Origin of the sequence: Streptomyces sp. NPDC001406, from assembly GCF_042895285.1 — a bacterium.
GTDB lineage: Bacteria > Actinomycetota > Actinomycetes > Streptomycetales > Streptomycetaceae > Streptomyces.
On record NZ_JBIAWG010000001.1, the window covers coordinates 809,722 to 865,158 of the forward strand.

55 protein-coding genes and 2 riboswitches (1 of these 57 only partly in view) are annotated in these 55,437 nt (G+C 71.5%); of the genes, 23 read left to right on the forward strand and 32 right to left on the reverse strand.

Annotation, left to right across the window (positions count from 1 at the left end; genetic code table 11):
• Positions 1-901: ketopantoate reductase family protein (locus ACFY1J_RS03525; RefSeq protein ID WP_390730503.1), on the reverse strand; the 901-nt coding region annotated here is incomplete at its 3' end.
• 97 nt (positions 902-998) lie between these two features.
• Between ACFY1J_RS03525 and ACFY1J_RS03530 the strand changes: the two genes are divergently transcribed.
• Positions 999-1,229: a DUF2277 domain-containing protein gene (locus tag ACFY1J_RS03530; protein WP_390730504.1), complete on the forward strand. Its 231-nt coding sequence runs from the start codon at positions 999-1,001 to the stop codon at positions 1,227-1,229.
• Between the two features lie 807 nt (positions 1,230-2,036).
• Here ACFY1J_RS03530 and ACFY1J_RS03535 read toward each other — a convergent pair.
• From ACFY1J_RS03535 to ACFY1J_RS03545, 3 genes are all read right to left on the reverse strand, one after another.
• Entirely contained in the window at positions 2,037-2,648 is a 612-nt protein-coding gene (locus tag ACFY1J_RS03535; RefSeq protein ID WP_390706343.1) for a DedA family protein, read from the reverse strand.
• 162 nt (positions 2,649-2,810) lie between these two features.
• A complete protein-coding gene (locus ACFY1J_RS03540; protein WP_390706342.1) occupies positions 2,811-4,439 on the reverse strand; it encodes an alkaline phosphatase D family protein in 1,629 nt (542 codons plus the stop codon).
• 115 nt (positions 4,440-4,554) lie between these two features.
• Positions 4,555-5,199: an HNH endonuclease family protein gene (locus ACFY1J_RS03545; protein ID WP_390706341.1), complete on the reverse strand. Its 645-nt coding sequence runs from the start codon at positions 5,197-5,199 to the stop codon at positions 4,555-4,557.
• 376 nt (positions 5,200-5,575) lie between these two features.
• Between ACFY1J_RS03545 and ACFY1J_RS03550 the strand changes: the two genes are divergently transcribed.
• Positions 5,576-6,157, forward strand: coding sequence for a TMEM165/GDT1 family protein (locus ACFY1J_RS03550; protein ID WP_390706340.1), 582 nt, complete (start codon positions 5,576-5,578; stop codon positions 6,155-6,157).
• Between the two features lie 145 nt (positions 6,158-6,302).
• Positions 6,303-6,983, forward strand: a complete 681-nt coding sequence (locus ACFY1J_RS03555; protein ID WP_390706339.1) for an HAD family hydrolase — start codon at positions 6,303-6,305, stop codon at positions 6,981-6,983.
• 13 nt (positions 6,984-6,996) lie between these two features.
• Here the strand turns inward: ACFY1J_RS03555 and ACFY1J_RS03560 are convergent, their stop codons facing one another.
• A complete protein-coding gene (locus ACFY1J_RS03560; RefSeq protein WP_390706338.1) occupies positions 6,997-7,197 on the reverse strand; it encodes a hypothetical protein in 201 nt (66 codons plus the stop codon).
• Between the two features lie 69 nt (positions 7,198-7,266).
• Positions 7,267-8,238, reverse strand: coding sequence for a peptidoglycan-binding protein (locus ACFY1J_RS03565; protein WP_390730505.1), 972 nt, complete (start codon positions 8,236-8,238; stop codon positions 7,267-7,269).
• Positions 8,239-8,368: 130 nt separating this feature from the next.
• Between ACFY1J_RS03565 and ACFY1J_RS03570 the strand changes: the two genes are divergently transcribed.
• A complete protein-coding gene (locus ACFY1J_RS03570) occupies positions 8,369-10,408 on the forward strand; it encodes a DHA2 family efflux MFS transporter permease subunit (protein ID WP_390730506.1) in 2,040 nt (679 codons plus the stop codon).
• Here the strand turns inward: ACFY1J_RS03570 and ACFY1J_RS03575 are convergent.
• Together ACFY1J_RS03575 and ACFY1J_RS03580 are read right to left on the reverse strand one after the other, a co-directional pair.
• Complete coding sequence (locus tag ACFY1J_RS03575) at positions 10,401-10,901, reverse strand: GNAT family N-acetyltransferase (RefSeq protein ID WP_390730507.1); 501 nt, start codon at positions 10,899-10,901, stop codon at positions 10,401-10,403. The genes ACFY1J_RS03570 and ACFY1J_RS03575 overlap by 8 nt on opposite strands.
• Positions 10,902-10,903: 2 nt before the next feature.
• Entirely contained in the window at positions 10,904-11,332 is a 429-nt protein-coding gene (locus ACFY1J_RS03580; RefSeq protein WP_390706334.1) for a DUF1992 domain-containing protein, read from the reverse strand.
• 101 nt (positions 11,333-11,433) lie between these two features.
• On the opposite strand from ACFY1J_RS03580, the gene ACFY1J_RS03585 reads away from it, so the two are divergent.
• The gene (locus tag ACFY1J_RS03585) at positions 11,434-11,826 is read left to right on the forward strand and encodes a hypothetical protein (RefSeq protein WP_390706333.1); all 393 of its coding nucleotides are present in this window, start codon (positions 11,434-11,436) and stop codon (positions 11,824-11,826) included.
• A gap of 65 nt (positions 11,827-11,891) precedes the next feature.
• Here ACFY1J_RS03585 and ACFY1J_RS03590 read toward each other — a convergent pair whose 3' ends face one another.
• Positions 11,892-12,566, reverse strand: a complete 675-nt coding sequence (locus ACFY1J_RS03590; protein ID WP_390706332.1) for an O-methyltransferase — start codon at positions 12,564-12,566, stop codon at positions 11,892-11,894.
• Between the two features lie 107 nt (positions 12,567-12,673).
• On the reverse strand, positions 12,674-13,864 hold the full coding sequence (locus ACFY1J_RS03595; RefSeq protein ID WP_390730508.1) for a DUF2330 domain-containing protein: 1,191 nt from the start codon (positions 13,862-13,864) through the stop codon (positions 12,674-12,676).
• A 367-nt stretch (positions 13,865-14,231) separates the two neighbouring features.
• Between ACFY1J_RS03595 and ACFY1J_RS03600 the strand changes: the two genes are divergently transcribed.
• Positions 14,232-16,196 (forward strand): bifunctional glycosyltransferase 87/phosphatase PAP2 family protein, encoded by a 1,965-nt coding sequence (locus ACFY1J_RS03600; RefSeq protein WP_390730563.1) that lies wholly within the window; start codon positions 14,232-14,234, stop codon positions 16,194-16,196.
• A gap of 1,105 nt (positions 16,197-17,301) precedes the next feature.
• Here ACFY1J_RS03600 and ACFY1J_RS03605 read toward each other — a convergent pair.
• Complete coding sequence (locus ACFY1J_RS03605; protein WP_390706952.1) at positions 17,302-17,667, reverse strand: ATP-binding protein; 366 nt, start codon at positions 17,665-17,667, stop codon at positions 17,302-17,304.
• 119 nt (positions 17,668-17,786) lie between these two features.
• On the opposite strand from ACFY1J_RS03605, the gene ACFY1J_RS03610 reads away from it, so the two are divergent.
• Together ACFY1J_RS03610 and ACFY1J_RS03615 are read left to right on the forward strand one after the other, a co-directional pair.
• Positions 17,787-18,614: a helix-turn-helix domain-containing protein gene (locus ACFY1J_RS03610; protein ID WP_390706330.1), complete on the forward strand. Its 828-nt coding sequence runs from the start codon at positions 17,787-17,789 to the stop codon at positions 18,612-18,614.
• Entirely contained in the window at positions 18,595-18,780 is a 186-nt protein-coding gene (locus tag ACFY1J_RS03615) for a DUF397 domain-containing protein (RefSeq protein WP_390706329.1), read from the forward strand. The genes ACFY1J_RS03610 and ACFY1J_RS03615 overlap by 20 nt, the downstream gene beginning before the upstream one ends.
• On the opposite strand, the gene ACFY1J_RS03620 is transcribed toward ACFY1J_RS03615, so the two are convergent.
• Positions 18,764-19,933: a steroid 3-ketoacyl-CoA thiolase gene (locus ACFY1J_RS03620; protein WP_390706328.1), complete on the reverse strand. Its 1,170-nt coding sequence runs from the start codon at positions 19,931-19,933 to the stop codon at positions 18,764-18,766. The genes ACFY1J_RS03615 and ACFY1J_RS03620 overlap by 17 nt on opposite strands.
• A 268-nt stretch (positions 19,934-20,201) precedes the next feature.
• On the opposite strand from ACFY1J_RS03620, the gene ACFY1J_RS03625 reads away from it, so the two are divergent.
• Positions 20,202-21,440: a cytochrome P450 gene (locus ACFY1J_RS03625; RefSeq protein ID WP_390706327.1), complete on the forward strand. Its 1,239-nt coding sequence runs from the start codon at positions 20,202-20,204 to the stop codon at positions 21,438-21,440.
• Between the two features lie 99 nt (positions 21,441-21,539).
• On the opposite strand, the gene ACFY1J_RS03630 is transcribed toward ACFY1J_RS03625, so the two are convergent.
• The 7 genes from ACFY1J_RS03630 to ACFY1J_RS03660 form a co-directional block, all read right to left on the reverse strand.
• Complete coding sequence (locus ACFY1J_RS03630) at positions 21,540-22,229, reverse strand: YoaK family protein (RefSeq protein WP_390706326.1); 690 nt, start codon at positions 22,227-22,229, stop codon at positions 21,540-21,542.
• A gap of 133 nt (positions 22,230-22,362) precedes the next feature.
• Positions 22,363-22,779, reverse strand: a complete 417-nt coding sequence (locus ACFY1J_RS03635; protein WP_263208240.1) for a transglycosylase SLT domain-containing protein — start codon at positions 22,777-22,779, stop codon at positions 22,363-22,365.
• Between the two features lie 352 nt (positions 22,780-23,131).
• Positions 23,132-23,950 carry an ECF transporter S component gene (locus ACFY1J_RS03640; RefSeq protein ID WP_390706325.1) on the reverse strand — a complete coding sequence of 273 codons (819 nt, stop codon included), beginning with the start codon at positions 23,948-23,950 and terminating at the stop codon, positions 23,132-23,134.
• Positions 23,947-25,635, reverse strand: coding sequence for an ABC transporter ATP-binding protein (locus ACFY1J_RS03645; protein ID WP_390730509.1), 1,689 nt, complete (start codon positions 25,633-25,635; stop codon positions 23,947-23,949). The genes ACFY1J_RS03640 and ACFY1J_RS03645 overlap by 4 nt, the downstream gene beginning before the upstream one ends.
• Positions 25,632-26,720 carry a CbiQ family ECF transporter T component gene (locus tag ACFY1J_RS03650; RefSeq protein ID WP_390730510.1) on the reverse strand — a complete coding sequence of 363 codons (1,089 nt, stop codon included), beginning with the start codon at positions 26,718-26,720 and terminating at the stop codon, positions 25,632-25,634. The genes ACFY1J_RS03645 and ACFY1J_RS03650 overlap by 4 nt, the downstream gene beginning before the upstream one ends.
• A gap of 136 nt (positions 26,721-26,856) precedes the next feature.
• Positions 26,857-27,504: an SCO2322 family protein gene (locus ACFY1J_RS03655; RefSeq protein WP_390706322.1), complete on the reverse strand. Its 648-nt coding sequence runs from the start codon at positions 27,502-27,504 to the stop codon at positions 26,857-26,859.
• Positions 27,501-28,733 (reverse strand): prenyltransferase/squalene oxidase repeat-containing protein, encoded by a 1,233-nt coding sequence (locus tag ACFY1J_RS03660; RefSeq protein ID WP_390706321.1) that lies wholly within the window; start codon positions 28,731-28,733, stop codon positions 27,501-27,503. Before ACFY1J_RS03660 ends, ACFY1J_RS03655 begins: the two co-directional genes overlap by 4 nt.
• A gap of 114 nt (positions 28,734-28,847) precedes the next feature.
• Positions 28,848-28,976: riboswitch (cobalamin riboswitch) on the reverse strand.
• Between the two features lie 71 nt (positions 28,977-29,047).
• On the opposite strand from ACFY1J_RS03660, the gene ACFY1J_RS03665 reads away from it, so the two are divergent.
• Positions 29,048-29,713: a phosphotransferase gene (locus tag ACFY1J_RS03665; protein WP_390706320.1), complete on the forward strand. Its 666-nt coding sequence runs from the start codon at positions 29,048-29,050 to the stop codon at positions 29,711-29,713.
• Between the two features lie 53 nt (positions 29,714-29,766).
• Here ACFY1J_RS03665 and ACFY1J_RS03670 read toward each other — a convergent pair whose 3' ends face one another.
• On the reverse strand, positions 29,767-30,792 hold the full coding sequence (locus ACFY1J_RS03670; RefSeq protein ID WP_390730511.1) for an MBL fold metallo-hydrolase: 1,026 nt from the start codon (positions 30,790-30,792) through the stop codon (positions 29,767-29,769).
• 172 nt (positions 30,793-30,964) lie between these two features.
• On the opposite strand from ACFY1J_RS03670, the gene ACFY1J_RS03675 reads away from it, so the two are divergent.
• Positions 30,965-32,422 (forward strand): aldehyde dehydrogenase, encoded by a 1,458-nt coding sequence (locus ACFY1J_RS03675; protein ID WP_390706318.1) that lies wholly within the window; start codon positions 30,965-30,967, stop codon positions 32,420-32,422.
• A gap of 3 nt (positions 32,423-32,425) precedes the next feature.
• Positions 32,426-32,659, forward strand: coding sequence for a ferredoxin (locus ACFY1J_RS03680; RefSeq protein WP_390706317.1), 234 nt, complete (start codon positions 32,426-32,428; stop codon positions 32,657-32,659).
• Positions 32,660-32,720: 61 nt separating this feature from the next.
• A riboswitch (TPP riboswitch) is annotated at positions 32,721-32,897 on the forward strand.
• Positions 32,898-32,930: 33 nt separating this feature from the next.
• On the opposite strand, the gene ACFY1J_RS03685 is transcribed toward ACFY1J_RS03680, so the two are convergent.
• A complete protein-coding gene (locus ACFY1J_RS03685) occupies positions 32,931-33,272 on the reverse strand; it encodes a DUF6193 family natural product biosynthesis protein (RefSeq protein WP_390706316.1) in 342 nt (113 codons plus the stop codon).
• Positions 33,265-33,909 (reverse strand): TetR family transcriptional regulator, encoded by a 645-nt coding sequence (locus tag ACFY1J_RS03690; RefSeq protein ID WP_390706315.1) that lies wholly within the window; start codon positions 33,907-33,909, stop codon positions 33,265-33,267. Before ACFY1J_RS03690 ends, ACFY1J_RS03685 begins: the two co-directional genes overlap by 8 nt.
• 220 nt (positions 33,910-34,129) lie before the next feature.
• Between ACFY1J_RS03690 and ACFY1J_RS03695 the strand changes: the two genes are divergently transcribed.
• The 3 genes from ACFY1J_RS03695 to ACFY1J_RS03705 are packed head-to-tail and all read left to right on the forward strand — an operon-like array spanning position 34,130 to position 37,358.
• Positions 34,130-35,536 carry a glycosyltransferase family 4 protein gene (locus ACFY1J_RS03695; protein ID WP_390706314.1) on the forward strand — a complete coding sequence of 469 codons (1,407 nt, stop codon included), beginning with the start codon at positions 34,130-34,132 and terminating at the stop codon, positions 35,534-35,536.
• Entirely contained in the window at positions 35,530-36,291 is a 762-nt protein-coding gene (locus ACFY1J_RS03700; protein ID WP_390706313.1) for a class I SAM-dependent methyltransferase, read from the forward strand. The genes ACFY1J_RS03695 and ACFY1J_RS03700 overlap by 7 nt, the downstream gene beginning before the upstream one ends.
• Positions 36,288-37,358, forward strand: a complete 1,071-nt coding sequence (locus tag ACFY1J_RS03705) for a prenyltransferase/squalene oxidase repeat-containing protein (RefSeq protein ID WP_390706312.1) — start codon at positions 36,288-36,290, stop codon at positions 37,356-37,358. Before ACFY1J_RS03700 ends, ACFY1J_RS03705 begins: the two co-directional genes overlap by 4 nt.
• A 169-nt stretch (positions 37,359-37,527) precedes the next feature.
• On the opposite strand, the gene ACFY1J_RS03710 is transcribed toward ACFY1J_RS03705, so the two are convergent.
• Complete coding sequence (locus ACFY1J_RS03710) at positions 37,528-37,821, reverse strand: hypothetical protein (RefSeq protein ID WP_363298975.1); 294 nt, start codon at positions 37,819-37,821, stop codon at positions 37,528-37,530.
• Positions 37,822-37,962: 141 nt separating this feature from the next.
• Here ACFY1J_RS03710 and ACFY1J_RS03715 point away from each other — a divergent pair, with 141 nt between their 5' ends.
• Positions 37,963-38,529, forward strand: coding sequence for a hypothetical protein (locus ACFY1J_RS03715; RefSeq protein ID WP_390706311.1), 567 nt, complete (start codon positions 37,963-37,965; stop codon positions 38,527-38,529).
• Here the strand turns inward: ACFY1J_RS03715 and ACFY1J_RS03720 are convergent.
• The 5 genes from ACFY1J_RS03720 to ACFY1J_RS03740 all read right to left on the reverse strand — a co-directional run bounded on the left by ACFY1J_RS03720 (position 38,526) and on the right by ACFY1J_RS03740 (position 44,272).
• Positions 38,526-39,536 carry an LLM class F420-dependent oxidoreductase gene (locus ACFY1J_RS03720; protein ID WP_390730512.1) on the reverse strand — a complete coding sequence of 337 codons (1,011 nt, stop codon included), beginning with the start codon at positions 39,534-39,536 and terminating at the stop codon, positions 38,526-38,528. The two genes, ACFY1J_RS03715 and ACFY1J_RS03720, sit on opposite strands and share 4 nt — an antisense overlap.
• Positions 39,537-39,639: 103 nt before the next feature.
• Positions 39,640-40,404 (reverse strand): hypothetical protein, encoded by a 765-nt coding sequence (locus ACFY1J_RS03725; protein ID WP_390706309.1) that lies wholly within the window; start codon positions 40,402-40,404, stop codon positions 39,640-39,642.
• 191 nt (positions 40,405-40,595) lie between these two features.
• A complete protein-coding gene (locus tag ACFY1J_RS03730; RefSeq protein WP_390706308.1) occupies positions 40,596-41,561 on the reverse strand; it encodes an N-acetylmuramoyl-L-alanine amidase in 966 nt (321 codons plus the stop codon).
• 164 nt (positions 41,562-41,725) lie between these two features.
• Entirely contained in the window at positions 41,726-42,379 is a 654-nt protein-coding gene (locus ACFY1J_RS03735) for a class I SAM-dependent methyltransferase (RefSeq protein WP_390706307.1), read from the reverse strand.
• Between the two features lie 150 nt (positions 42,380-42,529).
• On the reverse strand, positions 42,530-44,272 hold the full coding sequence (locus ACFY1J_RS03740) for an MFS transporter (RefSeq protein WP_390706306.1): 1,743 nt from the start codon (positions 44,270-44,272) through the stop codon (positions 42,530-42,532).
• A gap of 160 nt (positions 44,273-44,432) precedes the next feature.
• Here ACFY1J_RS03740 and ACFY1J_RS03745 point away from each other — a divergent pair, with 160 nt between their 5' ends.
• The 4 genes from ACFY1J_RS03745 to ACFY1J_RS03760 all read left to right on the forward strand — a co-directional run bounded on the left by ACFY1J_RS03745 (position 44,433) and on the right by ACFY1J_RS03760 (position 48,649).
• Positions 44,433-45,644, forward strand: a complete 1,212-nt coding sequence (locus tag ACFY1J_RS03745; protein WP_390730513.1) for a beta-ketoacyl synthase N-terminal-like domain-containing protein — start codon at positions 44,433-44,435, stop codon at positions 45,642-45,644.
• A gap of 112 nt (positions 45,645-45,756) precedes the next feature.
• On the forward strand, positions 45,757-47,226 hold the full coding sequence (locus tag ACFY1J_RS03750; RefSeq protein ID WP_390706305.1) for an MFS transporter: 1,470 nt from the start codon (positions 45,757-45,759) through the stop codon (positions 47,224-47,226).
• A gap of 62 nt (positions 47,227-47,288) precedes the next feature.
• On the forward strand, positions 47,289-47,828 hold the full coding sequence (locus ACFY1J_RS03755) for a SigE family RNA polymerase sigma factor (RefSeq protein ID WP_390706304.1): 540 nt from the start codon (positions 47,289-47,291) through the stop codon (positions 47,826-47,828).
• A gap of 29 nt (positions 47,829-47,857) precedes the next feature.
• The gene (locus ACFY1J_RS03760) at positions 47,858-48,649 is read left to right on the forward strand and encodes a hypothetical protein (RefSeq protein ID WP_390706303.1); all 792 of its coding nucleotides are present in this window, start codon (positions 47,858-47,860) and stop codon (positions 48,647-48,649) included.
• 12 nt (positions 48,650-48,661) lie between these two features.
• On the opposite strand, the gene ACFY1J_RS03765 is transcribed toward ACFY1J_RS03760, so the two are convergent.
• Entirely contained in the window at positions 48,662-49,273 is a 612-nt protein-coding gene (locus tag ACFY1J_RS03765) for a response regulator (protein ID WP_390706302.1), read from the reverse strand.
• Between the two features lie 227 nt (positions 49,274-49,500).
• Here ACFY1J_RS03765 and ACFY1J_RS03770 point away from each other — a divergent pair, with 227 nt between their 5' ends.
• Entirely contained in the window at positions 49,501-51,069 is a 1,569-nt protein-coding gene (locus ACFY1J_RS03770; protein WP_390730514.1) for an alpha-L-arabinofuranosidase B, read from the forward strand.
• On the opposite strand, the gene ACFY1J_RS03775 is transcribed toward ACFY1J_RS03770, so the two are convergent.
• Genes ACFY1J_RS03775 through ACFY1J_RS03785 form a run of 3 tightly spaced genes read right to left on the reverse strand, consistent with a single transcriptional unit; the run spans position 51,047 to position 54,008 of the window.
• Positions 51,047-52,315, reverse strand: coding sequence for a sensor histidine kinase (locus ACFY1J_RS03775; protein ID WP_390706950.1), 1,269 nt, complete (start codon positions 52,313-52,315; stop codon positions 51,047-51,049). The two genes, ACFY1J_RS03770 and ACFY1J_RS03775, sit on opposite strands and share 23 nt — an antisense overlap.
• Positions 52,316-52,341: 26 nt before the next feature.
• Positions 52,342-53,058: an ABC transporter permease gene (locus ACFY1J_RS03780; protein ID WP_390706300.1), complete on the reverse strand. Its 717-nt coding sequence runs from the start codon at positions 53,056-53,058 to the stop codon at positions 52,342-52,344.
• Positions 53,058-54,008, reverse strand: coding sequence for an ATP-binding cassette domain-containing protein (locus ACFY1J_RS03785; RefSeq protein ID WP_390730515.1), 951 nt, complete (start codon positions 54,006-54,008; stop codon positions 53,058-53,060). Before ACFY1J_RS03785 ends, ACFY1J_RS03780 begins: the two co-directional genes overlap by 1 nt.
• 275 nt (positions 54,009-54,283) lie before the next feature.
• On the opposite strand from ACFY1J_RS03785, the gene ACFY1J_RS03790 reads away from it, so the two are divergent.
• Together ACFY1J_RS03790 and ACFY1J_RS03795 are read left to right on the forward strand one after the other, a co-directional pair.
• Complete coding sequence (locus ACFY1J_RS03790; protein WP_390706298.1) at positions 54,284-55,141, forward strand: MaoC/PaaZ C-terminal domain-containing protein; 858 nt, start codon at positions 54,284-54,286, stop codon at positions 55,139-55,141.
• Positions 55,142-55,180: 39 nt separating this feature from the next.
• On the forward strand, positions 55,181-55,437 hold the start of the coding sequence (locus ACFY1J_RS03795) for a Zn-dependent alcohol dehydrogenase (protein ID WP_390730516.1). It continues 820 nt past the right edge of the window; the window shows 257 of its 1,077 coding nt (coding positions 1-257); its start codon is at positions 55,181-55,183; its stop codon lies beyond the right edge, outside the window.

The following is a 55,437-nucleotide window of genomic DNA, read 5'->3' on the forward strand; positions in this document are numbered from 1 at the left end:
AGTGGCCGGAGTCCCGCAACTCCCGCACCAGGCGGGCCGCCACCGGAACGGGTACTCCGTGGCGCTCGGCCGCGCGCAGCAACGCGCCGCCGATGGCGTCGAGTTCGAGCGGACGTCCCGCCTCCGCGTCGCGCTGCATCGACGATTTCGTAGCGGGCGGGAAGGCGTCGTAGCGGGCGAGTGCCCCGGCCGGGTCCGCGGGGGCGCCGCAGGCGGTGGCGACGGCCGCGGTCTCCGCGACGAGGGCCGTCAACTCCTCGCGGTGGCGCGTGCGTACGTCACCGAGAGGCAGTTCATATCGGGTGGTCAGCAGGGCGAACGGGGCAAGGAACGACATCTTCGCCCACAGGGCCGACGTCTCGTCCTCGCAGACCCGGGTGGCCGGACCGGCGGCGCCCAGGGCCGTCGCGAGCGCGTCGAGGAGCGGGCGGGGTACCGGGTCGCCGGCCAGGTCGATCTCGGTGAAGGGACTGCCGTGCTCGATCAGCCCGGGCGCGAGGCGGGTGGACTCGACCCGGATCACGGCAGGGGCCACGCGGTCGGGACGGTGGCGGGCGCGCAGCAGCGCGGGGTGCTCCACGCCGTTCAGGAACGGTACGAGAAGGGCGTCGCCGAGGACGCCGGGCGGGACTCGGGTGAGGGCCGCGTCCAGTGCCGTGTGCTTGACCGTGACCAGGCAGGCGTCCACGGGTTCGCGGAGTTCGGTGTCGGCCTCCACGGGCGCGGTGAAGTCCCCGAACTGGCCGCTGCGGACGCGGATTGAACCGGTGCGCAGGGCGTCGGCGGTCTCGTCTCCCGCCAGGCAGATCACCCGATGGCCGTCACGCGCCAGCAGGCCCGCGAGGAGGCCGCCGATGCCGCCCGGGCCCAGGACGGCCACGGTGAGTCGTTCGTTCGCCATGATGTGGTTGTTCCTCTCGTCGGGTCGGCCCCGGGAACGGTGGCCGCCTTCACGGGAGATCCTTCCAGGGCGCGCGGGAGTGCGTGAGACTGGGGGTATGTGCCGCAGCCTCAAGACACTCCGCCCACCTGCCCTGGCCGAGGAGGCCACGGAGGACGAAATCCGCGCCGCCGCCCTGCAGTACGTGCGAAAGGTATCCGGCTTCCGGGCACCGGCCGCACACAACCGGGAGGCGTTCGACAGAGCCGTGAACGCCGTCGCAGAGGCCACCGCCGAGCTGCTGGAAACCCTGGAGATCCGAGGCCAGACGGCTCGCACGGGCACGTAGAACCGACCTGACGGACCGGGCCGAGCCGGGCGGAGAAAGGCGACGGCGCCTGATCAGCCGGGGGCGAGCGGGGCCGTGGGCGTCCGCAGGCCGAGCGTGGCCGGAGGGCGTCGGTTGGGCTGGTGGCCCTGGGGTGCCTGCCGACTGAGCGAGGGCGTGCCTGCTGGCTCAGCGGGGTCGCAGGACACTCGCCGGTACGTGCGGGGCCGTGGGGCGTCCGCCGGTCCTGCGCGAGCCACGAGGCGCCTGCCGACCCACGAGAGCCGACAGCGACCGCCCGCAGATACCCCCGAGCCACACGCAGCGCCCTCCTGAAGGCCGGGCATGCAGGCCTGCCGCTGAGGGCGGGGCCGCGCGGCTGGGCCTCCGGCCGGCGCCGAATCAGGTGCGGCGGCCGTCTCCGTACGGTCGTGCCGCGGGTCCCGTCGCTGCGGCAGGCCCGCAGAACCGAGCCCCGGGTTTCGTCGTCGGACTCCCGTCATCCGCCCGAAGGGCGCGCCCGACGGGCCCTTCGGCGAGTGGGGGCACGTCGCGCGCCCTCAAGGCAGCGCGGGAGTGTGCGTGGTGTCGCGGGGCGCATGGGACTTCGGCGGCAGGCGCCAGTGGTGCGGCCCCGCCCTGGCCAGGAGGCCTGCGGCCGGCGCCGCGTCAGGTTCGGCGCGGCACCGCCTCCGGACTGTCCCGTCGCCGGGCCTCGTTGCTGGGGCAGGTCCGCCGGACCTTGCCCTCGCGGTCCTGTCGCCGGAGTCCCGTCCTCCGCCCGGAGGGCGCTCCCGGGCGGGCCCCCGGAGCGCGTGGGCCACCTCCCTACGACGCCTCCGAAGTCTCCGGCTGGTGGCGCATCAGGTAGGCCGCCGCCGCGCCCGCGCCGAAGAGTGCGGCGAAGGACACTGCCGTGGCCAGCCAGCTGGCGCCCAGCCACTGGCCGCCGAAGTAGCCGAGGGCGACGCTGTAGCCGGCCCAGGAGAGGCCGGCCAGGGCGGACCAGGGGACGAAGTCGCGGGCCCGGCGGTGTGCCGCGCCGGCGCCCAGCGAGACGATGGAGCGCCCGGCCGGGGCGAATCGGGCGAGTATCACCAGCGGACCGCCGCCCTTGGAGAGAGCCGCGCCGAGACGTTCCTGCGCGCTGGTCAGACGCCGGGAACGGGCGATCGCACGGTCCAGTCGCTCACCGCCGCGCCAGGCCAGCCGGTACGCCACCAGGTCGCCCAGCACCGAGGCGGTGGCCGCGGACAGGGTCAGGGTCAGGATGTCCGGCACATGCCCCGTGGTGCCCGAACCCGCGGCCGCCGCCGTGGCCGCCGTGATCACCAGCACCCCGCTCGGCAGCACCGGCAGGAAGACGTCCAGCAGTACCGAAACGGCGACCGTGGCATAGATCCATGGGCCGACGATCAGCGACACCACGTCTTCGAACACGACTACTCCCCGTTACTCCCCCGATAACAGCCATACAGCGTACGCCCAGGGTGTGACAGAAGGGTCACGGGGGGCTTATGTATTCGTACAGTCTGTCAACTCGGGCGCGGCCGGGCGACGGAATATCTCAGCCCCGCGCTTCTCGAACACCGCGGTTGTCCCTCATGAAGGGGTGAGGGAGGACTCCTCCACGGTCTTCAGCGACCCGTCCAGCCGTGCCCGCTCCAGCCTCAGCCGCGCCGAACGCCCTTGCAATGTAAGGGACATGAGCTGGTTGCCGAACCAAGGGCCGCCCGTCCTGCGCCAGTCGACCGGCGGCGCAGGACAGCCGCCGTGCCGGGCGAGCCGGCGTCCCAGGAGCCGGGCCGCGGCGCTCCAGCCGAAGCGGAAGCCGAGCCGCAGCGACAGGGGCACGGCGTTGTGCACGGGGGAGCAGGTGAGCTGCAGGACGCGGGCGCCGGGGCCGCCGGCCGGCCACGAGGGCTCGGCGACATAGGCGTGGTGCACGTCTCCGGACAGCACGCAGACCGTCGCCGGTGCGTCGGGTCCGGATGCGGCCTCGGCGAACAGTTCGGTCAGGGCGGTGAAGGAGGCGGGGAAGGCGGCCCAGTGCTCCAGGTCGGCCCGACGGCGCAGATCCTCGCCGAAGCGCGCCCAGCGTGCGCCGCGGTCGCCCCGGCACAGGGCCGCGTTCCAGGTCTCGGCGTCGTGCACCAGATGCGGCAGCAGCCAGGGCAGGGAGGTGCCGACGAGGAGATGGTCGTACGAGCCGGGGTCCCCGAGCGCCTGCTCGCGCAGCCACGCCGCCTGGCCGGGGTCGAGCATCGCGCGGCGCTCCTCGTCGAGCACCCGGGCCGCCCGGGTGTCCACCATGAGCAGCCGTACCCGGCCGAAGTCGCGCCGGTAGCTCCAGCGGACCGAGGACGGATCGGCGTCTGCCCCGGCGGCGAAGGCGCGCAGCACGTCCGTGCCGTCCGGGGTCTCGCGCACCGCCGCGTACAGCGGGTCGGCGGCCAGCTCACCGGGCGACAGATTGCCCAGGTGCTGGTACACCCAGTACGACATCAGACCGCTCAGCAGCCGCTCCTGCCACCACGCGGTCGCGCGCATGTCGGCGAGCCAGGAGGCGGAGGTGTTCCAGTCGTCGATGACGTCATGGTCGTCGAAGATCATGCAGCTGGGCACGGTGGACAGCAGCCAGCGCACCTCGGGGTCGAGCCAGGACTCGTAGTAGAGGCGGGTGTACTCCTCGTAGTCCGCGACCTCGCCGCCGGGCGGGTCGTCCAGGTTGCGTCGGGCGGCGAGCCAGCGCCGGGTCGCCGGGGAGACCTCGTCGGCGTACACCTGGTCGCCCAGGAGGAGGAGCACGTCGGGGCGCTCGCCGCCGGGGCCGGCAGCAGTCCGGGCCGCCAGCGCGTCCAGGGCGTCAGGGCCGGCCGGATCGCTGCTGTCGCCCGGGGGCGCGGCCCAGCGGCAGGAGCCGAAGACCACACGGACCGGATCGCCCTCGGCGGGCGTGCGGATGACGGAGGGCGGGAAACGGGAGTCGGGCAGCGGCCACACCCGTGTGCCGTCGAGCAGCACCTCGTACGACGGTGACGTGCCCGGGGTGAGTCCGGTCACCGGGACCAGGGCGTAGTGGTGCCCGGCCACCTGGAAGGTGCGGGCCGTGCCGCCGGCGCCGTCGGCGCAGCGCACCTCGGCGCCGCACGGACGGCTCGTCTCGACCCAGACGGTCGCGGACGAGCCGTCGGCGTACCTCAGCAGTGGTCCCAATAGCAGTCCGGCCACGGCGCCCGCCCTCTTTTTTGGTCGGTTCACCTCCGGGGCGCGCCCCTTCGGCTCACCTCCTCGTCGTGATCCGTACGGTATTGAACGACGGGGGAGGGCGGACAGACCTCTGCGATCAGCAGCCCGCGAGGTAGTTCGTCAGCGCGGTCTTCTCGGCCGAGTCGACCGAGAGGTCGTAGTAGTACTTCACCTGGACCCAGGCGCGCACGTAGGTGCAGCGGTACGCCGTGCGCGACGGCATCCAGGTGGCCGGGTCCTGGTCGCCCTTCGCCTGGTTCACATTGTCCGTGACGGCCAGCAGCTGGGGCCGGGTGATGTCGTTGGCGAAGCCCTGGCGCTGGGCGGTGGTCCACTTGCCGGCGCCGGAGTCCCAGGCCTCGGCGAGCGGGACCAGGTGGTCGATGTCGACGTCGGAGGCGGCGGTCCAGGTGGCGCCGTCGTAGGGGGAGTACCAGCTGCCGCTGGTGGCGGTGCAGGCGGAGTCGGTGACGACGTTCGTACCGTCCCGCTTGAGGATGTACTCGCGGGTGTTGCAGGTGCCGCTGATGGTGATCCAGGTCGGGAACAGGTCCCGGTTGTAGCCGGTGCGGTTCTCGGTGGCCACGGTGAGCTGGGAGAGGTAGCTGCGGGCGGTGGCGGCGCTGACCGGCGTGGGGAGGGCGGCGGAGGCGCTCGGGGAGTTGAACAGTGCGGCGGAGGCTATGAGACCGGTGAGCGTCGCGAGTATGCTGAGGCGTCGACGCGCGTAGAACTTCGGCATGCGAACTCCCTTGTGGGTGGGGGTGTTGGAGCACGAGCGAGGGAATGCTCCCGGCTCCGCGTTGCCGGATGGTGAGTGTTCGGTAAGAAGTTAGTGACGTGTTCATGACACGACAAGGTTTACGGTCGAACTTTCCGTCGCGTACGATGGGTGGCGCAGAAGGGGAGTAGCTCCTCGCCGGACCGTCGACATACTGCTCAGCCAGCCTGAGCCGGCGCCCGGAGCCGGACCTCGGTCACGAGACCGGCCAGCGAGACCTTCGGCAAGCAGTGCACGCCCGTGCCCCACGGCACGGGTGCCGTGTGCTGCCATGCCGAGGTGTCTCCGTGCGACGCACAGCACTCTCGGTGGGGCAGCCCCGACCGATTGAGGGACTTTGATCAGCATCACCGTGACGGCGCTCGTCTTCGGCGTCATCTTCCTCGCCGAACTGCCGGACAAGACCGCGCTGACCGGCCTCGTCCTCGGTACCCGCTACCGGGCCTCGTACGTCTTCGCGGGCATCGCCGCCGCCTTCCTGCTGCACGTGGCGCTCGCCGTCGCGGCCGGCAGCGTGCTGACACTGCTGCCCCAGCAGATCGTGCACGCGCTGACCGGCGTCCTCTTCCTCGGTGGCGGCGCGATGCTGCTGCTGAAGAAGGACGACGGCGAGGAGGAGATCAAGAAGCCCGCCGACCAGTCCTTCTGGAAGGTCGCCGGTACCGGCTTCATGCTCATCCTGGTCGCCGAGTTCGGTGACCTCACGCAGATCATGACCGCGAACCTCGCCGCCCGCTACGACGACCCGCTCTCCGTCGGCCTCGGCGCGGTGCTCGCCCTGTGGGCGGTCGCCGGACTCGGCATCGTCGGTGGAAAGGCCCTGATGAAGCGGGTGCCGCTGCGGCTCATCACGAAGATCGCGGCGCTGCTGATGCTGACGCTCGGCGTGTGGAGCCTGTGGGAGGCCGTGGCGGGCTGAGCTGAACGTCAGGTGAATGCTCGCCGGGGGAGGTGGCGGGATGCTGCCGGGTTTTGTACCGTGGAGGAACAAAGTGGTTCCCGCCCGTTTTCCCTGACCGGCGGGCGGGGCCGCCTTGTCCTTCCCTCCCGCCTTGGAGCTGCCGATGACGGCCACCGCCGCGTCCACCGCCACGCCCACCGTCCTCACCGCCCGCGCCCTCCTGCTCGACATGGACGGCACCCTCGTCAACTCGGACGCCGTCGTGGAGCGGATCTGGCGGCGCTGGGCCGAGCGGCACGGGCTGGACGCGGACGAGGTGATGAAGGTCGTGCACGGGCGCCAGGGACACGCCTCCATGGCGGTCCTGCTGCCGGACCGGCCCGTCGAGCAGAACCTCGCCGACAACACGCGCATGCTCGCGGAGGAGACCGCGGACGTGGAGGGCGTCGTCGCGATCCCCGGCGCGCCCGAGTTCCTGGCCTCCCTGCGCGGGCTTCCGCACGCCTTGGTGACCTCCGCCGACGTGGCCCTGTCGACGGCCCGCATGGCCGCGGCGGGGCTCGGCCTCCCGGACGTCCGCGTCACCGCCGAGTCGGTCGGCGCGAGCAAGCCCGACCCCGAGGGCTTCCTGAAGGGGGCCGCGGAACTGGGCGTCGAGCCCGCCGACTGCATCGTGTTCGAGGACTCCGGCGCGGGCATCACGGCCGGCCGGGCCGCCGGGATGCGGGTCGTGGGGGTCGGAGCACGGGCCCGGTTCCACGGGCCGGACGTGGTCGTGGAGGACATGACGCGGGTCAGGGCCGAGTCCGCGGGGGACGGGACGATCCGGCTGCACGTCGGCTAGTGCGGCACGTGGCTCACCGTCGACGCCGCCTCGGAAACAGTGCGCCGAGCGTCCCGCAGACAATCGCTCCGAGCAGCAACCCTCCCCACGGCGCCCCGCCCGGCCGATGCGAGACCAACGCGTAGGCGAAGAAGCCGAGGCCGCCGCCCGCCAGGAAGAACGCAAAGCCGCGCAGCCCGAACCACCACCTGGGGCGATCCATCTCTGAAGTCACGCCGGGCATTATCCACGCGCGCCGGCAGTCGGGTCCCAGGCCCCTTCGCCTCGCACAGTCGGCACGGCGCTACGGCTCAGGCGTCTCCTTCTCCAGCTGCGCCCGCGTGGCCGCCCCGTACACCCCGGGCTCGTCGGAGTCGATGCCGCGGGCCCACTGGAAGCTGCGCACGGCGTCCTCGACCTGGCCGTCGTAGTTGCCGTTGGCGTCACCGATGTAGAGGTTCAGCCGGCGCAGCCGGAGCTGGAGCTCGGTGACCTCCGGGCCGTGGTCGCCGCGGCGCAGTACCGGTGCGGAGGTGGGCCACGGGGAGTTCTCCGTGCCGGTGACCGTCGCCGTCTGCGTCGGTGTCGCCGAGCGGGACGGGGTCGCGGACGGAGTCGCTTTCGAGGGCGTGGGCGAGGGGCTCGGACTCGGGGACACCGTTGCCGACGGCGAGGGCGACGCCGAGGTCGGGCGCGCGGACGTCGCCGCCGTGGACGCCCGCTCCGACGCGGCTCCGGTCGTCGCCTCGGGCACGCTCTCCCGTACCTCCCGGGGCGCGGCCCCGTCCCGCGACGGCGTCTCGTACGAGAACAGCCCGCTCGCGAAACCGGCCGCCGCGACGACCGTGACCACGGCTCCGGCGACGGAGAGCACCAGGGCGCGGCGGGACCGGCGCGGCCGCCGCTCCTCCTCCGGCCCGACGCCCGGCTCGTCCCGCCCGGGCTCGAAAATACGCAGGTCAGTAGTGCTCGGCCCGGTCACCGGGTGCAGCGGCACGGTGATCTCGGCGGCCGGGATCGGCTGGGTGACTCCCTCGCCCTCGGTGGAAGCCACGGACGAGGATCCCGCCGACGCGGGCCCCTTGGTCGCCGGCCCCTCTATCTCGACGTACGGCCGTATCCGCAGCGGATTGAAGTCCTCCGCCGCGGCCGCCTCCGCCGTACGCGCGTCGCGCAGGGCGTCGGACGCCCGCTGTGCGCAGTCGCACGACGGAGTGTTGCCCGGCCCCTTCGGCGCCCCGCACTCCGGGCACTGGAGGCCTTTCGCGTCAGTCACGTAGTCGTCCCCTCCCCTCACGAACTCCCGAGAATATGCAGAGGTCCCTCACATCGTGATGCGGCTCAACGGGCCATAACGGGTGACACCGATCACGATGGAAGGAGTGGCGAGGGCCCCGGGAGGTCTCATGACGCTGGACACGCACGTCACGGCGCAGGAACCGAAGGACACGGAGCACGTCGCCGGCAATGTCCTCGTCCCGATGGGCGCCCTGCTGCTCGGTCTGCTGCTCGCCGCGCTCGACCAGACGATCGTGTCTACGGCGCTGCCGACCATCGTCAGTGACCTCGGCGGTCTGGAGCACCTGTCGTGGGTGGTCACCGCGTATCTGCTGGCCTCGACCGCCGCGACCCCGCTGTGGGGCAAGCTCGGCGACCAGTACGGGCGCAAGAAGCTGTTCCAGATCGCGATCGTGATCTTCCTGATCGGCTCGGCGCTGTGCGGCATGGCCCAGAACATGGGCGAGCTGATCGGCTTCCGGGCGCTGCAGGGGCTGGGCGGCGGCGGGCTGATCGTGCTGTCGATGGCGATCGTCGGCGACCTCGTGCCGCCCCGTGAACGCGGCCGCTACCAGGGGCTGTTCGGCGCGGTCTTCGGGACGACCAGCGTGCTCGGCCCGCTGCTGGGCGGGCTGTTCACCGAACACATCGGCTGGCGCTGGGTCTTCTACATCAACCTGCCCGTCGGCATCGTCGCGCTCGCCGTGATCGCCACCGCGCTGCGCATCCCGCGCAGGTCCGCCGAGCACGTCATCGACTACCTCGGCACCTTCCTGATCGCCGCGGTCGCCACCTGTCTGGTCCTGGTCGCCTCGCTCGGCGGCACCACCTGGGCCTGGGGATCGGCGCAGATCATCGGTCTCTCGGTGCTCGGCGTCGTACTCGCCGTGCTGTTCGTCGGCGTGGAGCGCAGGGCCGCCGAACCCGTGCTCCCCCTCAAGCTGTTCGGCATCCGCACCTTCACGCTCTCCGCGGTGATCAGCTTCATCGTGGGCTTCGCCATGTTCGGCGCGATGACCTATCTGCCGACCTTCCTACAGGTCGTGCACGGCGTCTCGCCGACCATGTCGGGTGTGCACATGCTGCCCATGGTGGCGGGCATGCTGCTGTCCTCGACCGGCTCCGGGCAGATAGTCAGCCGGACCGGGCGTTGGAAGGTGTTCCCCATCGCGGGCACCGGCGTCACCACGCTCGGTCTGCTCCTGCTCCACCAGCTCGACCAGAACAGCTCCACCGCGGAGATGAGCACGTACTTCTTCGTGTTCGGGTTCGGCCTGGGCCTGGTGATGCAGGTCCTGGTCCTCATCGTGCAGAACGCCGTGTCGTACGAGGATCTCGGCGTCGCCACCTCGGGAGCGACCTTCTTCCGGTCGATCGGGGCCTCGTTCGGGGTCGCCATCTTCGGCACGATCTTCGCGAGCCGCCTCGGTGAGCAACTGGCCGCCGCCCTCCGGGGAGTGAGCCTCCCCGCGGGCCTGTCGGCGAGCACGCTGCAGGCCGACCCGCGCGGCATCGCCGCCCTGCCGCCCGCGCTGCGCCCGGCGGCCCTGCACGCCTTCTCGGTCTCCATCACCGACGTCTTCCTGTACGCCGCTCCGGTGGCCCTCCTCGGCTTCGTACTGGCGTGGTTCCTGAAGGAGGACAGGCTGCGCGGCTCGGTCACCGCGCCCGATGTGACGGAGACCCTCGCCAGCAACCCGGTCCAGCGGTCCTCGTACGACGAGGTGTGCCGCGCGCTGTCGGTGCTCGGCACCCGCGAGGGGCAGCGGGAGATCTACCGGAAGATCGCCGCGCGGGCGGGCTACGACCTGCTGCCCGCGGCGAGCTGGCTGCTGCTGCGGATGCGGAAGTACGGCTCGGTGGAGCCGGGCGTGCTCGCCGGGCGCTGTGTCGTCCCGCTGAGCGTGATCCTCGACGCCGAGCGCCAGGTGGAGGTGCGCCGGCTCGCCGTCCGCGAGGGCCTCGACCTCAGCCTGACCGACGAGGGACGCGAGGTGGCCGACCGGCTGGCACGGGCCCGTGAGGAGTCGCTGGCCGAACTGCTCGGCGACTGGTGGGGGCCCGACCGGCCCACCGACCTGGACCGCCTGGTCAAGGTGCTGACCGACCAGATGTGCGGCTCGCAGCGGGAGCAGCCGCAGGGTGGGGCGGCGGCCGGGATCAGCTGAGGTCCTTGCGGAACCAGTGCTCCGCGTACGGGCCGGTGTTGTGCGGCTCCGTCTCCGTGTAGCCGAGCCGGGCGTACAGGGCGCGGGCCTCCACCAGGTCGCCCCGGGTGTCCAGGACGATCCGGGTGGCGCCGAGGGCGCGGGCGGCGTCCTCGGCGGCCGTGACGAGGAGGGCCGCGCCGCCCTTGCCGCGCAGCTCCTCGTGCACGAAGACCCGGGTGAGTTCGGCGGTGGCCGGGTCCAGGAGCCGTACGCCCGCGGAACCGCCCGGTGCGCCGTCGTACCGCCAGACCAGCAACTGCCCGTCCGGCGGGGTCAGTTCGGCGCCGGTTGCGGCGGCGATCTCCCGCTCCAGCTCGCCGGGCTCGGTCCGGTGCCCCTCGTGCAGCAGGTACCAGCGGTCGCTGACCTCCGTGTAGTACGCCCGCCAGAGCGCGGCGGCGACGGGAGAGTCAAAGGGTTCGGGAGCGATGGTCCAGGTCACGAACGACATTGTCAGGCGGACGGGTCGACCCCGCGCAACCGGATATGCCGCTCCCGCCACTCCCGTACGACCTCCTCGACGTCGTACGGCTTCTTGCCCAGCGGGGGACCGGGCGGTGGCTTGAACATCATGTCGCGGATCTTGACATTGACATCGGTGATGATCTTCCGGGCGATCCGCTCCGAGGGCGCCGCATACGCCGCCGCGAGCGCGTCCTCGGCCTCCTTGCGCAGGGCCAGGGCCGGGGGCAGGACCACCAGACCCTCCCGGGCCATCTTGCGCTTGACCCACCACAGTTCGTCGTACGTCGTGTCGGTGCCGGGCGGCAACGGCTGACCCGCGCCCGGAAGTTCCTCGAACTCGCCGCGCCCCTGCGCATCGCGGATCTGCTTGTCGACCCAGGACTCGAACGGGACGCCCGGTGGCTTTCGCTCGGTCATGAGTCCATTGTGCCGGACGCGGTGGGGCCGGGCGATTTATCATGCGGCCGCTGTAGAGGCACACTTGGAAACAGGTCAAGCGCACTTCAGGGGGAACGCACGTGCTCGAACTCACCATGGCCACCGTCTCCGCGGCGGACGCGGGCGCCACGGCCGGCATGCTCATGGCCGACGCGCCCAGCGAACCGGGCGCCGTGCTGCGGGTCGGCCGGGACGGGTCCGTGTGCCGTCTGGCCACACCCGACGACTGGCTGTTCGTCTCGCGGGTCCACCTGGAGTTCCTGTGCGGACCTGACGGGGGCTGGCAGGTGTCGTGGCTGCGCGGTTCGCAGCCGGACCCGTCGTCCGTGGTGCGGCTGGTGGTCGGGGAGTACGCCCAGCTCGTCGCCTACGGCGGGACCGTGCCGCTGCCCCGGGGCGGCTCCGGCGAGCTGGTCATCCAGGACCGCACGGGGCCGCGCAGCGTCAACGTGGGCTTTTACCACGAGGTGTAGACGCGAGGCGTGGAGCAGGGGCCCGGGAACCCGGCGGATCCGTCGGCCGGGGGGTGTCGTCCGGCTCAGGCCAGCACCCGGGCCAGCGCGAACCCGTCGTGGCCCTTGCTGCCCACGGTCTGGATCGCCGTGCCGGTGAGCCGGGGGTGGGCGGCGATCAGCTCGATGGCGGCGCGGTTGCCGCGGACGTCCGGGTCGTCGTAGCTCGCCGCGTCGACCACCCGGCCGCCGCGCACCACGTTGTCGATGATGATCAGGCTGCCCGCGCGGGTGAGCTTCAGCGCCCACTCCACATAGTTCGCGTTGTTGACCTTGTCGGCGTCGATGAAGACCAGGTCGAAGGGGGCCGGGTTCTCGTCGGCCAGCTGGGGCAGCGAGTCCAGCGCCGCGCCCACCCGCACCTCGACGACCTTCTCCAGGCCGGCGCGGGCGATGTTGCGGACGGCGACCTCGGCGTGCCTGGGGCTGTACTCCAGGGAGATCAGCCGGCCGTCCGCCGGGAGGGCGCGGCCGAGCCAGATCGTGCTGTAGCCGCCGAGCGTGCCGATCTCCAGGATGTTGTGGGCGTCCTGGATCTGGGCAAGCAGCTGGAGAAACTTGCCCTGGTTCGCCGTGACGTTGACGTGCGGGAGTCCGGCGGCCTCGCTGTCGCGCAGCGCCGCCTGGAGCGCCTCGTCGTCCGGCGCGAGGTGGCTGGAGAAGTAGAAGTCGACGTCGTCCCAGAGCTGCGACCCGCTCATGCACCTACTGCCTTTCGTGTCTAGTTAGAGTTTCTAACTAGCTGCCCTAACGAAGGTAGTCGCGCACCGGTTCCGTGTCAGCGAATCTCCGGAGCACCCGTTCCTTGTCAGCCGATCGGCGCAGGGGGGTGCACCGGCGGCGGGGGCACGACGGGCCGCCGCGAATGCCGGACCGCGATCAGCGCGGCGACGGCGCCGACCAGGACCAGGGAGCCCCCGATCGTCAACAGCCACACTGGCATCCCGGCCACCTTCAGCAGCCGGTCCTGGTAGATCACCTGCTGGTACGGCGTGTCCGAGGCGGTCCGGCGCAGCACGTGGTCGGCGGAGATGCTGGAGGGCTGCGGGAACTCCTGGGCCACGGCGGTCAGATACGGGGTGCCCGAGGCGAGGCGGCCGAGCGAACCCGTGGCCGTCGCAAGACGCCCGGCGAAGACGACCCGCGGCGGTTCGCCACCGATCGCGCTGCGCGGCTCCATGCGGTGCGCGGCCAGGATGTACAGGCCGAGCGACTGCGGGGTGCGGGCGAGCCGGGACAGGCGCATCGGGTAGACCGGCTCGTCGGCGGCGAAGGACAGGTGGATCGGGTCGAGGGCGCCGTTCAGGGAGGCGCCGGCGGCTTCCGGGGCCAGCTTGACCGCCACGTACTCCCAGTGCCGGTCGACGTACGGCTGAAGGGCGTCGCTCAGCCGGGCCGGGAAGGTGAAGCCGTTGGTGCGCAGCCACTTGTCCAGGGCGTCGGGATCGGTGGCGGTGAGCCGGGCGACATCGAAGGGCCCGAGCCGCTGACGGTCGACGACACCCACACGGGGCGCAGCGGCGCCCACGGCGGGCGGCGCCCCGGCGCTGTCGTCGCCCGCGCCGTCGAGCGGCCAGTCCCCCTCCTGGGGCCAGAAGTGATACCGGGTGCGGTGCACGGGGGCGGTGGCGGCGTCCAACTGGTCGAAGACCGCCGGGTCGCCGAGGTCCGCGTCCGCCCGGTGCGGCACCGGCATGATCCACGCGGCCCGGTCCGTGTCGCCCTGCACGGTCAGCCGCATCTCGATCTGCTCCTGCCGCCCGTCCCAACGCAGCACGGACGTCTCACGGGAAACACTGATCTGCCGCTGCGCCGCCGGCACCATCGCCCCGCACCCACAGGCATAGGCCGGGGCGACGACCCACCCGACCTGAATCCCCAGCAACGCCGACAAGACAGCCAGCCCCCGCCGCCACCACAGCCCCTCACCCACGCCCGACGCCTTCCCCCACGACCGACTCCCACTGGACAGGGCTTCAGACGGCAGGACGGGGCTCACGGGTTCCAGCCGCTCTCCAGCGGGCCCCGCCGACCCGCCCCGCCGGACCCCGCAGGTACACGGGCCCGCTGTCGCGCCCCTTTTCGGACAACTTGATGTGATCCTTGTCGCGCCCGAGGGAGGCAACCGAACCCCCCTCGCACTATCGTCATCCGGACAAAAGGAGGGCGGCCGTCAGGTGAAGCGGGGGTAGCCTGCGTCTCACTCCGGGGGTGGTGCGAACCTGAGGGTTCGCAAAGGGAAGCCGGTGCGTGACACGCACGGGACGAACGGGGCGGGAGGCCGACGAGGCGTGGCGAACGCGAACGTGGAGCACGGCGGACGATCAGCGGATGCCTTTGGGGGCACGGTGGCGGGCCAACGCCTGATGGCGGCCCGGCTGGGACTGTGGGCGATAGCCACGATCCTCGCGATACGGCAGCTGACCGTCGTCCTCACCACCCCGAGCGGAGAACGGCTGACGGCCCTGGAGACCTGGGTCGGCCCCAACGGCGTTCTGCACGTGAAGGGTTCGCTGTACGACTCGACACAGTTCACCGGCACCCCCTTCGCCGGACTGGTCCTCAAACCGCTGACCCGCGCCGCCGAACAGGCCCTCGGCTGGGCCTGGACCTTCGGCACCCTGCTCCTCGTCGTCGCGCTCGGCCTGGTCGCCGCCCGCGCCCTGCCCAAGCCCGTCGGCCGCCGCACCTCGATGCTCGCCGCACCGGTCGCGATCAGCCTGCTGATGCTGTCCCTGCCGGTGCGCAACACCCTCTGGCTGGGCCAGACCAGCATCATCCCCGTCCTGCTCGTGCTGCTCGGCTGCTTCGTCGTACGCGGGGAACGGGCCGGCGGTCTGTGCATAGGCGTGGCGGCCGCGCTCCAGCCGACCGTGCTCCTCTTCGCACCGTTGCTGTGGTTCACCGAGCGCCGCCGGGCCGCCGCCTCCGCCGGAGTCACCTTCGCCGCCGGCACCGCGCTTGCCTGGGCCGCGATGCCGCACGACTCGTACACCTACTGGGTCCACCACATGGCGGGCGCGGGCCTCGGCGGCAAGGCCGACGCCCTCGCCAACCAGTCCCTGCACGGCGCCCTGCTCCGCCTCGGCCTGTCCGGCCCGCTGGAGATAGGCCTCTTCTTCGGGCTGGGCGCGGCCGTCGCCGCCCTCGGCCTGCACCGCGCGGTGCGCTACGCCCGCGACGGACAACTGCTGCTCGCCGTCGCCGTCACCGGCTGCGCCGCGATAGCCGTGTCGCCCACCACCTGGCAGCACCAGCTGCTGTGGGTGCTGCTCGCGGTCGTCGGCCGGGTCGGCAAGCGGGCCTCGGACCGGTACGTCTGGCCGATCGCCGTCGTCCTGGTCACCACGCTCCCGGCCAAGATGATGCTGCCGAACATGCCGGTGGTGTACCCCTTGCGGGACAACATCGTGCTGCTCGCGGCCCTGGTCGCCGCCACCGTCGTACCGTTCCTGTCCCGCACGTCGCCGTACTACCAGAACCCGACCCCGACGGAGTACGCCGCACCGGTCCCGACACGCTTCAGGACCGTCCCGCTCCTCCCCTTCCTCCACCGGGTCCTGACCCGCCCGAACCTCCTCCTCGAACTCCTGCTGATCCGCGTCACATACGCGGCCTACCAGCAGGTCCGCCTCGCGGCGACCGGTGGCAGCAACTCCGAGGGCCGGGCGACGGCCGAGCACCACGGCCACCTCATCCTCGACATCGAGCGTTTCCTGCACATCGACATCGAGCACGCGGTCAACCACGCGGTGGCGAAGGTCGACTGGCTCCGCGACTTCTTCAACTTCTACTACGAGTCCTTCCACTTCGTCGTCCCGCTGACCATCATGGGCGTCCTCTACTGGCGCCGCCCGGTCGACTACCGCTGGGCCCGCTCGGCCCTCGGCTTCACCACCCTCCTCGCCCTGGTCGGCTTCTGGCTCTTCCCGCTGGCCCCGCCGCGCCTGATGCCGACCCTCGGCATGATCGACACGGTCCACGGCGTCCAGGACTTCTCCAAGCCGGACTACGGCACCCTCACCGCCCTCACCAACCAGTACGCGGCGATGCCCTCACTGCACTTCGGCTGGTCGCTGTGGTGCGGTGTCGTGATCGCGGTCATCGCCCCCAAGTGGTGGATGAAGGCACTGGGCCTGCTGCACCCGTTCTTCACGGTCTCGGCGATCGTCGCGACCGGCAACCACTGGGTACTGGACGCGGTGGGTGGCGCGGCCGTCGTGGGGGCGGGGTTCGGGCTGGCGTATCTGTTCCAGGGCCCGAGGGCGCGAACGGTGAAGGCGGTGACAGTCGCCCAAGAGGCAGGCAAGGTGCCCGTCGGCAGCACGTGACCGTAGGGGCCGCTCGCTTCTTGGTCAGTGTCGTGCTTCCGCGAGGCGAGTAAAGGGCGCTGCGTTCCACTTCGTTCCACTCCGCGTCGCCTGACGGCGATGGCCCTGCGGGCCACCCTTGACACGCCTCGCTCCAGCACGGGTGAGAAGCGAGCGAGCGGCCCGGAAGGGCGGGGGCGCGGCCGGGGTTGACCCTTCGGGTCCGCTGCGAGTGTGCCGTCGGCGGAGGGGGCGCGGTCGCGCCTCGCCGGCACGCCGGGTGGGCTTAGCGGCTGACGGCCGGTGGGGTGGGGGCGGGGGTGGGGTCGGGGTGAGGTGGGTGGGTGGGTGGGTGGGTGCGGGTGCGTGAGCGCGTGGGTGAGTGGGTGAGTGGGTGAGTGGGTGAGTGAGTGGGTGAGTGGGTGAGTGGGTGAGTGGGTGAGTGGGGGTGAGCCGGTGGGTGGGCGGGGCTGGCTTCAGGCACGTGACTGGTGGGACGTGTGTGACTAGAGGGGCATCTCCACGGGCACACATCCACCAACTGGCAGATTTGGGCCAACCTCAAAGTGCAACCCCGGCGGTGGAGCCCCGGGGGGCCTGGCGCAAATCGACCAACTGCCCGCAGCTCCCCGCCCCTCACCCGCTACTCGCCCAGGCCCGCCCGCTCCGGGCCCACCCGCTACCGGCCCTCGAACCTCCGGCTCGCCTGACGCAGGATCCCGGCTCAGCCACCACCCACCCCCGGCCCACCCACCACTCACCCACCACCCGCCGTCAGTCGCTGAGCGAGCCGGAGTCGACCACCCCACCGAGGCGCGCCCGCCCGCCCCGCCCGCCCCGGCCCACCCACCACCCGCCCGTCAGCCGCTAAGCCGGCCCGGCGTGCTGGCGAGGCGCGATCGCGCCCGTCGGCGCCGGATGCGGACGCAGCCTACGGTTGCCCGCGAACTCCGCCTGGCCACCCGTCTTTCCGGGCCGCTCGCTCGCTTCTCACCCGTGCTGGAGCGAGGCGTGTCAAGGGTGGCCCGCAGGGCCATCGCCGAAGGCGACGCGTAGCGCCAGCGGAGCGCCCTTTACTCGCCTCGTGGAAGCACGACACTGGCCAAGAAGCGAGTGGCCCCAACGGTCACTTTTCTCCGCACTCGAACCAGACCGTCTTGCCACCCTCGGCCCACGGAGTAACGCCCCACTTGCCGACCACGACATCGAGCAGCGCCAGTCCGCGTCCGCTCTCCGACTCCAGGTCCAACTCACCCGGTGCCGACGGCAGTTGGGGGTAACAGTCGGTCACCTCCACCCGTACTCCGGCCGTCTGCCGCAACACCAGCAGTGAGCAGCGGCGGTCCGGGACATGCCGTACGACGTTGGTGACCAGCTCGCTCACGCCCAGCTCCAGGGCGTCGGTGAGATGCGCGAGCTCCCAGTCGTCCAGCAGCGAGCGGACGATGCGGCGGATGTGCCGTACCGAGTGGTCGCTGACGGTGAGGCTCATGCGGTAGTGGGGGAAGTGGTAGTTCACGGTACGAGACTGACGTCGCGCGACTACGCTGGGCTACGGAACGGATACAACCGGTCCCGCTGTGGGCCGAGTTGCGCGAGAGGGGACCGTGCGTGACCCACATCAACGTCCTCGACCCGGGCGCCTCGCCGCTCGACTACTACGGCTTCGAGCTGCGCCGGCACCGGGAGGCGGCGGGGCTGACACAGAAGCAGCTCGGAGACATCATCAACTACACGGGGTCGCTTGTCGGCCAGATCGAGACGGCCCGGAAACTGCCGACGCCGGAGTTCAGCGAGCGGGCCGATGTGGCGCTGGGGACGGGCGGGTTGCTGTCCCGGCTCGTCACGCTGGTGATGCGGAGCCAACTTCCGGCGTGGTTCCAGCAGGTGGCGGAGCTCCAGGCGCGGGCCGCGGAGATCTATTCCTTCGAGACGCACATGGTGCATGGTCTCCTGCAGACCAAGGCGTACGCGCGGGCGGTGCTCGGAGTGCTCGACCAGGCCAACCTCGACGATCGCACGGCCGTCCGGCTGGCCAGGCAGAGCATCTTCGAGAGGGTGGAGCCGCCGATCTTCTGGCTGGTCCTGAGCGAGGGTGCGCTGTACCAGGAAATCGGCGGCTCTCAAGCCATGCGGGAGCAACTGGCTCACCTGTTGTCCTTCGAGGACAATGCCCGAGTCAACATTCAGATCCTGCCGTACTCCGCGGGAGCCCACGTGGGTCTGCAAGGCTCGTTCGACCTCTACCGCTTCGCGAGCGACCCAAGCATCGTCTACACGGAGGGTTATGGCAGCGGGCATCCGACCGCCAATCCGGACACCGTCAAAGACTGCTCGCTCCGTTACGATCATCTCCAAGCCGCCGCGCTCTCCCTCAAGGAGTCGGCGGAGCTGATCCGGCGCGTGATGGAGGACCGCTATGGAGATCAACTGGCGTAAGTCCAGCTACAGCGGCGACCAGGGGGGCAATTGCGTGGAGGTCGCCGAACTCCCTGGTGCCGCCGTAGCCGTACGCGACTCGAAGAACCCCAAAGGCCCGATCCTCGCCTTCGAGCCCGCCACCTTCACCGCATTCCTGACCTGGACCTCTACAGGCGCTGAATAATCGTCCCGGTGGCCAAGGCGCCGCCCGCGCACATCGTGATGAGCGCGAACTCCTTGTCCCGGCGCTCCAGTTCGTGCAGGGCCGTCGTGATCAGTCGGGCTCCGGTCGCCCCGACCGGGTGCCCGAGGGCGATTCCACCGCCGTTGACGTTGACCTTCGTCAGGTCCTGCTCGAAGACCTGAGCCCAGCTCAACACCACGGAGGCGAAGGCCTCGTTGATCTCGACGAGGTCGATGTCCTTCAGGGACATCCCGGCCTTGCCCAGCACGGCCTTGGTCGCGTCGATCGGTCCGTCCAGGTGGAAGTGCGGGTTGGCTCCGACCAGCGCCTGGGCGACGATCCGAGCCCGGGGCCGAAGCTTCAGCGCCCGCGCCATCCGCTTGGACGCCCACATGATCGCGGCCGCTCCGTCGGAGATCTGCGACGAGTTGCCCGCCGTGTGCACGGCCGTCGGCATGACCGGCTTCAGTCCGGCCAGCGCCTCCATCGACGTGTCCCGGAGTCCCTCGTCCTTGTCGACGAGCCGCCACATGCCCTGCCCTGCGTGCTGTTCCTCTTCCGTGGTGGGCACCTGGACGGCGAACGTCTCCTTCTTGAAGCGCTCCTCGGACCAGGCGACGGCCGCTCGCTCCTGAGAGAGGAGGCCGAGGGAGTCGACGTTCTCGCGGGTGAGGCCGCGGTGCCGGGCGATGCGCTCGGCCGCCTCGAACTGGTTGGGGAGGTCGACGTTCCACTCGTCGGGGAACGGCTTGCCCGGGCCGTGCTTGGAGCCGGAGCCGAGTGGCACCCGGGACATCGCCTCGACACCGCAGCTGATCCCGATGTCGATGACCCCGGCGGCGATCATGTTGGCGGTCATGTGCGAGGCCTGCTGCGAGGACCCGCACTGGCAGTCGACGGTCGTCGCGGCGGTCTCGTACGGCAGCCCCATGGTCAGCCAGGCCGTACGGGCGGGGTTCATCGACTGCTCGCCGGCATGGGTCACCGTGCCGCCGACGATCTGCTCGACGCAGTCGGCGGGGATGCCGGTGCGGCCGAGGAGTTCACGGTAGGTCTCGCCCAGGAGGTAGGCGGGATGGAGGTTGGCGAGCGCGCCGCCGCGCTTGCCGATGGGGGTGCGTACGGCTTCGACGATCACGGGTTCCGCGGCCATGGGGGAGGTCCTTCCTCGGTCAACCCGCGCGGCGCAGGGGCGTCCCGGCCCGGCCCGCCACGCAGAACTAGTACGCGTTCTAGTTCTGCTTGAAGTCTGCTGACAGAGCGTCCATCGCCGCAAGGGTCGTGCACCCTCCGAAGTTGCGATCTGCACGACTCCTGCACGCAATTGGGTGCGCCGGATGTCTTGCGACTTGTAGAACCCGTTACTACCTTCGCGGCAATCCTCAATTCCTGATGGACCGTCAGAATGACGGGAGTCGCCGATGCCCTCCTGCCCCGCGCTGCCCGACGGGTTCGACTTCACCGACCCCGACCTGCTGCACCACCGCGTCCCCCTCCCGGAGTTCGCCGAGCTGCGCCGGGCGGAACCGGTCCGCTGGATCCCGCAGCCGCACGGCCTGGCCGGGTTCGCCGACGACGGCTACTGGGCCGTGACCCGGCACGCGGACGTCAAGTACGTCTCCACGCACCCGGAGATCTTCTCCTCCTACCTCAACACCGCGATCATCCGCTTCGGCGAGCACATCGAGCGCGACGCGATCGACGCGCAGCGGCTGATCCTGCTCAACATGGACCCGCCCGAGCACACCAGGGTCCGCCAGATCGTGCAGCGCGGCTTCACGCCACGGGCCATCCGGGCCCTGGAGGAGCGCCTGCGCGCCCGCGCCCATGCGATAGTCCAGGGCGCCCTCGCCCAGTCCGGGCCCTTCGACTTCGTCACCCAGGTCGCCTGCGAACTGCCGCTCCAGGCCATCGCCGAGCTGATCGGCGTGCCGCAGGAGGACCGGGCCAAGATCTTCGACTGGTCCAACAAGATGATCTCGTACGACGATCCCGAGTACGCGATCACCGAGGAGGTCGGCGCCGAGTCGGCCACCGAGATCATCGCCTACGCGATGAACATGGCCGCCGAGCGCAAGCAGTGCCCGGCCCATGACATCGTCTCGACGCTGGTGGCGGCCGAGGACGAGGGCAACCTCAACTCGGACGAGTTCGGCTTCTTCGTGCTGATGCTGGCGGTCGCGGGCAACGAGACCACGCGCAACGCCACCACGCACGGCATGCATGCCTTCCTCACCCACCCCGAGCAGTGGGAGCTCTACAAGCGCGAGCGCCCGTCGACCACCGCCGAGGAGATCGTCCGCTGGGGCACCCCAGTCAACTCCTTCCAGCGCACCGCCGCTCAGGACACGGAGCTGGGCGGCAAGCAGATCCGCAAGGGCGACCGCGTCGGCCTCTTCTACGCCTCCGCCAACCACGACCCCGAGGTCTTCGACGCCCCCGACACCTTCGACATCACCCGTGACCCCAACCCCCACCTCGGCTTCGGCGGAGGCGGCCCGCACTACTGCCTGGGCAAGTCCCTGGCCGTCCTGGAGATTGATCTGATCTTCAACGCGATCGCCGACGCGATGCCGGGTCTCCGCCTGGCCGGAGACCCCCGCCGGCTGCGCTCCGCGTGGATCAACGGCGTCAAGGAACTCCGGGTCACCGCGGACTGACCCCTGAACTCGGGCCGACGGCTCCCGGCGCCGCCGGCCCGTCCCGAGGGAGGCAGGTGCACCCCTTTCCCTACGCCCCGGCCCCTGCCTCCCCCGCGATCACTCCCTTCCGGAAGCCACCACCGCCAGGACCCCCGACACCAGTGCCGCGATGAGCAGGGCGATCCACAGGCGGTGGTGGAGCACCAGCCAGGCGCCCAGTGCGGCGCCCGCGACCATGGCGATCACGGCGGCGATGCGGCGTGCGGCCCGGCGCTCGGTGTTGCTGCCGAGCGGGGACTCGGCGACCAGGCCGGTGAGGGTCATGGTCAGGACCGTGGTCGTCAGGTCGGGCACGCCCAGCTTGCGTACGGTCGCGTTGCGCAGGCCCATCGCGAAGGCGGTGAGGGCGATGAGCGTGTACGCGGTGCCGCTGCGGTCCGGCATGACGAAGGCGGCCGCGGCCGCCACGCCCACCAGCGCCGCCTCCACGGCGAGCGTGATCCGCGTCCGCGTCCGCTGCGATCCACCGGACCACAGCGTGAGCCGACCGCCCACCGTCGCGCCCGCCAGGAAACAGCCCAGCGAGGTGACCGTGTGTGCCGCCGAGAAGGCCGGCGCACCGGCCGCGGCGAAGCCGAGGACCACCACGTTGCCGGTCATGTTGGCCGTGAAGACATGCCCGAGACCGAGAAAGCTCACCGCGTCGATCAGGCCGCTCACCACCGTCAGCACCAGCAGCACCAGCAGCAGACGCACTCCGCGCGCCTCCGGGTCGGGCGTCCGCGCGTCCGTCGCGTCCGTCGTCATGGGTCCTCCGGTCGGCCGGACGGGCAGGGTGGTGCCCAGTCAGTCCACCACGGGACCCACGCCCGCACATGCGCGCGCACCCCCGCCCGGTACAGGGCGAGGGTGCGGATGCGGATGCTGAATGAGGGGGGGCTCAGTACCAGCTGTTGGCCTGCCAGAAGTTCCAGGCGTCGACCGGGCTGCCGTAGCGGGAGTTCATGTAGTCCAGGCCCCACTTGATCTGGGTGGCCGGGTTGGTCTTCCAGTCGGCGCCCGCGGAGGCCATCTTCGAGCCGGGCAGGGCCTGGACCAGGCCGTACGCGCCGGAGGAGGCGTTGGTCGCGGAGACGTTCCAGCCGCTCTCATGCTCGACGATCTTGCTGAACGCGTTGTACTGCGCGGCGTCCGGAATCATCTTGTGCGCGATCGCCTGGGCGTCGGAAGGCGAGGCAGTGGTGGCGGCCTGGGCGGGAGCCGAGGTCAGCACCATGCCGGTCGTGGCGGCGGCCAGAGCGGCAGCGGTGAGAGCCTTCTTCGGGGAAGCGATGCGGCGGATGAAAGAGACGGACACGGAAAACCTCTTCGTCGGGGACAAGGGGCCGCCGTAGGCCGCCACCGTCACCGTGTGGTGCGCGGTCGGGCCGTACGTCGGCGCCGCGACCCTGGGGGGTTCGTGGCGCCTTGCGACGTCGTCCAGAGAAGCAGGCCCGAATCGCGTCCGCAATGACCCCTTTTACTAGTTGTGGCCGCATCGGGGGGAAACGCCGCTTGTGTGGCGTGGGTCTCAATGTGCAGGTCGGATGGGGTGCGCTGTCGGGCATATCGGACAAGTCGTCCTACGGTCGAGCATCGTAGGTGACCTGCGTCATGTGGGGTGCTTCACCGCCCCGCCGACGGTCCGCGCACACGCCCTCACGCAGGGGTCACCGGGTCGGCGGGTCGAATGTGACCGCGGTCTCGAAGGCGGCCCGGCGGGTGGCCCGGCGCAGTGCCCTCAGGAGCGCCGGGCCGAGCGTCAGGGTCAGTACGACCGTGCAGATGGCCCGGCCCAGGTCCCAGCCGAGGGACGTGGCCAGGCAGTACGCGACGAAGCGGGCCAGGTTCGCGGGGACCGCGGCGTGCGGGTCGAAGGCGATGCCCGAGGCGAGGGCGCCCATGAAGGGCCAGCCCGCGAGATTCATGACCGTGCCGTAGGCGAAGGCGGCGAGGAAGCCGTAGAGGGAGAGCAGCGCGAGCTCGCCGCGGCCGCGCAGCCGGTCCGGCCCCGGGAGCAGCCCGGCGCCCATGGTGAACCACCCCATGGCGAGCATCTGGAACGGCATCCAGGGGCCCACCCCGCCCGTGAGCAGCGCCGACGCGAACATGGTGACCGAGCCCAGGACGAAACCGAACCCCGGGCCGAGGACCCGTCCACTGAGCACCATCAGAAAGAACATGGGCTCGATCCCGGCGGTGCCCGCGCCGATCGGCCGCAGCGCCGCCCCGGTCGCCGCCAGCACCCCCAGCATGGCGACGGCCTTCGCCCCGAGCCCCGACTCGGAGAGCGTCGCGGCCACCACCGCGACCAGCAGGATCAGCAGACCGGCGAAGAGCCAGGGCGCGTCCTGGGCATGGGCGCTGAGCTGCGAGGTGGGCGGCGCGAGGAACGGCCACCCGAAGGCGACGACCCCGACCGCGCCGACCAGGGCGAGGGCGGTGGTGGAGCGGGGGCCGAGGCGGATCGGCCGGGCCTGCGGGGTCATGCCAGTGCCTCCCGTACCTGGGCGGCCGTGAGCCACTGCTGCGGGGCCAGGATCTTGGTGACCTGGGGCGCGAAGGACGGGGACGAGACCACGATGTCGGCCGTGGGGCCGTCGGCGATGACCTCCCCCTCTGCGAGCAGGACGACCCGGTGGGCGATCTCGGCCGCCAACTCCACGTCGTGCGTGGCCAGCACGATCGCATGCCCCTCGGCGGCGAGCCCGCGCAACACGGTGACCAGGCGCGCCTTCGCCGCGTAGTCCAGACCACGGGTCGGCTCGTCCAGGAGGAGCAGCGGAGGGCGGGCGGTGAGTACGACGGCCAGGGCGAGCGCGAGCCGCTGGCCCTCGGAGAGATCGCGCGGGTGGGTGTCGTCACCGATGCCGGGCAGCAGACCGGAGACCAGCGCACGGCACGTGCCGGGCTCGGCCTGCGCGTCCCGGTCGGCGGCCGCGCACTCGGCGGCGACCGTGTCCGCGTACAGCAGATCGCGGGGCTCCTGCGGCACCAGGCCGACGCGGCGGACCAGCTCGGGGGGAGCGGTGCGGTGGGGGACGGCGCCACCCACCCGGACCGATCCGGCCGACGGTTCGACGAGCCCGACGAGCGCGCTCAGCAGCGTGGACTTCCCGGCGCCGTTGCGTCCCATGAGGGCGACCGTCTCGCCGGGAGCGACACCGAGGTCCACATGCCGCAGCGCGTCGACGCGGCCGCGCCGCACAGCGAGCGAGCCGACCTCGGCGACCTGCGGGGACGCGGCCTCGGGGGCGCGCCGGCGCAGGAACCGGCGGGGGGCGGGGACACGGGGCGCGACCACGGTGGCGGCCGCCGCTGTTGCTGTTGCTGTCGCTGTCGTGTGCGGCGCCTCCCGCCCGTTGAGCCGGTCCCGCAGCTCCCCGGCCCGGCGGCGCGCGTCCCGCACGGTCAGCGGCAGCGGGGACCAGCCCGCCAGCAGGCCCAGGTCCACCACCGGCGGGTACACCGGGGAGACAGCCATCACCTCGGCCGGACTGCCCAGGACCGGCGCGGCGCCCGGGGCGGGCAGCAGGGCGACCCGGTCGGCGTACTGGATCACCCGCTCCAGCCGGTGCTCGGCCATCAGGACGGTCGTACCCAGGTCATGGACGAGACGCTGGAGCACGGCCAGCACCTCCTCCGCGGCCGCCGGGTCGAGCGCCGAGGTCGGTTCGTCGAGAACCAGCACCCGGGGGTGCGGGGTGAGCACGGAGCCGATCGCGACGCGCTGGCGCTGGCCGCCGGAGAGGGTGGCGATGGGCCGGTCGCGCAGGTCGGCGAGGCCCAGCAGGTCGAGGGTCTCCTCGACCCGGCGCCGCATCACCTCCGGCGCGAGCCCCAACGACTCCATCCCGTAGGCGAGTTCGTCCTCGACCGTGTCCGTCACGAAGTGCGCGAGCGGATCCTGGCCCACCGTGCCGACCACGTCGGCGAGTTCGCGCGGCTTGTGCGTACGGGTGTCCCGGCCGGCGACCGTGACACGGCCGCGCAGAGTGCCGCCGGTGAAGTGCGGGACGAGCCCGCTGACCGCGCCGAGCACCGTGGACTTCCCGACACCGGACGGACCGACGAGCAGCACGAGTTCACCCTCGGGGACCTCGAAGTCCACGCCTTGGACGACGGGTTCGGCCGCCCCCTCGTACGTCACGGAGACATCCTCGAAGCGGATCACGACGGCTCCTTGGGGACGACGAAGGCGGGGAGCAGGGCGAGCAGCACCGCCGCCGCGGGCCACAGGGGAAGGGCGGGCGCGGTGAGCGGTACGACACCCGGGTGCAGGGCCTCCGGATCGCTCGCGGCCGCCAGGGCGAGCAGCGCGGCGACCGCGGCACCGGAACCGGCGACCAGCCAGGCGCGCAGGTCCCAGGGGTCGGGACGGTAGCGGGTGCGCAGGGTGCGGCGGCCACCGAGGCGCAGGCCCGCGAGGGCGGCGGCGACTCCGGCGAGCAGGACCGGCAGGCCGTACGTGCCGCCCTCGGCGGTCAGCAGTCCGTACGTTCCCGCGCAGACGCCCAGCAGACCGCCGAGGGTGAGCGCGGTGGTCGTACGGCGGACCGGGGCGGGGACGTCGGCGGTACGGCCGTAGCCGCGGGCGTCCATCGCGGCGGCCAGGCCGACCGAGCGCTCCAACGCGCCCTCCAGGACCGGGAGTCCGACCTGCAGCAGACCGCGTATGCCCCGGTCCGGGCGGCCGCGCAGCCGGCGGGCGGCACGCAGCCGCTGGACGTCGGCGACCAGGTTCGGGGCGAAGGTGAGGGCGACGACCACGGCCACGCCCATCTCGTACAGCGCGCCGGGCAGGGACTTCAGTAGGCGGGCCGGGTTGGCGAGGGCGTTCGCCGCGCCGACGCAGATCAGCAGCGTGGCCAGTTTCAGGCCGTCGTACAGCGCGAAGACGAGCGCCTCCGCCGTGACCTCGCCGCCGAGCCGGATGCCCTGCGCCAAGTGGGGGAGGGGGACTTCGGGGAGCGTGACGAGGACGTGGGTGCCTGGGATGGGGGAGCCGAGGAGCAGGGCGAAGGCGAGACGGATGAGGAGGACGGCGAGGGCGAGTTTGGCGAACGCGGAGTAGGAGCGGGACCAGGGGGCCGCGGTGCGGTGGGTGGCGACGACGTAGCCGGACGCGGCGATGAGGAGGGCGAGGAGGAGGGGGTTGGTGGTGCGGGTGGCGGCGGTGCCGAGGGCGAGGGACCACAGCCACCAGGCGCCGGGGTGCAGTGTGCCGCGGCGCCGGTGGCGGGGGGTGGGGACGCTCACCGGCGCCGGCGGGGTGCCTCCCCCAAGCTCTCGGCTTCGCTCGAGCAGGGGGGACCCCCATCGCCCACCCGTGCCGCTGGGGGTCGCCCCTGCTCGAAGAGCTTGGGGGAGGCACGACTGCCCGCGGCTGAAGCGGCTAGACATCCCTGCGGCGGCGCGTCTGCCACACCGCTGCCGCTCCCAGGAGTACGACCACACCCACCCCGGCCAGCAGTCCCACCGATGGGCCGTGATGGTCCGGTGTCGTCGGCTTCCCGGTGGCAGCTGTCGGCTTCTTCTGCGCACTCACCTGCTCCCCGCACCCCTTCACCGGATACCCCGAGATCGCGCACAGCAGGGCGTTGGTGTCGTAGCGGAGGGGCTTGGCGACCGTTGCCAGGGCCTCTGCCGTTGTCGCGTCGGGGGACACACGGGCGCAGGCCGTGCGGCGGGCGGGTGGGGTCTCGCCGGACGGGGCGTCCGTGGGGGTACCGAAGTCGATGACGAGCGCCACCCGCTTCTTTCCCTTGGCGGCGGGCGTCCCGGCGCAGATCGTGTCGAAGTCCGCCGTGCCGCGCGGACGGGTGGCGTCGGCGGAGTCCTCGCTCACCGCGAAGCGGAAGCCCTGCACGTCCCCGTCGACGGGACGGGCCGTCGACGGGCCCTGGGTGGCGTAGGTCCAGCGGTGGCCGTCGCGCTCCCAGAAGGACCAGTAGCGGTAGCCGACGGCCTCTGCCTGAGCCGCGGACGCCCACAGGACGAGCGCGGCCAGCAGCAGTGGCACGGCACGGCGGACGGCGGTCACGGCTGCTGCTGCTTCCTGCGGCTGCTGATCAGGAAGCCGACGCCTGTGCCCGCGACCAGACCGGTGCCGACGATCCACCAGACGCCGTAGCCCGAGTCGGACTTGTCGGACTTCGCGGCCTCGTATCCGGTGGGCTTCTTGACCAACTGCGGGGCCGGCCCGGTCGTGTTGAGCGCCTGCACGAGGTTCGTACCGCCGAAGCTGAACGGGCTCTTGCCCATGGCGTGCGCGGCGAGGATCAGCTCGGCGTAGGCCGCCGGGCCGCTCTGCTTCGCCCAGGAAAGGGCGTTCTTCTCCAGCCAGGCGTACGGCTTCTCCGCCTCCGTCTTCCAGCCCCGCGCGGCGAGCGCGACGACCGCGTCGGCGGTGTTGCCGTAGTCGGGCTGGTCCTTGGCGCCGGGGAGCGCCGACTTGAGGTGGTCGTCGTTGCGGAGGAGCGTCACCGCCAGGTACGCGGCGCCGTTGCCCGACACTCCGCCCGCCGTGAGCGGCTTGTCCTTGGCGCACTGCCCGTAGTCGGCCTGCCTGTCCACGGCCGTCGCCACGAACCCCTTGCCGAGGGCGCCCAGCACCCCGGCCGCCGTTGCGTCCGCGTTGGCCGCCAGCTCGCCCTTCTTGTCCGGCTGATAGGCGAGCGCGCCGCCGGCCTTGGCGTCACAGGGGAGGGACATCTTCGCCAGCAGGTCGTACGGCGACTTGCCGCCCGTGCGGACGCCGGCGGGGTCCTCGCCCGCCGCCGCGAGGGCGCCGATGACGACGGACGTGGAGTTCGTGTCGCTGGCCCCGTGCGGGGTGTATCCCCAGCCGCCGTCCTTGTTCTGCTGCGACTTCAGCCAGTCCACCGCCTTGCGGATCGCACCGTCGTGCCCGCCGACCGCCTTGAGGGCCTGTGCGGCGGCGGCCGTGCTGTTGGTGTCGACCATGACGCCGCTGTCGCAGGCCTTGGCCGGGTCGGCGCGGAAGGCGGCGAACGCGCCGTTCGCGCACTGCTGCCCGGCCAGCCAGTCCACGGCCTTGGCCGCGGGCGTCACATCCACCGCCCGCTGGGCGATCATCGCCAGCGACTGGCGCCAGACGCCGTCGTACTTCGGGTCCGCGGTGCCGTACAGGCCGGACGGGAGGGCCGTCGACGGGGACGCGGATGCAGACGGGTCGGCGGCTGTGGCGGGCGTGGCCGTGCCGATCACGGCGACGGCTCCCAGCACCGCGGCACTGCGGCGTACGTTCATGGTCGGCGGGTGCCTCTCCCTGCGGGGAGTCGGGCAGCACGGGACACCCCGGGCGGCTCGGCTCCGTATACCTCGACGGTGCCGTGCGCGGGCGGACCCCGGCGCACGTGAGCCGGTCAACGTCCCGTGCGAGGCGGTCCGGCTCACCGCCCTTGCGGCGGATTACGGTTGCGGGTCAGCGCCGGAATTGCACCGGCTTTCCCCCGTACGGGTGTGATGACGACGCGGTCACTCTACCGGCACGTAACCGGAGGGCTCAGGGGTGGTCGTGGGCAGGGGGCACTGCCTCCGGGTCCTGTGGCTAAGGTCACGCCATGACGACCACGGGGAGACTGCTGGGCTCCGGCCGCTCGGCCGACGTGTACGAGATCGACGAGGCGTGGGTGCTGCGTCGCGACCGGGAGGGCTGGGGGGACGCGGCCGCCGAGGGCGCGGTGATGACGTACGTACGGGACCACGGGTATCCCGTGCCCCGGGTACGGCCCTCCGGCTCGCGCACCGACCTGGTGCTGGAGCGGCTGTCCGGGCCGACGATGCTGGAAGCCCTGCTGGCGGGCTCGATCGGGCCGGGGGAAGGGGGCGCGATGCTTGCCGGGCTGCTGCGGCAGCTGCACGCCGTGCCCGCCCGGGACTCCGCCGACCCCGATGCCCGTGTCCTGCACCTGGACCTCCACCCGGACAACGTGATCCTCACGCCGGACGGCCCCCGTGTCATCGACTGGACCAACGCGGAGGACGGCCGGCCGGGCCTCGACTGGGGCATGTCCGCGGTGATCCTGGCCCAGGTCGCCGTCGGCGCCGAGCCGATCGCCGACCCGGCCCGCGCGATGCTCACCGCCCTGCTCGCCGACCCCTCCGCCCTCACGGAGTCCGGCCTCACCGAGGCCCGCACCCGCCGCGCGGCCAACCCGACGATGAGCCGCCGTGAGGTCGAACTCCTGGGCGCCGCCGAGGACTTGGTACGAGCGCTGGTGTCGTAGGCGGACACGACCAGGTCGCGGGCCGGGCCGGGCGGCACCGTTCCACGAACGGCTCACACCGCCACGTACGCCACCGGCTCGCTCCCCGCCACCGCCTCCGCGCGCCCCTGCTTCACCAGGCGGCGGACATGGGCCTCGGCCTCCGAGACCGCGATGTTGCGTGAGCCGTAGGGAATCTGGTCCCAGGGGCGGTTCCACTCCATTCGCTCGGCCAGCTGCCAGGGCGTGAGGGGCACGACGAGCAGGGCCAGGAGCCCGGCCAGCCGCTCCTCGTGATGCGCCAGCAGGTCCCGCACGCGGGCGGGCGCGTTAGTGAACGCGTGCTGGTGGGCGGGGAGCACCTCGGCGGGGGTCAGACGGCCGACCCGTTCCAAGGAGTCGAGGTAGTCGCCGAGGGGATCGGTGACGGTCGTGTCGTCCGGGTCCTCGTACAGGCCGATGTGCGGGGTGATCTCCGGGAGCAGATGGTCGCCCGAGAAGAGCCGTCCGTGGCCGGGGAGCCGGGACGGGTGTTCTTCCTCCAGGTGCAGGCAGACATGGCCCGGGGTGTGACCCGGCGTCCAGATCGCGCGCAGCCGGCGGCCGGGCAGGGGAAGGAGTTCACCGGGGACGATCTCCCGGTCGGGCAGTGCGGGGGAGAGGCCGGGGAGGGTGCGGCGCCGGGCGGCGCGCAGCGGGGCCACATGTTCCTCCGGGGCACCGGCGGCCACGAGTTTGGCCGCCATGTACGTGAACCAGCGCTCCGGGCGGGTCTCGCGGGTCCGGCGCACGATCGCCGTGTCGGCCGCGTGCATGGCGATCCAGGCGCCCGAGGCCTCCCGCACCTTGCCCGACAGGCCGTGGTGGTCGGGGTGGTGATGGGTGATCACCACGCCGTGCAGCTCGGCGACGGACGTACCGCAGGCCGTCAGACCGTCGGCGAGGGCGTCCCAGGAGGCCGGGTCGTCCCAGCCGGTGTCGATGAGGACCGGGCCGCGGTCGGTGTCGACGACGTACACGAGGGTGTGGCCGAGGGGGTTGTCCGGGATCGGGACCTGGAGGGAACGGACGCCTCCACCGTGGTCGTGCACCTGCGCCATGGGCTCCCCAATCACCGCGTTTCCGCCACTATAACTAGAACAGGTTTTCATGGGAGCCCGAGTCGACCAACCGTCCCTCGTCGCATCCGTGGACTCCCCCGGGCGGAGCTGGTATCAGTTCCCTATCTGATGGATCGTCAGACGTGCACGGCCCCCGGGGAGGCAGTCGGCCATGACCGAGCTCGTGGAACACGGACAGCTGTTCATCGGCGGGGAGTTGACCGACCCCCTGGGCAAGGACGTCATCGAGGTGATCTCCCCGCACACGGAGGAGGTCATCGGCCGCGTGCCGCACGCCTCGCGCGAGGACGTGGACCGGGCGGTCGCCGCCGCGCGCACCGCCTTCGACCAGGGCCCCTGGCCGCGCATGAGTTTGGACGAGCGGGTCGAGGTCGTCACCCGGATCAAGGACGCGATCGCCGTCCGGCACGAGGAGATCGCCCGGGTGATCTCCTCCGAGAACGGCTCGCCGTACTCCTGGAGCGTCCTCGCGCAGGCGCTCGGCGCGATGATGGTGTGGGACGCGGCGATCACGGTCGCGCGGAACTTCACGTACGAGGAGACGCGTGACGGCGTCCTCGGCAGGATCCTGGTGCGGCGCGAGCCGGTCGGCGTGGTCGCGGCCGTGGTCCCGTGGAACGTCCCGCAGTTCGTCGCCGCCGCCAAGCTTGCGCCCGCCCTGCTCACCGGCTGCACGGTGGTGCTCAAGCCGTCGCCCGAGTCGCCGCTGGACGCCTACCTCCTCGGCGAGATCGCCAAGGAGGCCGGGCTGCCGGAGGGCGTGCTGTCGATCCTCCCCGCCGACCGCGAGGTCAGTGAGTACCTCGTCGGGCACCCCGGGATCGACAAGGTTTCCTTCACCGGCTCGGTCGCGGCCGGCAAGCGCGTGATGGAGGTGGCCTCCCGCAATCTCACGCGCGTGACGCTGGAGCTCGGCGGCAAGTCGGCGGCGGTGGTCCTGCCCGACGCGGACATCGAGACGTCGGTGCCCGGGATCGTCTCGGCGGCCTGGATGAACAACGGCCAGGCCTGTGTCGCCCAGACCCGCATCCTCCTGCCGCGCTCCCGCTACGACGAGTTCGCGGACGCCTTCGCCGCCGCCGCGAGCGCGCTCGAGGTCGGCGACCCGCTCGACCCGGCGACCCAGGTCGGCCCGCTGGTCGCCCGCCGCCAGCAGCAGCGCAACCTCGACTACATCCGCATCGGCCAGGAGGAGGGCGCCAAGATCCTCACCGGCGGCGGGCGCCCGCCGGGGCTGGAACGCGGCTGGTATGTGGAGCCGACCCTCTTCGGCGACGTCGACAACTCCATGCGGATCGCCCGCGAGGAGATCTTCGGCCCGGTGATCTGCCTCCTGCCGTACGGAGACGAGTCGGAGGCGGTGAAGATCGCCAACGACTCCGACTACGGGCTGTCCGGCAGCGTGTGGACGGCCGACGTCGCGCACGGCATCGACGTCGCACGGCAGGTCCGTACGGGCACGTACTCGGTGAACACCTTCAGCCTCGACATGCTCGGCCCCTTCGGCGGCTACAAGAGCTCCGGTCTGGGGCGGGAGTTCGGGCCCGAGGGGTACGGCGAGTTCCTTGAGCACAAGATGATCCACCTCCCGGCCGGCTGGGAGGGCTAGGGCATGGGAGACCGCTGGCACGTCGAGGTCGACCGCTCCGTCTGCATCGGCTCCGCCCAGTGCGTCCACCACGCGCCCGACGGCTTCCGCCTCGACACCGGCCGGCAGTCCCGGCCGGTGGAGCCGGACGCCGACGCGAACGAGCGGGTGCTGGCGGCGGCGGAGAGCTGTCCGGTGGAGGCCATCGTGATCACGATGCTCGGGAGCGGGGAGCCGGTGTTCCCGCCGGAGGACTGAAAAATTTCCTATTTGTGCGGTTCCGTCAGGCAGTATCCGGTCTATACTGGTAATTGGCCTACGGGGCGAGTGAGGGAGTTCGACCGGAGTAGCCGACTCTGGCGTGACGCGTAAAGCATCCGCCGTTGCCGACGTCGACGGTCGGGCTGAGAGGCTCAAAGGTAGTAGTCGGACCTGAGAGCGACCCCCATTACCTGATCCGGGCAATGCCGGCGAAGGGAACCCGTCTCGTAGGTCCTTTTCGTGCGCTCACGCAGGCCCTTTCGGGCGCTCACAGCACCGCGGGCAGGTGAGTGACCACGAGCGCCACCGCCTCCTCGGGCGTCGCGCCCTTGCCGAGAGCGCCGCGGTGGATCGCGTGCACCGCGTACGGGGGTCCGGAGCAGATGATGTAGGGCAGATCGTCGCGATGTGTCCCGTCGAACGGTGGACCGCTCCGCAGGAACTTCAGCGTGCCGTGTGTCGGGAACGGATACAGCGCGCGCAGGCGCGGCTCGGCGTGGGCGGCCGCGATGAACGCGAACAGCCAGTCACCGCCGTGGTAGCCCCTGGTCCCGGGCCTGCGCTCCAGGAGCCACCGCCAGGCGGTCTCGGCGTCGGGGGCCTCAGCCACGGGTTGCCTTGCCTGCCGCCGGATCCGTCAGGTCGATCAGGCGGCACACCGTTTCGATGTCGATCTTGACCTGGGCGATGGAGGCGCGGCCCGACAGCCAGGTGATCAGGGCCGAGTGCCAGGTGTGCTCGATGACGCGGACCGCGGACAGCTGCTCGGGGGTGGGGTTCTCCAGGCCCATCGCGTCCAGGATGATCGCCGTCGTCTGCCGGGAGACCTGGTCGACCTCGGGGGACACGCTGCGGTCCGCGAAGGTCAGCGCCCGGACCATGGCGTCGGCCAGGTGCGGCTCGCGCTGAAGGGCACGGAAGGCCCGCATCAGCGTCTCCGCCACCCGCTCCGCCGCCCTCTCGCCCGCCGGGGGCTTCTTCCTCAGGGTGCCGTGCATGTGCTCCAGCTGGTCCTGCATGGTGGCGACCAGCAGATGCACCTTGGACGGGAAGTAGCGGTAGAGCGTGCCCAGGGCCACCTGCGAGGACTCCGCGACCTCCCGCATCTGCACCGCGTCGAAGCCTCCCCGGCTGGCCAGCTGCGCGCTCGCATGCAGGATCCGCCGCCGACGGGCCTCCTGCCGCTCGGTGAGGGGCGGCGAGGCCGGGCGAACGGTACTGGCTTCCACCTTGGCTTGCGCAGGCATGGGTCCCGCTCCGTGACAGTCGGTGAGGGCATCGGTGAGGGCTGTTGATCAGCCAGCATGGCAGGGGTCCCGCCGTGGCGCGAATCACCTGATCCACTGCTCACAGTGCCGCTACCTGCCGGTAGATTCAGAGCCTCCTGAACGATCAAGTCTGAAACTTGTTCTAGATTAGCGTCCCGACGTAGTCTCGCGGGAAAACGCAGGGAGAAGGGGGCCCAGAGTGACCGCTGAGGCCAGGGAGGCGGGTCCCCGACAGGACCTCGCCGCCGACGGCGAGCGACCGCTCGACATCGCGCTTCTCACCTATAAAGGGAACCCGTTCTGCGGGGGTCAGGGCGTCTACGTACGGCACCTGTCGCGCGAGCTGGCCCGTCTCGGCCACCGGGTCGAGGTCATCGGCTCCCAGCCGTACCCCGTGCTCGACGAGGACGAGGCCCACGACGGCCGGCTGAGCCTGACCGAGCTGCCCAGCCTCGACCTCTACCGCCAGCCCGACCCCTTCCGCACCCCGGCACGCGACGAGTTCCGCGACTGGGTCGACGCGCTCGAGGTCGCGACCATGTGGACCGGCGGCTTCCCCGAACCGCTGACGTTCTCCCTGCGCGCCCGCCGTCATCTGCGCGCCCTGCGCGGCCGGTTCGACGTCGTGCACGACAACCAGACCCTCGGCTACGGCCTGTTGGGCGACATCGGCGCGCCCCTGGTCACCACCATCCACCATCCCATCACCGTCGACCGGCAGTTGGAGCTGGACGCCGCCGAGGGATGGCAGCGCCGCTACTCCGTGCGCCGCTGGTACGCCTTCACCCGCATGCAGAAGCGCGTCGCCCGCCGGCTGCCGTCGGTCCTCACCGTCTCCGGCACCTCCCGCCAGGAGATCGTCGACCACCTCGGAGTGCGCGAGGACCGCATCCACGTGGTCCACATCGGCGCCGACACCGACCTCTTCTCGCCGAATCCGGCGGTGCCCCAGGTGCCCGGCCGGATCGTGACCACCTCCAGCGCCGATGTGCCGCTCAAGGGCCTGATCTTCCTGATCGAGGCGCTCGCGAAGGTGCGCACCGAGCATCCCGGCGCACACCTCGTCGTCGTCGGCAAGCGCGCCGAGGACGGGCCGGTCGCCCAGGCCATCGAGCGGTACGGCCTGGAGGGCTCCGTCGACTTCGTGAAGGGCATCTCGGACGCCGAACTGGTCGACTTGGTCCGCTCGGCCGAGGTGGCCTGCGTGCCGTCCCTGTACGAGGGCTTCTCGCTGCCGGCCGCCGAGGCCATGGCCACCGGCACCCCGCTGGTCGCCACCACCGGCGGCGCGATCCCCGAGGTCGCCGGCCGCGACGGCGAGACCTGCCTCGCGGTGCCGCCCGGCGACGCGGGGGCACTGGCCGCCGCACTGAGCAGACTGCTGGGTGACCCGGCGCTGCGGGCACGGCTCGGCGCGGCGGGCCGTGAGCGCGTGCTGGAGAGGTTCACCTGGGCCCGGGCCGCCGAAGGCACGGTGACCCGGTACCGCGAGGCCATCGCCCGGTCGGGGAGCCCCACCAGCACGCCGGTGCGCCCGCAGGCCGCCGCAGCAGCCGTCATCGAAGAACCACTCACCGCCGACCGCGAAAGCAGGGCCTCGTGCTGACCGTCGACTTCTCCCGGTTCCCGCTCGCCCCGGGCGACCGCGTCCTGGACCTCGGCTGCGGGGCCGGCCGGCACGCCTTCGAGTGCTACCGGCGCGGCGCCCGGGTCGTGGCCCTCGACCAGAACGGCGAGGAGATCCGCGAGGTCGCCAAGTGGTTCGCGGCGATGAAGGAGGCGGGCGAGGCCCCGGCCGGCGCGACCGCCACCGCCATGGAGGGCGACGCCCTCGCGCTGCCCTTCCCGGACGAGTCCTTCGACGTCGTCATCATCTCCGAGGTGATGGAGCACATCCCCGACGACAAGGGCGTCCTGGCCGAGATGGTCCGCGTGCTCAGGCCGGGCGGCCGCATCGCCATCACCGTGCCGCGGCACGGCCCCGAGAAGGTCTGCTGGGCGCTGTCCGACGCCTACCACGAGGTCGAGGGCGGCCACATCCGCATCTACAAGGCGGACGAACTCCTGGCGAAGGTCCGCGAGGCCGGTCTGCGGCCGTACGGCACCCATCACGCCCACGCCCTGCACTCCCCGTACTGGTGGCTGAAGTGCGCGTTCGGCGTCGACAACGACAAGGCGCTGCCGGTGCGGGCGTACCACAAGCTGCTGGTCTGGGACATCATGAAGAAGCCGCTGGCCACCCGGGTCGCCGAGCAGGCGCTGAACCCGCTGATCGGCAAGAGCTTCGTGCTCTACGCGACGAAGCCGCACCTGCCGACGCTTCCCGAGGCTTCCGAGTCTTCCGAGGCGGCCGCCAAGTGACGACCCCCCGGACAGAACACCTGGTCCTGCCCGGGGTCCTCACCGCCGAGCAGGCTGCCGAGACCGTGCGCGGCATCCTCGCCGTGCAGCGCGAGGACGGCGCGATCCCGTGGTTCCGCGGGCACCATCTGGACCCGTGGGACCACACCGAGGCGGCCATGGCGCTGGACGCGGCGGGCGAGCACGAGGCCGCGGAACGGGCCTACACCTGGCTGGCCACGCACCAGAACGAGGACGGCTCCTGGTTCGCGGCGTACACGGACGGGGCCCACGACGACGTCACGGACCGCGCCCGCGAGTCGAACTTCGTGGCGTACATAGCCGTAGGCGTCTGGCACCACTACCTCTCCACCGGCGACGACGTGTTCCTCGACCGCATGTGGCCCTCGGTCTACGCGGCGATGGAATGGGTTCTGCGCCTGCAACAGCCCGGCGGCCAGATCGGCTGGCGGCGCGAGGACGACGGCACGGCCACGGCGGATGCGCTGCTGACCGGCAGCTCCTCCATCCACCACGCCGTGCGCTGTGCGCTCGCCATCGCCGAGCAGCGTGAAGAGCCGCAGCCGGACTGGGAGTTGGCGCTGGGTGCGCTCCGGCACGCGATCCGCCGCCACCCGGAGCGGTTCCTGGACAAGGACCGCTACTCGATGGACTGGTACTACCCGATCCTGGGCGGCGCGCTGACCGGCGCGGAGGCCAAGTCCCGCATGGAGGAAGGCTGGGACCGCTTCGTGGTGCCCGGCCTCGGCGTGCGCTGCGTGATCCCCAACCCCTGGGTCACCGGCGGCGAGTCCTCCGAACTCGCCCTCGCCCTGTGGGCCATGGGCGAGTCCGACCGCGCCCTGGAGATCCTCCAGTCCATCCAGCACCTCCGCGACCCCGACAGCGGCCTCTACTGGACGGGCTACGTCTTCGACGACAAGGCCATCTGGCCCCAAGAACTCACGACATGGACAGCAGGCTCCCTGCTCCTGGCAGTAGCGGCCCTGGGCGGCCACGAGGCCACGTGCGCGGTATTCGGCGGAGAACACCTACCAAGGGGCTTGGACCCGGACTGCTGCACATAGCCCAGCTGCCGCGCCCCCAAAGGGGCACGGGGAACTGCGCGACCGACCCCCGACGGCCGGCACTCGCCGATGGCCGGTCGGTCCCGAGCTCGTGGGCGCTCTCAGGGGCGCGGGGAACTGCGCGACCGGCCCCCGAGATCGTGGGCGGCCGCGGCTTGAAGCGGAGCGTTCAGTGGCGGTGGATCCGGGCGGCGATCGCGTGGCCCACGAAGAGGTACACCACCGCGGCGAGGCCGTAACCGGCGACCACGCGTGCCCACGCCTCGTCGAACGTGAACAGGTCGTGCGACCAACCCGCCAGCCATCCGGCCGAGTCATGAACGAACTGGACGAGACTGTTGGCCCGATTTGCGTCCAGCAGATACATCAGGATCCACAGGCCGAGAATGAAGGCCATGACGTCGGCGACGATCGCGATGACCGTTCCTGCCTGGTTGGCGCCGTTGCGATATTGAGGGGACATGCCCTTCGGGTTGCCGCTCATTCCCAGGTGAAACAGTAAAGGTGAATCCTGTACGGGATTCCCCCAAGTGGCGCAATCGGCCGCCCTGAGCGAGCCTGCCGGGAGAGACATCCACTCGGGGAGAACACCCCGGAGGACTCCGTGGCTGTACCGATACGGCGCCTCTTCGTGGCGCTCACGCTGTGCTGCGCACTGGTCGCCGGCGCCACCGCCTGCGGAAAGGGCGAAACCTTCACCCGGAACGACGCGGCCGTGGTCGCCGCCCACACCCCCAGCCCCACCACCTCCGCGGAACGGCAGAAGTTCGCCAAGACACGCTTCGTGGCGAACGCGGGACTCGCCGCGGGGGCGACGTACCAGTGGATCGTGAAGCCCTGGAAGGAGGGCAAGTTCAAGAAGGGCGCGAAGGGACGCAAGTTCACCCTGGTCAAGGCCGGGCTCGCCGGTGCCTTCGCCTACAACCGCCTCAAGGCCGCCGGGCGGAACGCCGAGGGCGATCCGACGCTGTCGAAGGCCCTCGCACCGCTCACCGCCGGTATCGAGTCCCTCAAGACCCTGCCGTCCAAGTTGCGCAAGGGCGACTCCCCCGACGGGGTGGCCGACTCCTTCGACGACATCATCAACAAGGTGAAGGACGCCGGTAAGAGCGCGGGCGCCGAGGTGAAGAACAAGGTCCCGTCGGCGTCCCAGCTGAGCGGCGGCTCCTAGGAGTTGAGCTCCGCCAGCTCCCGCAGTGTGTGAGGGTCCGGGGACAGGGCCAGCAGGTCCGTCACCGGGCCCTTGCGCCACGACTCCAGCCGCTCGGCGATGCGTTCGCGCGGGCCGACCAGCGAGATCTCGTCGGCGAAGGCGTCCGGGACGGCCAGCACCGCCTCCTCGCGCCGGCCCGCCAGGAACAGCTCCTGGATCCGCCGGGCCTCCTCCTCGTACCCCATGCGCGCCATCAGGTCGGCGTGGAAGTTGCGGGACGCGTGTCCCATCCCGCCGATGTAGAAGCCGAGCATGGCCTTGACGGGCAGCAGGCCCTCGCCGACGTCGTCGCAGACCTTCACACGCGCCATGGGGGCCACCAGGAAGCCCTCCGGAAGGCCGGTCACGGCGGGCCCGTACACCTCGGGACGGTTCGGCGACCAGTACAGCGGCAGCCAGCCGTCCGCGATCCGGGTCGTCTGGGCGACGTTCTTGGGCCCCTCGGCGCCGAGCAGGACCGGCAGATCGGGGCGCAGGGGGTGGGTGATCGGCTTCAGGGGTTTGCCGAGGCCGGTGGCGTCCGGGCCCCGGTACGGGTGCGAGTGGAAGCGCCCGGCCAGCTCCACCGGCGCCTCGCGGCGCAGCACCTGCCGTACGACGTCGACGTACTCCCGGGTCGCGGTCAGCGGCGATGTGGGGAACGGCCGCCCGTACCACCCCTCCACGACCTGCGGCCCGGACAGCCCGAGCCCGAGCATCATGCGGCCGCCGGACAGATGGTCCAGGGTCAGCGCGTGCATGGCGGTGGTGGTCGGCGAGCGGGCGGCCATCTGGGCAACCGCCGTACCCAGCCCGATCCTTGAGGTCCGCGCCGCGATCCAGGTGAGCGGGGTGAACGCGTCCGAGCCCCAGGACTCGGCCGTCCACACGGAGTCGTACCCGAGCCGTTCCGCCTCCTGCGCCAGCGACACCTGGTCCGCGGAGGGGCCCCGGCCCCAGTAGCCGAGTGCGAGACCGAGCCGCATGCCTGCCTCCTGACGGTCCGTCAGTTGTCGGAGGGCGACTGTACGGCAACGGCCCCCCGCCCGGAAGGGCGAGGGGCCGTGTGCGTCGGTGCGCGGGGCGTGCTCAGCCGCGCTGGATCCCGGAGGTGTCCTGCAGGACGCCGCGGCGGCCGTCCTGGGTCTGGGCGACCAACTGGGCGCCGCGCTGCTCGACGGCCAGGTACCAGGTGCCCGGCGCCAGTTCGGCGATCGGGGCCGGCGAGCCGTCCTCCGCGAACAGCGGCCGAGCCACCGGCACGGCGAACCAGAACGGCGAGAAGTCCCCGCTGGACGGCTGCTGCTGGGCCGGAGCCGGCGGCTGCTGCCCGAACGGCTGCCCCTGCTGCGGCTGACCACCGTACGGCGCCTGCGCCTGCGCCTGCGGGGCCTGGGCGCCGGGGTAGCCGTAACCAGCCTGCGGCTGGGCGCCGTAGGGCTGCGGGGCCTGCGGCGTGGGCGCCGGCATCAGGGCGGCCTGGAGGGCGGGGACGAGCGGGGTGGCGACGGCGGCGCCGGCCAGGGCGAGGGCGGCGATGAAACCGAGGATGAGGCCGGCACCGGCGTTCACGTTGTCGGGAACGTCCACCAGCGACCAGAACAGGGTCCATGCGGCGAGGATCGTGAAGCCCGTGCCGACCATGCCGAGATCCAGGCCGAGCACCTTGCGCTGCTGCGGCATGGCGCGGTTGAGGACGATCAGCGCGGCGCCGATGACGGCCCCCATGTACGTCCCCAGGCCAGTTCCCAGCTCTTCCCATGCGTTCCGGCTGTCCGAATAACCGGAGATCGACACGGAGTAGTAGGCGAGGAACGACGCGATGAACAGCAACACCGCTGCTCCGATCACCACGCCGTCGCCTCGAGTGAGGGAGCGGATATTCACTTCAGGTCCTTCGTAGGTCGTCTCGTCGTCGGTAGAGGCGTCGCTGTCACTCTGTCGCCGTCAGGTCCCGGTGTGAAGCGCGGGGGAGGCCCCTGATCGTACTGATGACACTATCGTCCGTCCGATCGGGGTGTCCGCAGGGATCTGCCCGCTGACTCCTACCCGCGCAGGAAGCTCACGATTCCCTCAGAGATCCCTTGCGCCGCCTTCTCCCGCCACGCACCGCTGGTCAGCAGTGCCGCGTCCTTGCTATCGCGCATGTTCCCGCACTCGATGAACACCTTGGGAACCGTTGACAGATTGAGACCGCCCAGGTCCTGACGTGTGACGAGACCGGTACCGTCGCCGACATAGTTGGAGGGAGCGCTGCCCGTTACGCGTACGAAGTTGCCCGCGACCCGCTCACCGAGGTCGCGCGAGGAGGCCACGATCGGACGGGTGTCCGCCGCGCCCGCGTGCACGGACGCCGGCAGGATGACGTGGAAGCCCCGGTTGCCCTCCGCGGATCCGTCGGCGTGGATGGAAATGGCCGCGTCCGCATGCGCGTTGTTGCCGATCTGGGCCCGCTCGTCCACGCACGGCCCCCAGGCCGGCTCGTCCCCGTCGTGGGTGAATTTCACCGTCGCGCCCTGATCCTCCAGGATCGCGCGCAGCCGGTGGGACACGTCCAGGCTGAACTGCGCCTCGGTGTAGCCCGCGTTGGTGGACGTCCCGGTGGTGTCGCACTCCTTCCAGTTCGTCCCGATGTTCACCTGGCGGTTGATCTCGGCCGTGTGCCGGAAGTTGCCGGGGTTGTGCCCCGGGTCGATGACGATCACCTTGCCCTTGAGGGGCCCGGAGCCGGCCGGGGCGGCAGGCTTCGAGCCCGCGCGCGTCGGGCTGGGCTTCTTGGCGTCGTCGCTGGGGGACGCCGAGGACGACGGGGCCGAGGGCGTGGGGGACGCGGAGGCGGAGGCGCCGCCCGCGCTGTCGGAGCCGCCCGAGTCACCCGGGTCGCCCACCGCCTCGTACACGAGCCAGCCGAGCAGCGCACCGGGCACCAGCGCGGCGAGCGCGACGGTCAGGGGCGCTCGCCGGGGGCGGCGCTGCTGGGGCGGATCGAAGTCCGGGCCTACGTACGACACGTCTGCCACCCTAGCGGCCACCCCGGGCGGTCACACGGTACGGCGGTCCCAATGGGTGGTGTGCCGCCGGGCGGGGCCACAACCGGCGTACCGGACCGCGCCGGGGTCGGACCCCCGTCCCGGACCGCGCCGTGCTCAGACGCCCGTCCCGGACTCCGCCGAGGTCAGAACCCCGTCCCCGTCCGCCGCAGTACGCGCAGCGACCCGGGCGCCGACACCTCCGTGAACGCGCCCGACTCCAGGGCCCGCAGATACACGCGGTACGGGGCCTGGCCGGTGAACTCGTCCTCGGGGTGGGGGAACACGTCGTGGATGACGAGCAGTCCGCCCTCGGCGACATGGGGAGCCCAGCCCTCGTAGTCGGCGGTCGCGTGCTCGTCGGTGTGGCCGCCGTCGATGAAGACCAGGCCGAGCGGCGAGTTCCAGAACGCGGCGATCTGCGGCGAGCGGCCGACCAGGGCGACCACGTGGTCCTCCAGGCCCGCCCGGTGCAGCGTCCGGCGGAACGTGGGCAGCGTGTCCATCAGACCGATCTCGGGGTCGACCGTCTCCGGGTCGTGGTACTCCCAGCCCGGCTGCTGCTCCTCGCTGCCCCGGTGGTGGTCGACGGTCAGCGCGGTGACCCCGGCCTGCCGGGCCGCGTCCGCGAACAGGATCGTCGAGCGTCCGCAGTACGTCCCGACCTCCAGCAGCGGCAGCCCCAATCCGCCCGCCGCCACGGCGGCCGCGTACAGCGCGAGCCCCTCGTCCACGGGCATGAACCCCTTCGCCGCCTCGAACGCGGCCAGGATCTCGGGCTTGGGTGCGGCGACTGGCATGGGGGGCCTTTCGGTCATACGGCTGTCCGGGCGCCCATGCTGCCGCACCCCCGCCACCTAGGTGACAGGGGGTACGCCAGAAGGGGCGCGGGAACCGTGCGACAAGCCACGACGGCGGGTGGGCAGCCGGATGACCGACCCCGCCGAGCTCTACGCGCTGACAATCTCCCCCGGCAGCGAAAGATCCAGATCGACAGCCCGCTCCTCGCCGGAGTGGGTGGCGGACGACGCAAGCGGGCCATGACCAAAGGCCCGTGCGGCCAGCACATACGCACCTTCGGCCGGAACCGCGAGCGCGTAGCTGCCGTCCTCGCCGGAGAGCGTGGCGCCCGCCTGACGGCCGCGGCGGTCGATCAGGGTGACCTTGGCACGGGCGACCGGGGCGCCCTCGGCGTCCAGAACCCGCCCGCGGAAACCACGCAGCACCTCCTCGGCCCGCTCCAGCGCGGCGTCCTCCTCGCTGCTCGCGCGCAGCTGCGTGTGCTGTGCGGGGCGGCTCGGCTTCGGCAGGAACACGGCCAGCAGCAGACCGACCGCCACCGCGGCCGTCGCGATCAGGAACGAGACACGGAAGCCGTGCATCGTCGGGATCTCCACGCCGCCCACGGTGTTCGCCGTGTTGGCCAGCACCATGCCGATGACGGCGCTGGAGACGGACGTACCGATGGACCGCATCAGCGTGTTGAGGCCGTTGGCCGCGCCCGTCTCCGAGGCCGGGACCGCGCCGACGATCAGCGCGGGGAGGGAGGAGTAGGCCAGGCCTATGCCCGCGCCGAGGATCACCGCGATGACCAGGCTCTGCCAGGCGGCGCTCATCAGGCCGAGGCCGGCGCCGTAACCGATCGCGATGATCAGCATGCCGAGGATCAGCGTGACCTTGGGGCCGTACTTCGCGGACAGCCGTGCGTAGACGGGCGCCGTGAACATCATCGTCAGTCCGAGCGGCGCGACGAGCAGACCCGCGACGACCATCGACTGGCCGAGGCCGTAGCCGGTGGCGGTGGGCAGCTGGAGCAGCTGGGGCAGGACGAGCGAGACGACGTAGAAGCTGACGCCGACCATGATCGAGGCGAGGTTGGTGAGCAGCACCTCGCGGCGGGCGGTGGTGCGCAGGTCGACCAGCGGGGCCTTGGTGCGCAGTTCGAGGACGCCCCACAGGACCAGGACGACGATCGATGCGGCGAACAGGCCGAGCGTGGTGCCGGAGGACCAGCCCCAGTCGCTGCCCTTGGTGATCGGCAGGAGCAGCAGGACCAGGCCGGTGGACAGGCCCAGCGCGCCCAGCAGGTCGAAGGAGCCCTCGGCGCGCATCGGGGACTCGGGCACGACGAGCAGGGTGAGGACGATGGAGAGCACGCCGAGGCCGGCGGCGCCGTAGAACAGGGCGTGCCAGTCGGCGTGCTGCGCGACCAGGGCCGCGGCGGGCAGCGCGAGGCCGCCGCCGACGCCGATCGAGGAGCTCATCAGGGCCATCGCCGAGCCGAGTCGCTCGCGCGGCAGCATGTCGCGCATCAGGCCGATGCCGAGCGGGATCGCGCCCATCGCGAAGCCCTGGAGCGTACGGCCCACGATCATCGTGAGCAGCTCGCTGGTGAGCGCGCTGATCAGTGCGCCGACCACCATCACGGCGAGGCTGAGCACGAGCATGCGCCGCTTGCCGTACAGGTCGCCGAGGCGGCCCATGATCGGGGTGGCGACGGCGCCGGACAGCAGCGTCGAGGTCAGCACCCAGGTGGCGTTGCTCGGCGCGGTGCCCAGCAGTTGTGGCAGGTCCTTGATGACCGGGACGAGCAGGGTCTGCATCACCGCGACCACGATGCCCGCGAAGGCGAGCACCGGGACCAGGGCCCCGCTCGCCCTGCGGGTGGGCTGGTCGGTCGTCGTGTGCGTCATTGAGTGAGGCCTCCCGTGCGATAAGTGCCGGGTAAACCTCGTATGCACGGGCAACTATTCCGTTGCTTCGGGCTGCTAATGAATTCTTGACCTTCCCATGGGGATCTGATCCACCGTCAGGTCTGGCAGGTTGATGAAACACGTTCTAGTCTGGCGCGCCATGAAGGCCTATGTCGCCGGTGTCGGAATGACCAGGTTCGAGAAGCCCGAAACGCGTGAATGGCAGTACTGGGACATGGTTGGGGAGGCGGGAGGCGCGGCGCTCGCGGACGCCGGGATCTCGTACACCGATGTGGAACAGGTTCCAGTCGGCTACTGCTTCCAGCCCTCGACCGCCGGGCAGCGCGCCGCCTATGAACTCGGCCTGACCGGCGTCCCCGTCTACAACGTCAACAACAACTGCGCGACCGGCTCGACCGCCCTGATGCTGGCCCGGCAGCTCGTCGAGGGCGGGGCCGCCGACTGCGTCCTCGCCCTGGGCTTCGAGAAGATGAAGAAGGGGGCGCTGGGGGGAGGCGCGGACGGAGGGGCCCGCGGCGGAGCCGCTGATGGATGGGGCTCGACCTCTCCGGTCGCCCGGCACTACGGCATCATGGCCACCCGGCACGGATTCGAGATGACCCCGCCCACGGCGCAGATCTTCGGCGACGCGGCCCGCGAGCACATGGAGCGGTACGGCACGACCGAGGCGCAGCTGGCCGCCGTGGCCGCCAAGAACCACCGCCACTCCGCGCACAACCCGTACGCCCAGTTCCGGGACGTGTACGAGGTGGACGACATCCTCGCCGCGCGCACCGTCCACCGCCCGCTCACCAAGCTCCAGTGCTCGCCGACCTCGGACGGCGCCGCGGCGGCCGTGGTGGTGTCGGAGCGGTTCGCCGAGCGGCGCGGGCTCACGGGCCTCGTCGAGATCGTCGCGCAGGCGATGACGACCGACACGGAGGAGTCCTTCGCGTCGGGCTCCTGCATCGACGTCGTCGGCCTGCCCATGTCCCAGGAGGCGGCACGCCAGGTGTACGACCGCTCCGGCCTCGGCATCGAGGACGTGCACGTCGTCGAGCTCCACGACTGCTTCTCCGTCAACGAACTGCTGACGTACGAGGCGCTCGGCATGTGCGAACCCGGGGAGTCGGGGCGGCTCGTCGAGTCGGGCGCGACCACGTACGGCGGGCGGTGGGTGGTGAACCCGTCGGGTGGGCTCATCTCCAAGGGCCATCCACTGGGCGCCACGGGCCTCGCGCAGGTCGCCGAGCTGGTCTGGCAGCTGCGGGGCGAGGCGGGGGAGCGGCAGGTGGCGGGGGCCCGGGTGGGTCTGGCGCACAACATCGGGCTGGGCGGGGCGGCGGTCGTGACGTTGGTACGGGCGGTGTAGGCCGTCGGGCGGATGGGCCGCGGTGCAGACGGATGGGCCGGCGGTGTAGGTCGCTGGACCGAGGCGCGGTGGGGCGAAATCCCGATGCAAGGACCGTAACCGGGTTGAGAGCATGACACCCATGCTCGAAGCCGCCGACACCTCCTCCTCCTTCATACGCCCTCGCACCACACCCCCCACCTGGCTGGTGGTGGCGCTCGCCTGCGCCGGACAGTTCCTGGTCGTACTGGACGTGTCCGTCGTCAACGTGGCGCTGCCTTCGATGCGCACCGACCTCGGCCTGAGCCCGTCCGGGTTGCAGTGGGTGGTGAACGCGTACGCGATCGCCTTCGCCGGGTTCATGCTGCTGGGCGGCCGGGCCGGGGACCTGTACGGCCGCAAGCGGATGTTCCTGATCGGGCTCGGGCTGTTCACGCTGGCCTCGCTGGGCGGCGGGGCGGCCCAGGAGGGCTGGCAATTGCTGCTGGCGCGAGCCGTGCAGGGGCTCGGGGCGGCGGTGCTGGCGCCCTCGACGCTGACCCTGCTGACGGCGGCGGTGCCGGAGGGCGCGGCACGGGCGCGGGCCATCGCCACCTGGACCGCGGTGGGCGCGGGCGGTGGCGCCGCGGGCGGGCTGGTCGGCGGGGTGCTGGTGGACGTGCTGTCGTGGCGGTGGGTGCTGCTCATCAACGTGCCGGTGGGCGCCGTGGTGCTGGCCGGCTCCCTGGTGTGGCTGGTGGAGAGCAGGGCGGGGGACCGGCGGCGGCTGGATCTGCCGGGCGCGCTCCTGGTGACGGGCGGGCTCGCGACGCTTGCCTACGGGATCGTGCAGACCGAGGCCAAGGGGTGGACGGCCGCGGCCACGCTGGTGCCGCTGACCGCCGGGCTCGCGCTCATCGGGCTGTTCCTCCTCGTGGAGGCGCGCACGGCGGCCCCGCTGATGCCGCTCGGGCTGCTGCGGCTGCGCTCGGTGGCGTCGGCCAACGTGGCCATGTTCGTGTGCGGTTCGGCGATGTTCTGCATGTGGTACTTCATGACGCTGTACGCGCAGAACGTGCTCGGCTACTCGCCGCTGGACGCCGGACTCGCGCTGGTGCCCAGCTCCCTGGCCGTGATCGTGGGCTCGAAGCTGGCGCCGCGCCTGCTGCCGGTGGCCGGGGCCCGCGGCCTGGCGGGCCTCGGCACGCTGGTGGCGGCGGCCGGGTTCGGCTGGCAGTCGACGATGAGCGCGCACGGCGGCTATCTGACGGCGATCATGTTCCCGGGCATCCTGATGATGCTGGGCGCGGGCCTGGCCGCGACCCCGCTCGCCTCGCTGGCCACGTCGGGCGCGGCGCCGGGGGACGCCGGTGTGGTGTCCGGGCTGGTCAACACCTCGCGCACGATGGGCGGTTCGCTGGGGCTCGCGGTGATGTCGACCATCGCGGCGGCCCGGACGGGGAGCGGCGGCGGGGCCGAGGCGCTCACGGACGGATACGCGCTGGCCTTCCGCACGGGTACGGCGGTTCTGCTCGGCGGGGCGGTGCTGATGCTGGTGTGGCTGCCGCGAAGGGTTTCGAAGACCGCGGCGACTTCGGCGGCTTCCGCGACCTCTGCGAATTGAGGCGAGGGGGAGGCAACGATCCGGGCGGTCCGTGGACTCCTTTGTACATCTAGGAGGTGCCCATGGGGGATCGCAAGAAGGCTCGGGACGAGGAGTTCCAGAGCTTCGTCATCGGCCGCTGGCCGCGGCTGATGCGTACGGCATTTCTCCTCACGGGGGAGCAGCACGCCGCTGAGGACCTCGTCCAGTCGACGCTCGAACAGGTCTATGTGGCCTGGCGAAAGGTCGGCTCGGCGGACGACCCGGAGGCCTATGTGCGGCGCGTGATGATCAACGCGCACGCGCGCAGGCACCGCAGAAGGCTGAAGGAGTTCCTGGCGCCGAGGGACGACTCGGGTCTGGCGCACGAGGTGGCCGACACCGGCGACCGCATCTCCCAGGCCGACGACCGCAGCGCCCTGCTGAAGGCGCTCGGCCAACTGCCCGCGCGGCAGCGGGAGGCGGTGGTTCTGCGGTACTGGGAGGACCTGACGGAGACCCAGGCGGCCGAGGCGATGGGCTGCTCGGTCGGCACGGTCAAGAGCAATGCGGCCAAGGGGATCGCGAAACTCCGCGCCATACCGGGGCTGGCCGAGATGGTGACCCACGGAGGGCGGAAGTGATGAGCGCGGACCGGGAGAGGAACAACGACATGACGCAGACGGACATCGCCCTCCTCCTCGCGGACGCCGCGGACGAGGTCGAGATCGGTATAGCCCCGGTGCAGGCGGTCATGCGCGGCGGACGGCGCCGCAGGGCGCGACGCTGGGCGGTCGCGGCGACGACGGCACTGGTGCTGGCGGGCTCCACGGGGGCGACGCTGGCGCTGACCGGGATGCCGGGCGGGCACGGGGACAGGGGAGCGCCGGTGGCCACGCGGCCGGCTTCGCCGGAGGCGCGGCATGTGTATGAGCCGCAGCGGACCGACCTCGCCACCGGCACCGACCACGGCAAGAAGTGGCAGGTCTTCCTCGACGTGTGGGGAGCGCCGCGGGATGAGTCGGAGGCTGCGCGCCAGATCCAGGAGATGGGCGAGTACGGGGTGTTCCCCGGCGCCGTAGAGAGGGCGTCCGCACTGGTCGGCAAGACCTCCTACTTCGTACGCCGGGCCGTCGGGGACGACGAGCCGTCGACGATCATTTTCGACTCGGTCACCCGGCCGGACGGAATGTCGGGCCACGACCTCAAGGCGGGCGCGGCCCCTCTGCTGCCCGGCACCGACGGGCCCACGCGCCTGGTGGTCGGTCAGGTCGCCAAGACCGCCGAGCGGGTCACCTGCACCTGGAAGGACGGCACGACCACCGATGTCGCCAAGCCACCGGCGAACACCGAGGTCAGTACCGAGCAGCCGGCGATCCGGGCGGCCGAGGGCTTCCCGGCCAACTGGTTCGTGTGTCTGGCGCCGGCGAGCACCAGCTTCAAGTCGGTGGAGGTGACGAAGTAGGCCACCGGGAGGTCACAGCCACCCCTGCTGCCGGGCCTCCCGTACCGCCTCCGCCCGGTTGCGGGTGCCCGTCTTGCCGATGGCGGAGGACAGGTAGTTGCGGACCGTCGACTCGGACAGATGCAGCCTGCCGGCGATGTCGGCGACCGTCGCACCGTCCACCGACGCCTTCAGCACATCGCACTCGCGGGCGGTGAGCGGACTCGGCCCGGCACTGAGCGCGGCCGCGGCCAGCGCCGGGTCGACCACGGTCTCCCCGGTGAGCACGCGCCGGATCGCCTCGGCCAGTTCCTCCACCGGCCCGTCCTTGACCAGGAAGCCGGCGGCCCCGGCCTCCATGGCCCGGCGCAGATAGCCGGGCCGGCCGAACGTGGTCAGGATCAGGACCCGGCAGTCGGGCGCCTGCTCGCGCAGCTGCTGCGCCGCGTCCAGCCCGCTCATGCCCGGCAGTTCGATGTCCAGCAGGGCCACGTCGGGCCGGTGCAGCAGCGCGGCGTCCACGATCGCGTCGCCGGTCGCGATCTGGGCGACCACCTCGATGTCGTCCTCCATGCCGAGCAGGAGGGCCAGGGCGCCGCGCATCATGCCCTGGTCCTCGGCGAGCAGGACCCGGATGTTCTTCACGACCCAAGCGTAGCCAAGCGCGGCCAATTAAAGACTCGTCATTGTTCGGGTCCGCGGGGGTTGACGTCTTCAGATGACGCGCAAACAATCGCCTCTGCATTTCCGGTAATTGTTCGGCATTTCGACGCCGAAAGAGTTCGGTATTTCGATCGAACGGCGTCCGGTATTTCGACCATACCGGATCGACCGTGCCCGCACCGCCCTACGAGAAACCGAAGAGGTGCACCGTGTTCCCAAGACTCCCGCGCTCACGTCCCCGGCGGCTGAGAAGGGCCGCCCTGTCCGTCCTCGCGGCGTTCGCCACCGTCGCCGCGCTGCTGCTCGGCGTCGGCGCCCCGCAGGCGGCCGCCGCAAGCTCGCTGCCCTGTGACATCTACGCCGCCGCGGGCACGCCCTGCGTCGCCGCGCACAGCCTCGCCCGGGCGCTCTACTCGTCCTACGGCGGCTCGCTCTACCAGGTGCAGCGCGCCTCCGACAGCGCCACCGCCAACATCGGGCTGCTGACTACGGGCGGATATGCCAACGCGGCCGCGCAGGACTCCTTCTGCTCCGGTACGACCTGCATCATCACCAAGATCTACGACCAGTCCTCGCGCCACAACGACCTCACGATCGAGGGCGCGGGCGGGGCCGGCGCGGCCGATGTCGGGGCACCCGCGGACGCGCTTGCGGTGACCGTCGGCGGCCACCAGGTCTACGGCCTGGAGATCTCGGCCGGCATGGGCTACCGGGACAACTCCACCTCCGGCGTGGCCGTGAACGGGCAGGCCGAGGGGATGTACATGGTGACCTCCGGCACGCATGTCAACGGCGCCTGCTGCTTCGACTATGGCAACGCCGAGACGAACAACAAGGACACCGGCAACGGCCACATGGACGCCATCAACTTCGGCACCGAGTGCTGGTTCTCGCCCTGCTACGGCCAGGGTCCGTGGGTGCAGGCCGACCTGGAGAACGGTCTGTTCCAGTCGGATGCCGGGTACAGCAAGAACACGTCCAACACCGGAACCGGCCCGCTGCCGTTCGTCACCGCACTGCTGAAGAACAACGGGCAGAACCATTTCGCGCTGAAATACGGCAATGCGCAATCCGGTGGACTCACCACCACATATTCCGGAGGAGAGCCGACCGCCGGCGGCTACTCGCCGATGCACCAGGAGGGCGCGATCGTGCTCGGCACCGGCGGTGACAACAGCAACGGCTCCATAGGGTCCTTCTTCGAGGGCGTCATGACCTCCGGCATCCCGACGGACACCGCCGACGACGCCGTGCAGGCCAACATCGTCTCCGTCGGCTACGGCGGCCCGACCGGCAGCACCGGCTCCCTCACGGCCGGCTCGGAGATCTCACTGCGCGCGACGACCTCCTGCTGCACCACCGACTACGTCCGCCACCAGAACAACGCGGCCGTCATCTCCGCGGTGACATCCAGCAGTTCGGCCCTCGACAAGAGCGACGCCACCTGGATCGTCCGCAAGGGCCTCGCCGCCGGCTCCTGCGTCTCCTTCGAGTCGCGCAACTACCCCGGTGACTTCCTGCGCCACTACAACTACCGGCTCTACCGGCAGCCCATGGATGGCAGCGCCCAGTTCAGGGCCGACGCCACGTTCTGCCCACAGACCGGGAAGAGCGGCACGGGCACCTCGTTCGCGTCGTACAACTACCCGACCAGATATCTGCGCCACTACAACTTCAACGTCTACATAGCGAGCAACGGCGGCTCGAACACCTGGGACAGCAGCACGTCGTGGAGCGACGACGTGAGCTGGGTGGTCAGCTCGCCCTGGGCGCCGTAGCCGCCCCGGTCGCCGACAGCTCCGCCGATTCCGTGGGGAGTTCGGCGGTGACCGTGAAGCCGCCGCGCGGCGACGGGCCGGCCCGCAGGGAGCCGCCCGCCGTCGCGAGACGCTCGGTCAGCCCCTTGAGCCCGGTGCCGCCGATGCCCTCCCGGGGTTCGGCGGCGGCCGCGCCGGTGCCGTTGTCCGTGACCGTCAGCCGTGCCCGCTCGGTGCTGCTCTCGACGGTGATCTCGCAGCGGCCGGCGTCGCTGTGCCGGACGACGTTGGTGACCGCCTCGCGCACCACCCAGCCCAGCAGGGCCTCCGTCTGCGGGGTCAGCGGGGTGCCGGACTGCCTGACCACCGGCTCCACACTGGCCGCGGACAGGGCCGAGCGGGCGCGGGTCAGCTCCGTGGCGAGGCTGCCCTCCCGGTAGCCGGTCACCGCTTCGCGGATCTCGGTCAGCGCCTGCCTGCCGACCGACTCGATGTCGTTGATCTGCGTCAGCGCCGCGTCCATGTCGCGCGGGGCGAGACGCCGTGCCGCCTCCGACTTCACCACGATCACCGACAGGGTGTGGCCGAGCAGGTCGTGCAGATCGCGGGAGAAGCGCAGGCGCTCCTTCTCCACCGCGCGGCGGGCCAGTTCCTCACGGGCGGCGCGCAGTTCGCGTACGGCCTCGCTGAGGCCCAGGATCGCGGCGGTCACCATGCTCGACAGGAAGGTGCCGTAGGCGATGTTCACCGCGTCCCACCCGTCGCGGAAGCCGGAGACGGTACCGGCGAACGCGGCCAGCAGGATGCCCGTCCTGCCCAGCCACGGCCCGCGCAGCGTGGCGCCCGTCGCGAGGCCCAGCAGGGGGAAGAACAGCAGCCAGCTGCCGCCGTACCCGAGGGCCAGGCCCGTGGTCAGCAGGCCCATCAGCAGCAGTGCCACCCGGGTGGACGTCGCCTCGCGCTTCTCACGGTCGAAGGCGCGGAACGTCACGTAGATGTACAGCGAGTTGAAGGCGAGCAGACCCAGGCCGCCGATCCACGGGTTGGCGGTCTTGCCCTGGAAGAGATTGGAGAAGGAGCCCAGTCCCATGAGAAGCCACGGCAGCAGCGCGAAACCGGTGGGCGGCGGGCCCGGATGCTCGGGCATCTGCCCGTTCTTCCGGGCGGCCTTCTGCGCGGCCCGGAAGCGGTCCATGTCCGCCCTCCACGCCGCACGTGCGGCCTGCCAGGCGGACACCTGGCACCGGATCCCCTGCCACCACGACATGTCCTTGTTCACCCGAGATCCCCCGATCAACTGGTCCCCGCACGACGGCGGTACGACAGCACAGCGTACGAACAGAACACCGACATCCAGGAGGTCAGTACGAGAATCGCGCTGGGCGCCGGGGGGTGACCGGTGGCGACCGAGGTGCCCAGCTGGGCGATGCCATGGGTCGGGGTGTACGCCGAGACCGGGCGCAGCCAGCCGGGGAAGAGTTCGATCGGGAACCAGAGACCGCCGAGCACCGCGAGCCCCAGGTTGCCGATCATGTTCGCCACGCCGGTGGCCGGGCCGGTCAGCCGGTAGCCGTTGCCGAGGCCGAGCAGGGTGAAGGGGATCGAGCCGAGCCACAGCAGCACCGCGACGGCCGCCCACTGCCAGGCCTGCAGCCGGACGCCGTTCACCAGACCGCCCGCCACGAGCACCGCGACGATCGCCGGGAGCACGGTCACCGAACCGGTCAGCGCCCGCCCGATCACCACCTCGCGCGGGGTCATCGGTGTCACCCTCAGCTGCCGCAGCCAGCCGATCGCCCGGTCCTCGGCGACCGCGCCGCCGGTGTTGAGGGCGGAGCCGACCGCGCCGTACGCGGCCATGCCGACCATGGAGGCGGTCTTCCAGGCGCTGTCGTTCTCGCCGAGGTTGGTGAACAGCAGGTACATCATCACCGGCATCGCGATCCCGCCGATCACGAAGCCCGTGTCGCGCAGGGTGCGGCGTACTTCCAGGCGCAGGTAGTCCCACATCAGACCGTCTCCGTCTTCGTCTTCGTCTCCGGCCTGGTCTTCGTCTTCGCCCCGGTTTCCGTCCCGTGCGAGGTCAGGGCGAGGAAGGCGTCGTCGAGCGAGGCCGGGGTGACCTCCAGGCCGCGTATCGCGCCGAGTCCGGCGAGCGCGATCACCGTCGCGTCGGAGTCGTCCGTGCGCAGCCGCGCCCGGTCCCCGCGCACCTGTACCGATCGCACCCCGGGCAGCAGGTCCAGTCCGTCCGGGGCGCGTCCGGCCAGGTCGAAGGAGACCAGATTGCCGCCGGCCGACCGCCGCAGCTCCTCGCCGGTGCCGTCGGCGACGATCCGGCCGCGGTCGATGACGACGATCCGGTCGGCGTGTGCGTCCGCCTCGTCCAGGTAGTGGGTGGAGAACAGCACGGTGTGACCGCGGCGCGCGTACGCCCGCATCGACTCCCAGAAGGCGTGCCGCGCCTCCACGTCCAGGGCGGCGGTCGGTTCGTCCAGCACGAGGAGGGACGGGTTCCCGGCGAGCGCCACGGCGAAGCGCACCCGCTGTGTCTGCCCGCCGGACAGCCGGTCCACCCGGCGCCCCGCGAGCCCCGCGATCCCGGCCAGCTCCAGCGCTCGCGCCACGGGCAGCGGGGACGGGTAGCGGGAGGCCACGAAGGAGACCAGCTCCCCGACCGTGACCCGGGGGACCGCGCGGCCCTCCTGGAGCATCGCGCCGACCCGGCCCGCGCGCACCGACCGCTCCGGGGCGGCGCCGAACAGCTCCACCGTGCCCGCGTCGGGCCGCAGCAGACCGAGCAGCAGCGAGATCGTCGTGGACTTCCCGGCGCCGTTGCGGCCGAGCAGGGCGACCGTCTCGCCGCGCGCGAGGTCGAGGTCGATGCCGTCGACGGCGCGGAGCGGGCCGTAGGCCTTGACGGCTCCCGTGAAGGACACGGCGGCTGATGTCTGTGTCATGCCTACGACGCTATGAATCGCGGCCCCCCGTCCGGCAGATGCGCATGTACGGACTCGGGCAGTACAAATGTCACGGCCGACATCAGCTGACACGGCGTCAGGAGCCTTCACAAGTAAGGGGCGCTGGGCTATACAAGGGGCGCCGGACTGGAACGCGTTCCAGTTCGGCCCGTGACGACCTCGGTGCGGCCGACGGTGCGGACGGCCGCACCGAGGTCTTCAAGCCGCCGTCCGAAGCAGGCCGCCGTCCGCAAGCCGTGAGTGTCAGGAGCCGTATGCCCATCGACGCAGCGAAGGCCCTCGCCGCCGAACCCCGTTCCGGTGAGATCACCTGGGACCGCAGGGACGTCCTGCTCTACCACCTGGGCCTGGGCGCCGGAGTCCCCGCGACCGACCCCGACGAACTGCGCTACACCCTGGAGTCCCGGCTGCACGTCCTGCCGAGCTTCGCCACCGTCGCGGGCAACGGGTCGCCCGGGGTGATCAGCGGCCTGTCCATGCCCGGCGTCGACGTCGACCTGGCCCGCGTGCTGCACGGCGGCCAGTCGCTGACCCTGCACCGCCCCATCCCCGTCGAGGGCACCGCGACCGCCACCGGCCGCATCGCCGCCGTCCACGACAAGGGCAAGGCGGCCGTCCTCGTCATGCGCACCGAGGTCACCGACGCCGACGGCCCGCTGTGGACCAACGACGCGCAGATCTTCGTACGCGGGGAAGGCGGCTGGGGCGGCGACCGCGGCCCCTCCACCCGGCTCGAACCGCCCGTGGGCGAGCCCGACCGGACCGTGGAGAAGCGCCTCCGCGAGGACCAGGCGCTGCTCTACCGTCTCTCCGGCGACTGGAACCCACTGCACGCCGACCCCGAGTTCGCCAAGGTTGCCGGGTTCGACCGGCCCATCCTGCACGGGCTGTGCACCTACGGCATCACGCTCAAGGCGGTCGTCGACACGCTGCTCGGCGGCGATGTGACCCGGGTCCGCTCCTACACCACGCGCTTCGCGGGGGTGGTGTACCCGGGCGAGACCCTGCGCATCCGCATGTGGCGGCAGGAAGGCTCCGTGCGGGCCGCCGTGAGCGCGGTCGAGAGGGGCGACGCGCCCGTCCTCGCCGACACCGTCGTCGAACACTCCTGAGCCACCCGAGCCGCCGAAGCATTCGAGGGGAGCCGCACCATGCGCGCAGCCGTACTGCACGAGATCGGCCAGGACAAGCTGGAGGTCCTCGACGACGTCGAGGCGGTGGGCTTCGGCCCCGGCAGGGTGCGGGTGCGGGTGCGCGCCACGGGGCTGTGCCACTCGGACCTGTCCGCGATGAACGGGGTGCTTCCGCAGCCGGCGCCCTTCGTCCCCGGGCACGAGGGCGCGGGCGAGATCGTCGAGGTCGGCGAGAACGTCACCCATCTCAAGCCCGGTGACCGGGTCGTCGTCTG

Coding starts and splice junctions, on each gene's coding strand:
- ACFY1J_RS03640 (WP_390706325.1), bottom strand. CDS start 23,950: ATGACCCCGCAGGCCCGGCCGATCCGCCTCGGCCCCCGCTCCACCACC.
- ACFY1J_RS03740 (WP_390706306.1), bottom strand. CDS start 44,272: ATGACGCACACGACGACCGACCAGCCCACCCGCAGGGCGAGCGGGGCC.
- ACFY1J_RS03785 (WP_390730515.1), bottom strand. CDS start 54,008: ATGACACAGACATCAGCCGCCGTGTCCTTCACGGGAGCCGTCAAGGCC.
- ACFY1J_RS03530 (WP_390730504.1), top strand. CDS start 999: ATGTGCCGCAGCCTCAAGACACTCCGCCCACCTGCCCTGGCCGAGGAG.
- ACFY1J_RS03790 (WP_390706298.1), top strand. CDS start 54,284: ATGCCCATCGACGCAGCGAAGGCCCTCGCCGCCGAACCCCGTTCCGGT.
- ACFY1J_RS03760 (WP_390706303.1), top strand. CDS start 47,858: ATGACGCAGACGGACATCGCCCTCCTCCTCGCGGACGCCGCGGACGAG.
- ACFY1J_RS03680 (WP_390706317.1), top strand. CDS start 32,426: ATGGGAGACCGCTGGCACGTCGAGGTCGACCGCTCCGTCTGCATCGGC.
- ACFY1J_RS03665 (WP_390706320.1), top strand. CDS start 29,048: ATGACGACCACGGGGAGACTGCTGGGCTCCGGCCGCTCGGCCGACGTG.
- ACFY1J_RS03605 (WP_390706952.1), bottom strand. CDS start 17,667: ATGAGCCTCACCGTCAGCGACCACTCGGTACGGCACATCCGCCGCATC.
- ACFY1J_RS03620 (WP_390706328.1), bottom strand. CDS start 19,933: ATGGCCGCGGAACCCGTGATCGTCGAAGCCGTACGCACCCCCATCGGC.
- ACFY1J_RS03755 (WP_390706304.1), top strand. CDS start 47,289: ATGGGGGATCGCAAGAAGGCTCGGGACGAGGAGTTCCAGAGCTTCGTC.
- ACFY1J_RS03580 (WP_390706334.1), bottom strand. CDS start 11,332: ATGACCGAGCGAAAGCCACCGGGCGTCCCGTTCGAGTCCTGGGTCGAC.
- ACFY1J_RS03660 (WP_390706321.1), bottom strand. CDS start 28,733: ATGAACGTACGCCGCAGTGCCGCGGTGCTGGGAGCCGTCGCCGTGATC.
- ACFY1J_RS03750 (WP_390706305.1), top strand. CDS start 45,757: ATGACACCCATGCTCGAAGCCGCCGACACCTCCTCCTCCTTCATACGC.
- ACFY1J_RS03555 (WP_390706339.1), top strand. CDS start 6,303: ATGACGGCCACCGCCGCGTCCACCGCCACGCCCACCGTCCTCACCGCC.
- ACFY1J_RS03780 (WP_390706300.1), bottom strand. CDS start 53,058: ATGTGGGACTACCTGCGCCTGGAAGTACGCCGCACCCTGCGCGACACG.
- ACFY1J_RS03625 (WP_390706327.1), top strand. CDS start 20,202: ATGCCCTCCTGCCCCGCGCTGCCCGACGGGTTCGACTTCACCGACCCC.
- ACFY1J_RS03570 (WP_390730506.1), top strand. CDS start 8,369: ATGACGCTGGACACGCACGTCACGGCGCAGGAACCGAAGGACACGGAG.
- ACFY1J_RS03630 (WP_390706326.1), bottom strand. CDS start 22,229: ATGACGACGGACGCGACGGACGCGCGGACGCCCGACCCGGAGGCGCGC.
- ACFY1J_RS03710 (WP_363298975.1), bottom strand. CDS start 37,821: ATGTCCCCTCAATATCGCAACGGCGCCAACCAGGCAGGAACGGTCATC.
- ACFY1J_RS03590 (WP_390706332.1), bottom strand. CDS start 12,566: ATGAGCGGGTCGCAGCTCTGGGACGACGTCGACTTCTACTTCTCCAGC.
- ACFY1J_RS03745 (WP_390730513.1), top strand. CDS start 44,433: ATGAAGGCCTATGTCGCCGGTGTCGGAATGACCAGGTTCGAGAAGCCC.
- ACFY1J_RS03670 (WP_390730511.1), bottom strand. CDS start 30,792: ATGGCGCAGGTGCACGACCACGGTGGAGGCGTCCGTTCCCTCCAGGTC.
- ACFY1J_RS03545 (WP_390706341.1), bottom strand. CDS start 5,199: ATGCCGAAGTTCTACGCGCGTCGACGCCTCAGCATACTCGCGACGCTC.
- ACFY1J_RS03720 (WP_390730512.1), bottom strand. CDS start 39,536: ATGCGGCTCGGTCTCGCACTCGGCTACTGGGGCCGGGGCCCCTCCGCG.
- ACFY1J_RS03690 (WP_390706315.1), bottom strand. CDS start 33,909: ATGCCTGCGCAAGCCAAGGTGGAAGCCAGTACCGTTCGCCCGGCCTCG.
- ACFY1J_RS03675 (WP_390706318.1), top strand. CDS start 30,965: ATGACCGAGCTCGTGGAACACGGACAGCTGTTCATCGGCGGGGAGTTG.
- ACFY1J_RS03615 (WP_390706329.1), top strand. CDS start 18,595: ATGGAGATCAACTGGCGTAAGTCCAGCTACAGCGGCGACCAGGGGGGC.
- ACFY1J_RS03600 (WP_390730563.1), top strand. CDS start 14,232: ATGGCGGCCCGGCTGGGACTGTGGGCGATAGCCACGATCCTCGCGATA.
- ACFY1J_RS03575 (WP_390730507.1), bottom strand. CDS start 10,901: ATGTCGTTCGTGACCTGGACCATCGCTCCCGAACCCTTTGACTCTCCC.
- ACFY1J_RS03735 (WP_390706307.1), bottom strand. CDS start 42,379: ATGCCAGTCGCCGCACCCAAGCCCGAGATCCTGGCCGCGTTCGAGGCG.
- ACFY1J_RS03775 (WP_390706950.1), bottom strand. CDS start 52,315: ATGTCGTGGTGGCAGGGGATCCGGTGCCAGGTGTCCGCCTGGCAGGCC.